Below are 57,671 nucleotides of genomic sequence, written 5' to 3' on the forward strand. Positions count from 1 at the left end.
CGCCGATCGGGGCGGCACCTTCGGCGCCATCAAGGGCTTGTGGCCCTACATGTGGCCGAGCGACCGTCCCGACCTCAAATTTCGCGTCGCCGTCGCCGTCCTGGCCCTCGTCGTCGGCAAGGTCATCACCGTCCTCGTCCCCTACACGTTCAAGTGGGCGACGGACGCGCTCACCGCGGGCGAGTTCGGTCCCGAGGCCGCCACCCGCATCGCCGACACGCCGGGCTGGAACCTACCCGCCTTCGTCGTCGGTCCGATCATGCTGGTCGTCGCCTATGGCGTCGGCCGGCTGCTGTCGATGGGGTTCACCCAGCTTCGCGACGCCCTGTTCGCCCGCGTCGGCCAGCATGCGGTGCGCCAGCTCGCCCGGCTGACCTTCACGCACCTGCACGCCCTCTCGCTGCGCTACCACCTGCAGCGGCGCACCGGCGGCCTGTCGCGCGTCATCGAGCGCGGCACCAAGGGCATCGAGACCCTCGTCCGCTTCACCATCCTCAACGCGATCCCGACCATCCTCGAGTTCGCGTTGATGGCGGCGGTCATCGCCTACCAGTTCTCGCTCAGCTATCTCGGCGTCATCATCGTCATGGTGATCGCCTATGTCTGGTTCACCGTGGTCGCCTCGCAGTGGCGCATCGGCATCCGGCGCGAGATGAACGACAGCGACACCGACGCCAATTCCAAGGCGATCGACAGTCTCATCAACTACGAGACGGTCAAATATTTCAACAACGAGGAGATGGAGACCGCGCGCTTCGACCGCTCGATGGCGGGTTACGAGATCGCCGCGACGCGGCAATGGACCTCGCTCGCCTGGCTCAACATGGGCCAAACGGTGATCTTCACCACCGGCATGGTCGTCCTCATGATCATGTCGGCCCGCGCGGTGATGGCGGGCGAGCAGACCCTCGGCGACTTCGTGATGGTCAACGCGCTCCTGATGCAGCTCTCCATCCCGCTCAACTTCATCGGCTTCGTCTACCGCGAGATCAAACTCGGCCTCGCCGACGTGGAAGACATGTTCAAGGTGCTGAACATCCCGCAGGAGGTGACCGACCGGCCGAACGCGGTGCCGATCGCCGTCAACGGCGGCACCGTGCGCTTCGAAGACGTGCGCTTCCACTACGACCCCGAGCGGCCGATCCTGCACGGCGTCTCCTTCGAGGTGCCGGCGGGGCAGACGCTCGCGATCGTCGGCCCGTCGGGCGCGGGCAAGTCCACCATCTCGCGGCTGCTCTACAGGTTCTACGACATCTCCGGCGGCGCCATCACCATCGACGGGCAGGACATCCGCGACGTCACCCAGGACTCGCTGCGGCGCCAGATCGGCATCGTCCCGCAAGACACGGTGCTGTTCAACGACACGATCGCCTACAACATCGCCTATGGCCGCCCCTCGGCGAGCCGTGCGGAGGTGGAGACGGCGGCCGAAATGGCGCAGATCGCGGGCTTCATCCGCGCGTTGCCCCAAGGTTTCGACAGTGAAGTGGGCGAGCGCGGGCTGAAGCTGTCCGGCGGCGAGAAGCAGCGTGTCGCCATCGCCCGCACGATCCTGAAGGCCCCGCCGGTCCTCATCCTCGACGAGGCGACCTCCGCGCTCGACACCCGTACCGAGGAGGACATACAGTCCGCGCTCGACAAGGTGTCGGCCGGGCGCACCACCTTGATGATCGCGCACCGCCTCTCCACCGTGGTGAATGCGGACCAGATCATCGTCCTGGAGGCGGGCCGCATCGTCGAGCGTGGCACCCATGCCGCCCTGTTGGACGAGAACGGCCTCTACGCCGAAATGTGGGCGCGCCAGAGCCAGCAGGCGGAGATCCCGCCCGAGGAGGACCTCGACCAGAAGCGCGAACCCTCCGTGCGTGAGCGCGAGGAGAAGTTCTGACGCACCCGCCCCGCCGGCGGCGCCTCAGGCGACTTCGGCGGGGACGATCGCCTCAACGTCCACGAGCAAGGCCATCTCGCCCGAGGATGCGAACGTGACCCAACTGATCCGGCCCAGCGTCTGCACCGTAAAGTCGTCCTCGGTGCCGGGGATGACCACCGTGTCGTAACCCGCACCGCCGTGGATCAACGGCCCGTCGGCGAAGACGGTGGGCTCGCCGAGCGCGATCTGCTCGGACATGATCAACGTGTCGTCGCCCGCCCCGGCGACGACGCGGTCAAGGTAGCTGATCTCGCGAATGACATCGTCGCCGCCGCGGCCGAAGGCGAAGTCCGCCGCGCCGAGCTTGAGCACAAAATCGTCCGATAGGTTTGTTCCGACGAAGAGCATAGCCGTCCCTCCAACAAAACCAAGGCACCAATCATTGCCACCTCAAGTGTCATCTGGCGATGCGGCGTGATGATGGCAACGCGGGCGACGTCACGTCTCGCCATCGCCCGAACGACATTTTGCCGTTGGGACGGGCTGCGCGCTCCGGTAGAAGTGGGGGGAGAATTGGGCGAAGGGGCGGCCGAGCAGAGCGCGCCCCGCGAGGGGGATCTGATGCGCATATCGCCATTCATCCGTTCGGTCGTCTTGGGCGCCGTAGTCTCGGCGGGGGCAGTGGGAGGAGCGTCCGCCGCCTGTGTGGAGGATGCCGCGCTCGACGCCTTCGTCGGCGACTTCCACGCCAAGACCCCCGCCAAGGCGCTCGGCGCGGACGGGGACGTTGCCAACGCGCGCTGCGTTCAGGACCTCTTGGTCGGCAAACTCACCGGCGAGCTCGGCCCCGTCGTCGGCTACAAGGCCGGGCTCACCAGCGCCCCCGCCCAAGAGCGCTTCGGGGTGGACGAGCCGGTGATGGGAACGCTGCTCGAGGCGATGCTGCTGGAAGACGGCGCGACAGTGCCCGCCGCTTTCGGCGCCCGGCCCCTGTTCGAGGCGGATCTTCTGCTGGTGGTCAAGGATGCGGCCATCAACGACGCGACGACGCCTGAGGAGGTGCTCGCCCACCTCAGCGCCGTGCGCCCCTTCATCGAGCTGCCGGACCTGATGCTGGCCGATGGCGAACCGATGAACGGCCCCACCATCACGGCGATGAACGTCGGCGCACGCATGGGTGTGGTGGGGGACGAGATCCCCGCGACGCCGGACCTGCTGGACGCTCTGAAGACGATGACGGTGACCGTGACCGCCGCCGATGGCACCGTGCTCGCCGAAGCGCCGGGCGCATCGGTGCTCGGCCAGCCGCTCAACAGTGCGCTGTGGCTGATGGAGAAGGGCGTGACCTTCGCGCCGGGCCAGGTGATCAGCGTCGGTTCGATCGGCCCGCTGCTGCCGCCCGCCAAGGCCGGCGGCATGGCGACGGTCACCTACAAGGGCCTCCCCGGCGACCCCTCCGTGACCGTCCACTTCGAGTAGGCGCCCAAGCGGCCCGGCCCCGATCGCGCCCAAGATGTCGCGGCTGCGGCTGCGGCGCACAAGGGCGGCGCGGCACGCAGCCGGGCAGTGCGCAAGGCCGGTGTGTCCATGGCGCCGGGCGAGGGCGGCGCATGCCCGGCCGGGGTCAGGGCGGAACGGCATGCCGCCCGACCGCGGCACGGTGCCCTTGCTCGCCGCGTGCCCTTGCGCGTCGCGGCACCCTTGCGCAGCGCATTCGCGCGGCGACCAAGTGTGGCCTGGGCGCGTGGCCCGGACGCTTGGCGCGCCAGGGCGGCGCGCCACGCGGACCTCTACTCGGCGGCCTCGCTGGAGGGGTCGGGACTGGACTGCCGCGCCTCGCGAGCGTTCACCGAGCGGGCCTTTACCGAGCGGGATGAAGACGGGCGCGCCAGCACAGGCGCGTAGACGTCCGGCTGCTCCCCGTCCGCATCGCCCGCGGCCTCTCCCTGAGCGGCAGCGGCCTCACCCGGAGCGGCCCTGGAGAGCGGCACCGGATCGGCCGCGGTGGGCGCCTCCTCGGCCGGCACACCCGATGACGCCACGCGCGCCCGTGCCACCACGGGGGCGTAGACGTCGGCCGGTTCGCGGGATCCGTCCGCGCCTGATCCGTCTGGCACGGATGCCGCTGCGGAGGTCGGCACGGTGCCGGCGGGAAGGCGAACCAGCGTCGCCGGAACAGCGGCCGGTGCAGGCGCCGCCCCAGTCGTGGCGCCAGCCGTGCCGCCAGATGCTCCCGCCATCACCAGCGCGCCACCGGCCCGCGGAGCCGCTTCGCGTCCGCACAGCCGCGCCCAGGTGCGGCCCACCGTCTCCGGCATCGCCAGCATCACCGGCACCACCACCAGGGTGAGAATGGTCGAAAAGGCCAGCCCGGCAATGATCGCCGTCGAAAGCTGCACCCACCAGATGGAGGTGATGCCGCCCACCGCGATCGTGCGGGTGAAGAAGTCGAGGTTCACCTGCGTCGCCATGGGGATCAGCCCGGCGATGGTGGTGATCGTCGTCAAGAGGATCGGCCGCACCCGCTGCGCCGCCGTCGCCAGGGTCGCCGACAACAGGTCCGGCTGCTCCAGCCGCTCGCGGTTGAAGGTGTCGATCAGAACGATCGCGTTGTTCACCACGATGCCCGCCAGCGCGATCACCCCCGTCCCGGTCATGATCACCGAGAACTTCTGCCCGGTGATCGCCATGCCGAGAAGCACGCCGAACACCGAGAGGATGATCGTCATCAGCGTCAACGCCGTCTGGTAGAACGAGTTGAACTGCGTCACCAGCACCAGGAACATCATCACCAGCGAGGCCGTCATCGCCTTCACCAGGAAGTCGAACGCCTCAGCCTGGTCCTCGTTGGCGCCGCGGAAGGTGAAGCTCACCCCCGCGGGCCAGTCCTGGCCCTGCACCCATTCGTCGATCTCGGCGATCTTGGCGTTGAGGTCGTAGCCGTCCTCTTCCAGAACGTCCGCCTTCACCACCATTGCAAACTGCCCGTCGATCCGGGTGATCGACGACACGCGCTGCTGCGGCGTCACATCGATGAAGTTGGCGATCGGCACCTGGCCGCGTGCGGTCTGCAGCCGCAGATCGCCGAACTGGTTCAGGTTGCGCTCCTCTTCCGGGTAGCGCACGCGGATGTCGATCTGATCTTCCGAATCGTCGGGCTGATACTGGGTGAGCAGCACGCCGTTGGTGACGAGCTGGATGAGCTGGCCCACCTGCAGCACGTTCGCCCCGAAGCGCCCAGCCTCCTCGCGGTCGACGTCGAGCTGCCACTCGATGCCGGGGAGGGGGCGGTCGTCCTCCACGTCGCGCAGGCCCTCCACCGTCTCCACGTGGGCGCGCGCCCGCTCCACCGCGGCCAGCACCTCGGCGTAGGACTCGGACGTGACTTGAAGCTGGATGTCCTTGCCGGTCGGCGGCCCGCCCTCGATCTTGCGCACCTCCACCTTGATGCCGGCGAACTGCGTGCGCTCGCGAATGTCGGCGAAGATGGCGGCGGCCGGACGGCGGCAGCAATAATTCACGAGCTCGATCTGAAGCTCGCCGATGACGTCGGCGGGCTTGTCCTGCACGCCGCCGATCTGCCCGCCGCCGGCCGAATCGCCGCCCGACGGGAAGGCATTGGTGACCACGTTGTCCACGCCGTCGATGGCGAGAACCTCCGCCTCCACCTCGCGCACCAGCGCCAGCGCCTCGCGCGCCGACATGTTGCCGCGCGCCGAGATCATGGCGACGGCGACGTCCGGCTCCTCCTCGACGAAGAATTCCACCCCGCCGTTGTGCGTGGAGAAGAACTGCATGACCCCCACTGCCACCACGACGACGATGACGACGGTCGCGATGACCCCCGCCGTCGTCCCGGCGAGCGGGCGCAGGAGACCCACGTAGAGCCGCCCCGCACCCTTCAGCGTGGAGAGGTCGAACGGACCGTGCGGGATGGGTTCGGCGGGTTCCGCGCGCGATCCGCCCCAGCGCTTGGCGAGCCTGGTGGCGATCACCGTACCGGCCAGGAAGGCGGCGAGAGCGGCCGTGATCTGCGCCGGGGCAGGGGCGGCGGCAAGCGCCAGCATCGCCGCCGCGGCGGCCGCGCCGCCCGCGGTCAGGCCGATGATGAGCTGGTTGGATAGCACCGTTCCCACCACCGGCAGGAAGACCAGCGCGGTGATCAGCGCCACCGTCAGCACGATGATGACCATCACCGGCAGGTAGGACATGAACTCGCCCGCGACGCCCGGCCACAACAGCATCGGCAGGAAGGCGAGCAGCGTCGTCGCGGTGGACGAGATCAGCGGCCACACCATGAGATGCGCCGCCTCGCGGAAGCCCTGCGCGCGCGATGCGCCCTCGGCGATCCGCCTGTCGGCATATTCCACCATGACGATGGCACCGTCGACGAGGAGGCCGACGCACAGGACGAGCCCGAACATCACCATCATATTGACTGTCATGCCGAGGCCCGACAGCACCGTGAAGCCGAGCAGGATCGAGGTCGGGATGGCGATGCCGACGAGGAGCGCCGAGCGGAAGCCGAGCGCCGCGACGATCACGATCATGACGAGCACGATGGCGGTGGAGATGGACGCCTCCAGCCCGCCCAGCACCTCGTAGATGAAGGAGGACTGGTCGAGCAGGTAATCGACGTGGATCGCGTCCGGCCAGTCCTTGGTGGCGGCCGTCACGGTGTCGACCACCATCTGGTTGTTGAGGATGATGTTCTCGCCCAGCCGCTTCACCACGTCGATGGTGATGGCCGGATGCCCGTTCACCCGCGTGAAGGTGGTCGGGTCCTTGAAGCTGCGACGGACCTCGGCGATGTCGCCCACCGTGACGACACCGTCATCCGACTGCTTGATGATGATCTTGAAGACGTCCTCGGCGTCCTCGATCAGCCCCGGCACCTTGACCGAGAAGCGGCCCTCGCCGGTGTCGAGGAAGCCTGCCGGCACCAGCGCGTTGTTGTTCTGCAGCGCCTGCAGAAGCTCCAGCGGCTGGACCTGGTAGGACTCCATCGCCGTGCGGTCGATGAGGACTTCGAGCTGCTCCTCGCGCGCGCCGGAGAGGTCGGCCGACAACACGCTCGGGATCGCCTCCACCGCGTCCTTCAGCCGCCGTGCATGGGTGTAGAGCGTGCGCTCCGGCACCTCGCCCGACAGCGCCACGATGATCGTCGGCACCAGGCTGAAGTTGGTCTCGGTGATTGTCGGCTCGTCGGCGTCGTCCGGCAGGTCCGCCTGGGCGCGGTCGACCTTGTCGCGCACGTCGGCCAGCGCCAGATCCTTGTCGAAGTCGGCGTTGAATTCCAGGATGATGCCGGCGTGCCCCTCGGCGGCGATCGCCTTGATCTCCTTCAACCCGTCGAGGCCGCGCAGCTCGGTCTCCATCGGCTTGACGAGCAGCCGGTTGGCGTCCTCCGGCGAAATGCCCTGCTGCGTGATCGACACGTAGAACAGCGGCACGTCGATGTCCGGGTTCGCCTCCTTCGGGATCGTCGCATAGACGAAGGCGCCGGCTCCCAGCAGGAAGACGAGCAGCGTCAGGATCGTGCGCGGGCGGTCGAGTAGGCCGTCCAGGATCGCTTTCATGTGGCGTCAGCCTCTGCAACGGCAGTCACTGTCTGCCCGTCGATGACGTAATCTTGCCCCACGGTGATGATGGTGACGGTGTCGGGCAGGCCGGTGACCCACAGCCCGTCGGCGTCCTGCACCGCGATCGTGACCGGCATGAAGGAGACGGTGCCGCTTTGATCCACCGTGCGTACGCCGATCTGGCCGTTGTCGGCGAGCGTCAGCACGCCGGGCGAGAGGCGGTGCGCCTTCACCGGCGCCAGCGGGATGTTCGCCTCGGCCGTCACGCCGGCGCGAAGGGTCATATCCGGGTTGGGAACGCTGAGTTCCACCGTGAAGGTGCGCGTGTCCGCATCCGCCGTGCGCGAAATGTAGACCACCTCGCCGGTCACGCTCTCGCCGGTGACGAGGGTGACCTGAGCCTCGACACCGCGTTCGATGGCGGAGATGTCGCGCTCGGACACCTGCCCGGTGACGATCACCGGGTCCGCGTCGACGATGGTGGCGCACACCCCGCCGACCGAGAGCATGGCGCCGACCTCACCGAGCGGTTCCTGCACCACGCCGGCGATGGGCGCGCGGATGACGGCACGGGAGAGTTCCTCCTCGGCCTCGGCGACGGCGGCGCTGGCGGCGTCGAGCGCGGCCTTGGTGGCGGCGACGCGGGTCTCGGATTCGAACCCGCGGCCCTGGAGCTTGGACGCCGCGTCATAGTCGAGCTGGGCGCGTTCGGCCTCGGCCTTGGCGCGGGCGAGCTGCGCCTCGCGCACGCCTTCGTCGAGCGCGCATAGAACGTCCCCTTCGGCGACGCGCGTGCCCCGGTCGACCGGTCGGCTGGCGATGCGCGCCGTGGTCTCGGCCGCCACGCTGACGAGAGCGTCGGCCCGCGTGCGGCCGCGCATCGTCAGGGAGCGGCTGCGCTCCTCTGCGGTGATCGTGCGGGTGCGGACGCTGAACGTCCCCGTCGCGGCCTCCTGGCGCGCGGCGGGCGGACGCGGGTTCGCCTCCTCCGCAGTGCCGGACACGACCAGCGTGCCGCTCGCCATCCACGCGGCGATCCCGGCGGCCATCACACCGGCCAGCAGATATCGTCCATTCATGTCGATCTACTCCGCGGCCTTGGGGAGGCTGGCGTCGGTGCCGCCTTCGGCCATTGCGATCAGGCTGTCGCCGTGGGTCTTCAGAAAATCGAGGTGGGCGCCGAGGCAGTTGCGCCCATAGGCCGCGGCCCAGCTGAGGGCGTCGCAATCGCGCTCGCCCGCGCATTCCGACTCCGCCACCGCCGCCTCGATCGCGGCGATCTCCTCCGCGAGGCCGGCTTTACGCTCCTCGATCGCCGCCTCGACCGTGCGTCGCGGCAGATGCGGCGCGAATGAGGAGACCAGCAGGAAACGCGACCGAAAGATGTCTGGCCCCGGCGGCTCGGACAGCTCCTCGATCAGCGCCGCCCGCCCCTCGGTGGTGATGGCATAGACCTTTCGTGACGGGCGGCCGGATTGGACCTCTTCGCGCACGGTGACGAGGCCGCTTTGGGCGAGCCGCGCCAGCGCCGGATAGATCGACCCGTAGCTGGCGTCGACGAACCAGCGGTGCCGTCCTTCGAGAGACTGCTTGCGGATCTCGTAGCCGGTGCGCTCATCATTGAAGAGGATGGCGAGGCACAGGACGGTGACGGGGCTGAGCGGTTCGCGGGGCAAAGCGATCCTCGGTTCGAGATATGACGGGCCGATATATGTTGTTGCGCAATATAGGTGTGCCCGAGCCGGGTGCAATCGAAAATCGCATTTGTTTAGCCGAAAGCTGAGGCGCGCTGAGTGCGCCTCCTGGGTTGAAAAAGAGGCGCATCGCGAATATTTTGCGCAAGGGGTCGGAATCACCGATATCGACCACCGAATCGCTGATCTTATAACCGAACCATCAATCCCAACAATGAGGTGCGACGCGCGGATGGCTCAACACCGCCCCCTGCCCAAGGCCCCCGTCACCCACACGATCGACGCGGTGATCGACGAAGACTTCACGTCCGGCGCGCCGTCCGCGACCATCCCCGCCGAGGAGCATCTGATGGTGCGTGACGGTGTGCGCTGTGCCGGTGCGCACATCATCGTCGACGTCTATGGCGGCCAGCGGCTCGACGAGCTGGACCATATCGAAACCACGCTGAAGCGCTGTGTCGAGGTCGCTGGGGCGACCCTGTTGCACGTCCATCTGCACCATTTCGACGAGAATGGCGGCGTCTCGGGCGTCGCGGTGCTGGCCGAGAGCCACATTTCGATCCACTCCTGGCCCGAGCACAATTATGCCGCGCTCGACATCTTCATGTGCGGCGAGACCGAGCCGATGGCCTGCATCGAGGTGCTGCGCGAGGCGTTCGCCCCGGCCAACATCGCCGTCAGCGAGTTTCTGCGCGGCCGCGGCCTTTGAGCGTGAAGCCGGGAGAGGGGGGACGCTCTGCCTCGAGCGATCCCCAGTGGATCACCGAGACCGTTGCCGACGCTGCCGGGTTTCGCACCGCCCTTTCCGCCGACAGGGTGGTGCGCGAAGTGGCGGGTGAGCAGCACCTCGCGGTGTTCGAAAACCGCAGCTTCGGCCGCGTTCTGACCTTGGACGGCGCCATCCAGGTCACCACCGGCGACGAGTTCGTCTATCACGAGATGATGGCCCACGTCCCCTTGATGGCGCACGGTGCGGCGGCGTACGTGCTCATCCTGGGCGGCGGCGACGGCGGCGTTGCGCGCGAGGTGCTGCGTCACCCTGTCGCCGGCGTGACGCTGGTGGAGATCGACCGCGCGGTGGTCGACCTCATGGTGGCCGAGATGCCGTCCGTGTCCGCCGGCGCCTTCGACGATCCGCGCCTGACGCTCGCGATCGCCGACGGGGCCGATTTCGTGGACGGGGCTGCTGAGGCGTCGTTCGACGTCATCATCGTCGACGCGCCGGACCCGGTGGGCGCGGGCGCCGCGCTCTTCACCGGTGCCTTTTATGCCGCATGCCGGCGCATCCTGCGGCCGGGCGGGGTGATGGTGTGCCAGTCCGGCATGCCCTTCCTGTCGGGCGACTGGCTGGCCGGCCATGCGCAGACGCTGCGCGCGTCCTTCGCCGACGTCGCCTTTTATCTCTCCGTGGTGCCGAGCTACACCGGCGGTCCGATGGCGCATGCCTTCGCCACATCCGATTCGGCCCTGAAGGACGCGCCGGCGCACCTGCTTGCCGCCCGTGCCTCCTCCCTCCGCCTCGCAGGACGCTACTGGACGCCCGCTATCCACCGCGCCGCCTTCGTGCTTCCGCCCTACATCGCCGCGCACATCACCCGCTGACCGGCGGTCGGTTCTGACATCCAAACGTCGTCGCACCGCGGCTTTGTCGTTGCCCTTGATCGCCGAGTCGGTCGTCGGCTGCATGGGCCAATGTTGAGTCGGGCCGGGTTCAGCGGCGTTTTCGGCGGTGCCGCCGGGCGGTCCGCGGTGAGGGGGCGGACCGGCGGGGCGAGGACCCGTGCCTTCGCCACCGTCCGCGCCATTCTGAGGGACCGTTTCGCCGGTGTGCTCTCCTTCTGCGCCGCTCTCGGTGCGGCGTGGCGTCGCCGGACGCCGGCAAGTCGCGGCGCCGCCTTCGTGCTGCCGCCGACCATCGCCGAGGGCGTCGCCTCTGCCCGCGCGGCGGCTCAGACATAACCCTCGCCCCGGAGCGAGGTGAAGGCGTTGGCGCCGATGATGATGTGATCGTGCACCGACAGCCCCAGAGGCTGCGCGGCCTCCATGATCTTGGCCGTCACCGCGATGTCGGCGCGCGAGGGAGACGGGTCGCCGGACGGGTGATTGTGGATCAGCACCACCGCGCTGGCCGAGAGTTCGAGGGCCCGCTTCAACACCTCGCGCGGGTAGACCGGCGTGTGGTCCACCGTTCCCGTTCCGGCACATTCGGACGCCAGCATCTGGTTCTTCTTGTCGAGGTAGAGGACGTGAAATTCCTCCCGCGCCACGCCGCGCAGCTTGGCGCGGTAGAATTCCACCACGGCATCGGTGGAGCCGAGCACGGCGCGGGCCTTCAGGGTGTCGTGGGTCAGCCGCTCGGCCGTTGCGCGGACGAGGCGGAAGTCGCCGACCACGCGCTCGCCCACGCCGCTCACCTCCAGCAGCCGAGCGGCCGGGGCGGAGACGACCGCCGCGAACGAGCCGAACTCGGCAATCAGCGCCTTGGCGATGGGTTTCGTGTCGCGCCGCGGGATGGAGCGGAAGAGGAGGAGCTCGAGAAGCTCGTAATCCGGCAGTGCCTCCCCGCGGTCGAACCGGTCACGCAGCCGGTCTCTGTGGCCGGCCGCGAGATCGGCGCTCTGCCGTCTCGCCTTGCTGCTGCTCTCGGGGGCCAGCGCCGTCCGTGACGCCGGCCCCGCGCGTGCGCCTGCGCCGGATGTGATGTCTCTGCCCGCGGCGGCGGTGGCGCCTGGGGGCAACGCCGTGCTGGAGGCGCTGCCCGCGTCTGAGCGCAATGCGGTGCCCGAGGCGGTGGTGACGCCTGCTCGCGAGACCGCACCGGAGGCCGCGCCGGCGGCTGTGCAGGTGCCTGCGCCCGAGGCCGCGGCGGCGGCACGGCCCATGCCGCTGCCGCGTATTGCGGCCCCGGCCGTTCGGGCCGCGGCGATCGCTGCGGTGGGCGTGTCCGAGTCGGATGAGCGGAAGAGATCGTCACAATGATGGTTCATCCCGTCCTCGTCACTGCGGCGGCGCGGCGTTTCGGCTGCCGTCCGCGCGGGTCCGCGTGGCGGCGGATCCGCCTCTTTGTCGTCGGTCGCCGCGACGCTTTGCGCACCGTCTTGTCCGCCCGATGCGGCCTCGCGGACATATCGTTCGTTCACGCCGGCGGCCTCTACAGGTGCGGACAGCGTGTGGCGGGGGCCGTCGTCTTGCCCTGTCCCGATGGCATGCTGCGGGAGGTCTTCGTGCTTCGACCGTGTCATCACCGCGGCGAAAAGCGGGGGAGGCTCGGCCGGGTCGTTGATCAGGCGCCGACCGGATCGCCGCCGCTGCGGCGCTTGCGGCGGGGCGGCCGGCAACACACGGCTCTCCGGGCAATCCGCTCGGCTGGATGCGGTGCCGTGCGGCGGGATTTCACCGCCCTCAAGTGTGGCTGGGGGGCCAGATGCCGGCCGACCCGTTTGCGTGCGCCGATCGGCCCCGGCGGCGGTCGTGACCAATGCTTCGTGTTTAGAACGTGGGAGCGGCACCTGGCCGAGACTAAGTCCCGCGCTCTGCACGCTTGCGGCGGCTTCGCTCAGTGCGGGCGCATGGCTCTGCGCGGGCCCGTCGCCCTGCGCAAGCGCTTCGGCCTGCGCGGTGGCTTTCTCCTGAGCGGCGGCTTCGCCCTGTGCGGCGGCTTCGCCCTGTAAGGTGGCCTCGCACTGCGCGGCGGGATCGCCGGTTGCGGCAACGTCGCTCTGCGTAGCCATCTCGCTCTGGCAGGCGGGCTGGCGCAGCGCGGTCGCCTTGCGCTGCGCGGCGACTGCGCCGTGCGCAGCGATTTCGCTCCGGCGGGCGGGCTGGACCTGCGGGACGGTCGGGCGAGCGTCCGCTATGGTGCCGGGAGTGGCCGGATGGTCGTCGGCACCGGTGGTTGAGACTGGACGAGAAGCGGTGTCTGCCGGCGCGCAGGCCGGAGCGGCTTGATCGGTCGCGGCGGATGCGTGCGATTGGCCGGGGGCGGGCGTTGGCCGCGGCCGGTCCGCGGATGGTGGGTCCCTGCCCAGCGCTGCGGAGGCGTCGGCAGCGGCCTGCACGATGTCGGCCCGCATCGCGGCTGCGCGACCGGCAGCGGCGGCGCGCAGCATGTTCAGCGCCGTGTCACCCGCCGTCCCGCCAGCAGCACTCATGCGCTCATCCCCCATGGCGAAGGGGAGTATGATCTCTTCACGTCAAATTGCAATCTGAGATTGCCGGTCAGGGCAAAACCCGCGGGAACGGCTAGATGTCGTCGCCCGCTACCATGTGGGGCGAGGCGGTGAACACCTCGCAGCCGTCCTCGGTGATCCCCACCGTGTGTTCGTACTGCGCCGAAAGGGAACGGTCGCGGGTGACCGCCGTCCACCCGTCCGACAGGACCTTCACGTGGGGACGGCCGAGATTCACCATCGGCTCGATGGTGAAGATCATGCCCGGCTGAAGACGGATCCCGTCGCCGGGGCGCCCATAGTGCAGGATATTCGGCATGTCGTGAAACAGCCGGCCGACGCCGTGGCCGCAAAATTCACGCACGACGGAGCAGCGCTCACCCTCCACATAGGTCTGAATCGCGTGGCCGATGTCGCCGGTGGTGTTCCCAGGCTTGGCGGCGTTGACGCCATATTCCAGCGCCTTCAGCGTTACCTTCAGCAGCCGGTCCGCCGCGCGGCGCACCTGGCCAACGCGGTACATGCGCGAGGAATCACCGTGCCACCCGCCCAGGATATAGGTCACGTCCACGTTGAGGACGTCGCCTTCCTTCAACGGCTTGTCCACCGGGATGCCATGGCACACCACGTGGTTCACCGACGTGCACACCGCCTTGCGGAAGCCGCGATAATAAAGCGTCGCCGGGATCACGCCGTGGCGCTCGGCGAAGGCCATCACGTACTCGTCGATCGCTTCCGTCGTCACGCCGGGAACGATGAAGTCGTGCAGCTCGTCGAGGCATTGGGCCGTCATCGCGCAGGCGGCACGCATGCCGGCGAAGGCATCGGCCCCGTGAATGCGCACCTGACCCGTGTTGCGGGATGGCGCCACGTCCGCGTCAATGAAGTCCACCATGTGCCTCGCCTCCTTCCAATGCCGTTATGTCGGGTTTTTGGCGCTGAAAGGCAAGCGATTAGGCGGCGGCGCGGGCAGCCTCGGCCAACGGCAGCACAGTCTCCCCGTCCAGGATCGGAATGACCCCGTCCGCGTGGATGCCGTCCGGATCGACACGGCAGCGCAACGCGGCGAAGCGCACGCCCGCCGCCAGCGCCTTGTCGAAGGCGACGCCGTAGGCCGCGTCGATGTGCCGGGCCAGGCGAAACACCTCGCAGTCGCCGCGCTGGATGAGGAAGACCATCAGCGCGTCGTCACCGGCCGCGACCACATCCGCCAAGGCGCCGAGGTGCTTGGCGCCGCGCGCGGTCACGCAGTCGGGGAACGAGGCCTCGCCGGGACGCTCGACCATGTGGACGTTCTTGATCTCGACGAAGGTGCGCCGGCCGTCGTCCTGCGTCACCAGAAGGTCGATCCGCTCAGCCTTGCCGTACTTCACCTCGGGCCGGATGGTCCCGGTGGCGGGGAAGGGCGCCCGGCCCGCGCGCGCCAGGGCGAGCGCCACGCGGTTGGGGTTCTGCGTGTTGGCGCCGACCCAACCGCCCTCGGCTTCGACCGCCTCCAGCGTGTGGCTGTAGCGCCGCTTGGGGTTGTCCGAAACGGAGAGGAGCACGCGCGCGCCCGGATTGGTGAGGCCCGTCATCGCCCCGGTGTTGGGGCAGTGGGCGGTGATCTCAGTGCCATCGGCAAGGCGCACGTCGAGCAGGAAGCGCTTGCGCCGCTCGACCCAGATGGCTTCGACGAGGGGACCGAAAGGATGTGCCAACATGGCCGCAGTGTGCCGTGCGGCCTGCGCCCTGCCTAGGCCGCGCGCCCGACCGTCCCCGCTTTCAACGCACGCTCCGCCGGGCGTGTCAGGAACGGCGCACCGCTGGCATGAGACGCGCGGCGGTGGACCAGCGGCGCCCAGGCTGCGGTGGGGCGCTTCACTGGCCCGGGGTGGGCGTCGCCCGGCGCCGCGCTGCCCACTTCAGGGCGCGCCCGGAACCGCCTGAAGGTAGCGCGCGATGGCCTGGCGATCTTCAGGCGCCACCTTCGCCCAATTGTCGATCACCGCGGACATGGACCCGCCGACGGAGTCGTAGTCGGGCGTGAATCCCGTTTCCAGGAGATAGGCGATGTCGGCGGCGCTCCACCCGTCCAACCCCGCGGCGGTGATGTCGGGCGTTGTGCCCTCACCGTCCGGGTTGGGTGCCCCCTTCAGCCAGCGGGCCGGGTCCATCGCCATCAAGGCCGTGCGCGGCGTGTGGCATTCGCCGCAATGGCCGAGGGCGACGGCGAGATAGTGGCCGCGGCGGACCTCGTCATCCGCCCCGTCCGGCACAGGGGGCGCGTCCGTCATGGCGAAGCGCTTCCACAGGCCGATCGGACGGCGCCAGCCGAACGGGAAGGGGAGACCAGCCGCGCCGGGCTCCGCATCCGAGGGAGGCAGCGTGTCCATGAAGGCCTTCAGGTCGGCGACGTCGCCGGGCGCCATGTGACGATAGCTCGTCCACGGAAAGGCGGGCACATAGTGGCTCCCGTTCGGCGCGATGCCGCGGGTGACGGCGTTGGCGAAGTCGGCGTCCGACCATCCGCCGATCCCTTGGCGCGACGGCGAGATGTTGGGCACGGTGATCGGCCCCAGCGGCGTCTTGAGGACCATGCCGCCGGCGAGAACGAGTTTGGCGTCCCCCGTGGCGGAGGGCTCGGCGTGGCACGACGCGCAGCCCCCCGCCCAGAAGACGGCTTCGCCGCGCGCCGCGTCGCCGCCCGTGGGGACGGCGGCCGCCGCCAGCGGGTCCGGCGCCGACAGGAACCAGAAGGCCGCCGCGCCGGTCCCCAGCACCAGCACGGCGGCAAGGACCAGGCGCATCAGTTCTTCGGCGCGCGGTAGGTCTCGTGGCAGCCGCGGCAGGACTGTCCGAGCGGCCCCATCGCCGCACGCAGCGCGTCCAGCCCGTTCCCCGCGGTCTCCTTGGCGTTGGACGCGGCCGTGATCATCGCCTCGCCCTTCTCCTCGAACCCGGCGCGGTCGGACCAGATTTCCGGCTTGGCGCGGGTGTCGTGGCCGGTCTCGGAGCCCTCGGGGAAGAGGGTGAGGAACACCGGAGCCTCGGTGATCATCGTGTCGAGCGCGGCGATCGCAGCGTCGGCATCGTAGGCGGTCTCGCCCTTGGCCATGCCGCCCAGAACGCCCATCGCGTCGCCCACGTCTTCCATGATGGCGTGACGCTGCTCCTGCGGAGAGTCCTGCGCCAAGGCGCCGAGCGAAAGGGACAGGGTGAGGGAGGCCGCCATCAAGGTGGCGGCGGTTGTACGCGCTGCGGTCATGGGAAAGCTCCGGTCGGCGTTCGATTGCACGGCCCGGTGCGCGACGAACCGCCCGCGCCGAACCGCGTGCGAGGCTAAAGTGGAGCTCTTCAAAATCAACGCGGGCGCAATCGCGATTGCGTGATCGGCACGGCCTGCCGTCCGCGGCCGCGTGGGCGGGGAGGGGCTTCAGACCGGGGCGTAGAGCCAGTCGATCTCTTTTTCACCGATCTTGCGCAGGAGCTGGTAGCCGAACGACACCAGCAGCTCGTGGCTGCCGTAGCTCGACCCGTAGCGCGAATTGGTCGCCTCTTTCACCTCCATCATGATGATGGGGCGGTCGCGCATGATCGTCTCTTTCGCGCCCAGAAGCGCACGTTCCTCGTATCCTTCGACGTCGAGCTTCAGGAAGGCGACGTCCGTGGCGCCGAGGCTGTCGATCGGGCGGGCGGGGATGTCGCCGCCGGGTTCGACGTGGCGCGTCACGGTACGGCGGTCACGCCGGCCCTCCATGCGCACGCTCTCGGCGTGGTCGGAGACGGCGACCTCGTGCAGCGTCACGCGCTCCGCGACGCCCCAGTCGGCGACGTTGCGCCGCAGGCAGTCGGCGGCGTCCGCGGCAGGCTCGATGGCGATGACATGGTCGAAATGGTCGGCCAGCAGACGCACAAAGACGCCGATGTTGGCACCGGCGTCGATCGCGGTCGTGCGGCGGGTGACGGATGTCAGGGCATCCGCCAGGTGGTGAATCTGCTCACCGCGGCCGCCGTGCTTGTAGGCGGCCATGGATTTGCGCCGGTTCGATCCCCAGCGCAAATCCTGATCGGGCAGCCAGTAGTCGCCGACTTTCTTCATCGTGCCGGTCCCGCTGGCCGCTCAGTGTCGCAATTAGGCGGACTGGGTCTCGGTCTCGGCCGGAGCGTCGCCCACGTCTTCCGCGGAGGGCTCCATCAGCTCGGACGCGGGCGTGTCGACCGCCTCGGAACCGGTGTCGGCGACGGGGGATTCCTGCGCCAGCTCCGGCTCCATCGGCACGTCTTCGGCTTCGCCGAGGTCGTAGCCCGAATCGCCCTGCGAGCGGAGCAGACCGTCGAGCGCGGCGCGGGAGATCAGATCGCAGTAGAGCGTGATCGCACGCGCGGCGTCGTCGTTGCCCGGAATCGGGTAGGTGATGCCCTCGGGATCGCAGTTGGTGTCGAGGATTGCGACGATGGGGATGCCCAGGCGGCGGGCTTCCTGGATGGCGATCGACTCGCGGTTCGTGTCGATCACGAACACGATGTCCGGCACGCCGCCCATCGACTTGATGCCGCCGAGATTGCGCTCGAGCTTCTCGCGCTCGCGGTCGAGGTTGAGGCGCTCTTTCTTGGTGAAGCCCTGGGCCTCGGTGTCCATCATCTCCTCGAGATTGTTGAGGCGACGGATGGAGTTCGAGATGGTCTTCCAGTTCGTCATCATGCCGCCGAGCCAGCGGGCGTTGACGTAGTACTGGGCGCACTCGGTCGCAGACTGGGCGACGGCTTCCTGAGCCTGACGCTTGGTGCCGACCATCATCAGACGGCCGCCCTTGGCGACCGTGTCCGACACCGCCTTCAGCGCCTGGTGCAGCAGCGGCACGGTCTGGGCGAGGTCGATGATGTGGATGTTGTTGCGCGAACCGAAGATATAGTCCTGCATCTTCGGGTTCCAGCGGTGGGTCTGGTGACCGAAGTGGACGCCAGCTTCGAGGAGCTGACGCATCGTGAAGTCGGGAAGGGCCATGGATTCTCTCTATCCGGTTGAACCGCCGCGAGCATCCGTCCCGTTGCCGGGACACCGGAGATAAGCTCGCGTGTGGGATGGCGCGCGATATACGTGAGGCGGCCGCGAAGTGCAACCGCCAATCGTCATCCCTTCCCGCTTCGGCCCTCAGTGCCCCGCGGGTGAGCGGTGGATGAAGAGATCGTAGGCCGCCAGAAGAGCAGTCGCGCCGAGCACCAGACCGAGGTCGAGCCGCGGCACGAAGTCGATCAGGATGAAGAGGAAGGCGCCGAAGAGAATGAGCGCCAGAAAGCGCGGCGCGAACAGGGCCAAAAGCAGGGCCGCGACGGCGATCCCGGCGATGCCGGCCATCCCGTAGGCTCCGATGGCCGCCAGCGCATCGGCTGTCATGGACTCACGCATGGGCGTTTCTCCCTTCCTGTCCGTGTCCGAGTAGTGTGGCCTGGAGCCAGGCCGCTGTCGTGAAGAGGCGCCGGTCCTCCCCCTTGGGGCCGACCAGCAAGGCGCCGATGGCCCGTCCTTGCGCGTCCGCCAGCAGCGGCAGTGTGATCTGCGGCAGGCCGAGGAACGCGAAGGCGAGCCCTGCCTCACGCGGGCTGGCGGACCCGGCGTTCGCGCTGATCGGCGCAATGATGGCGTCGCACCGGGCGAAGATGGAGGAAAGGCCCGCATTGAGCACCGTCCGCCAGTCGAGAGCGGTGAGATAGTCACGCGCCAGAACCGCGTCGCCCTCGGCGACGAGGTCGCTGACATGGCCCGGAAGAGCATCGCCGAATTTGGCGGCGGTGCCGTTGAGGGCGCGGGCGGTCTCGGCGGCCAGAATGCGTTGTGCCTGGGGCACAGCCTCGCCGAAGACGCCCGGCAGAGGCGCGGCGAACGTGCGCGGGGCGAGCACATCCTGCAACTCGGCGAAGGCGTCCTTCACCGCGGCGTCCGCTTCGTCCCACCAGGCCGGCGGGACGAAGGCGAGGGTCGGTGCGACGAGCGGTGCGGCCATCGCGCCGTCTTTGAGGCCGGGCGGCGGGGAGGGCATCGTAAAATCGGCGCCCGCATCGGCCGCGAAAAGGGTGTCGGCGACGGCGGCGGCGCCGATCAGGTCGCCCGCGAGGACGACCGGCGCGGCGAGGCTGGGCGCGGCGACAAAGGTGCCGCGCATCGGCACCGACCCGGCGGACGGGCGGTAGCCGACCACATGACCTAGCGCCGCCTCGCCGAGGACCTCGCCCAAGGTGTCGACCGCGACCGCGGCAGCCGCAGCGCGGGCGGCCAGCGGACGGGCGGCGCCGGCCGTGGTGGCAGCCGGGCCGGGGAGGCCGAAGGGGGCCGTCTCCGCCTTGCCGGTGAGCACCGCTCCAGCGGTCCGCAGACGGGCGAAGAGGGCGGCGTCCTCGTCCGGAACGCGCGCGCTGTCGCCCGCGAAGCCCTGCGTTGTGGGGATGCGGGCGGTGTCGACGAGGTCGCTGACTGCCACCGGAAGGCCGTGCAGAGCACCCAGCGGACGGCCGCGCCCGCGCCAGGCGTCCATCGCCATGCCCTGGCGGCGCAGATACTCCGCGTCGAACCAGGTGAGGCCGGTGCCTTGGGCGGCACCCGGAGCCTTCGCCGCGGACGCCGCCGCCTCGCCCCGCGCGGCAGCCGCCGCGGCGAGGTCGGCCGCGCGCATGGCCCCGGCGCCGATCCGTTCGATCAGGATCGCAGCCGGAAGGTCCATCAGGCGCGGATCACCGCCCATAGAAGAGCTCCGGCAGATGGAACACCGTACCCGGGAAGATGTAGACGATCGCCATTGCGATGAACACCATCAGCAGGAACGGCATGATGCCCGCGAAGATGTGCGTCAGCTTCACTTCCGCCGGCGCGATGCCCTTCAGATAGTAGGCCGACATCGCCATCGGCGGCGTCAGGAACGACGTCTGGAGGTTCAGCGCCACGAGGATGCCGAAGAACAAGGGGTCGATGCCGAAGATCTCCAGCAGCGGCAGGAAGATCGGCACGAAGATGATGATGATCTCCGACCACTCCAGCGGCCAGCCCAGCAGGAAGATGATGAGCTGCGCCAGCAGCAGGAACTGCAGCGGCGTGATGTCGAGCCCGGACACGAACTCCGAAATGATCTGCTCGCCGCCCAGGTAGGAGAAGACCGAGGAGAAGACGTAGGAGCCGACGAAGAGCCAGCACACCATCGCCGTGGTGCGCACGGTGAGATAGACCGATTCCCGCAGCCGCTGGAACGTCAGCGCCCGGTAGGCGATGGCGAGGACGATGCCGCCGAGCGCGCCAATTGCCGCCGCTTCGGTGGGGGTGGCGAGGCCGAACAGGATCGAGCCCAGCACCGCGAGAATCAGGAAGGCCAGCGGAACGAAGGACACGATGATCATGCGGATCATCGTCGCCATCGGAATGTCCGGCACCTCTTCCTTGGTGGGGCGCGGCGCCGCCGACGGCTGGATGATCGACCGGCCGACGACGTAGAGGAGATAGAGCCCGACGAGGATCAGTCCCGGAAGCAGCGCGCCCGCATAAAGCCGCACGATGGAGACACCCGACGCCGCCGCATAGACGATCAGCATGATCGACGGCGGAATGAGGATGCCGAGCGTGCCGCCGGCGCAGATGATGCCGGACGCGAAGGACGGATTGTAGCGCGCCTTCAGCATCGCCGGCAGGGCGAGGAGGCCCATCAACGTCACCACCGCGCCGACGATGCCGGTGGCGGTCGCGAAGAGGGCGCAGGTGATCAGCGCGGCCACGCCCATCGACCCCGGAATGCGCTTGGAGGCGATGTTGAGCGTCGAAAAGAGCCGGTCGACGATGTTCGCCCGCTCGACGATGTAGCCCATGAACAGGAACAGCGGCACCGCTGTCAGGACCTCGTTCGACATCACTGTGTATGTCTGATTGATGAAGAGGTCGAAGATGCGGTTGTTCAAGAACCCGTCGAACCAGAGGGACCACGAATCCCAACTCGTCGCCGTCTCATCCAGTCGCAAATATTGGCGCCATTGGCGCGAGGGGTCGAAATAGGCGTAATAGCCGAAGCCGATGCCCATCGCCATCAAGGTGAAGGCGATCGGAAAGCCGAGGAACACCAGCATGATGAACAGCCCCAGCATCGCAAGGGCAATTTGGGGATCGGTCATGGATGGTTGCCCGCTTCGGCCTTCGCAGCCGCGTTCATCAATTGGTCTTCGGTTTCTTGCACGTCTTCGTCCGCCCGCATCCATTCACCGGTTTGGATGCATTTGATCGCGCGGAAGATCTCGGCGATGCCCTGGATGAACAGGAGCAAACCCGCCGCGACGATCACCGTCTTGAACTGGAAGATCGGGATGCCGGCCGGCGAATTGACGCTGACTTCGCTGTAGGTCCAGGAGCGCGAGGCATATTTCCAGCCCGACAGCACCAGCGCGGTGACACCGGGGAAGAAGAAGAACAGGTAGAGGATCAGATCGACCGTCGCCTGGGTGCGCGGCTTCCACAGCCGGTACAGAAAGTCGCCGCGGACATGGCCGCCGCGCGACAGAGTGTACGCTCCGCCCATCATGAAGAGCGTGCCATACATGATGAAGGAGACGTCGAAGGCCCAAGGCGTCGGGGCATTGAGAACATAGCGGACGAAGACTTCGTAGCTCGTTCCCAAGGTCATCAAGAGGATCAGCCAGGCAAAGGTCTTGCCGAAGGCCGCCGACAACTGGTCGGCGAAGCGGATATAGCGGGTCATAACAGCGGCGCGACTCCAGGAAAGCACGGCCCGCGGTGGGCCACTCGAACACCGGACGGACCGGGCCCGCACACACCCGCCCGCGCGGCGCGCCCATGCTGGCGGACCGGCCCGTGTGAAACGGGCCCACTCCGGCAGCACGCGGCGCGCCCCGCGGGGCAAGGCAGCGGCGCCCGCCCACACTCATGCGGCGACCGCGCCATCAACGGGGCCGCCGCAGCGTGGGTCAGCAGAAGACAGGCGTCAGGAGGGCAGCTTGCCCGGGAAGAAGTGCTCGTAGGCAAGGCGATAATCGGGAGAGTTCAGGATCTCGTAGTAGGTCACCCGCTCCACCCACTCGCGCTGGCTGTCGAGCACCTTCTTGATGAAGGGGTCGGTCTCGAGCTGGGTGATCATCTCCGACCAGGCGTCGAGCTGCGTGGCGAGAATGTCGTTCGGCGTCTGCTGCACGTTGACGCCGCCGTCCACCAGCTTCTGCAGGTCGGCCGAGTAGTTGTCGAGCGCGAAGGCGGTGTTCGCCGTCGACGCCGCCTCGACGCCATATTCCATGATCGCGCGCAGATCGTCGTCGAGATCGTCGAGGAAGTCGCGGTTGAAGAGGAACTCGAACGCCTCGGACGCCTGGTGGTAGGAGCCCAGATAGTAGTTCTGCGCCACGTCCTGCGCGCCGAAGCGCATGTCGGAGGAGGGGTTGTTGAACTCGAAGGCGTCGATCACGCCGCGCTCCATGGCGGGCACGATTTCGCCGCCCGGAAGCTGCGCCACGGACATGCCCATCGACTGCATCAGATCGGCGGCGAGCCCGACGGTGCGGTACTTGAGGCCAGCGACGTCAGCGGCGCCGGAGATCGGGTTGGTGAACCAGCCGAAGGGCTGAGCCGGCATCGGGAAGCCGAGAAGGCCCACCACGTTGAGGCCCATCATGTCCTGGGTCAGCTCACGATAAAGCTCGCGGCCGCCGCCCTGATAGAACCACGACAGCATGGTGGTCGGGTTGCCGCCGAACACCGGGCCGGTGCCGAACAGCGAAGCCGCCTTGTTCTTGCCGTACCAGTAGGCCGACACCGAGTGCGCCACGTCGAGAACGCCGTCGTTCACCGCGTCGAGCACCTGGAACGCCGAGACGACCGCGCCCGCCGGCAGAAGGTCGACCTGAATGCGCCCGCCCGACATCTTCTCGACGCGCTCGGTGTACTGGCGCGCCATGTCCATCCAGATATCGGAGGCGGGCCAGGAGGTCTGCATCTTCACCACGAGCGGGGCCTGGGCCAGAACGGCCGGAGCGGCAAGCGTCGTGGCGGCGGCAGCGCCACCGGCGACCGCGCCGGTGCGCAGGAATGACCGGCGGCTGAGCGGGCTACGCGTCTGATCTGTCATAATCTCTCCTCCCATCTGCCACTTGTGGGCAGTGGGAGTGATCAATCACGAAATCACCAGCCCAGTAAACCGTCTGAAAAGTGCGTCAAAATTGTGTTTTCGGATAACTAGCGTAAAATCAACAACATAGCCGTTTTTGTTAATTTGCGGCTATTCACAAAGTCGCATGTGAGCGGGGACCGCCCGAGGACGGCCCCCGCTCCGCATGGGCCGAACGTCTTATTCGGCAGCCTCCGCCTTGCCGAAACCGCCGCCGCCCGGCGTCTCGAGGCATAGCCGCTTGCCGGCCGGAATCTCCTGCGTGCCCTTGCCCCTCAGCTTGGTGCCGTCGGACAGACTGACCGAACCATTGGCGCCGTTGCCGCCGCCGGCGCGCCCGCGCGGCGGATGGTCGATCCGGTCGAACGCCGCCAGGACCTCCATCGACTGGCCGAACCGGTTCTCGATCTCGATCACCTGGCCGTCGCCGCCGCGATATTTGCCGGACCCGCCCGACCCCTCGCGGAGCTCCTTCTTCCAGATCACCACGGGCGCGGCCTGCTCCATGATCTCCACCGGCGAGCCCTTCACGCCCGACGGGAAGGCCGTCGCCGACAGCCCGTCCGCGGCGGGACGCGCCCCGGTGCCGCCGTTGGTGGTGATCGTCACCGCGAAGCCGTGGCGGCCGAGCGTGTTGCCCTCGGCCTGGCCGCGCAGGGTGATGTTCCACAGGCAGGACGTGCCCTCCGCCGGCACCACGTCCGGGATGAGCGGCTCCAGGCAGCCGAACATCACGTCCGGCAGCATCTGGCCGATGATGTGGCGGGACGACACCGGCAGCCCGCGCGGCGCGTTGAGGATGCAGCCCTCCGGCGCCTCGATGTGCCACACCGACAGCGAGCCCGAATTGTTCGGGATGCCCTTGGCGAGCGCCGCCATCAGCCCGAACGCAGTATAGGCGCGGGTGTAGGCCATCGGCACGTTGATGCCCTTCTTGGCCGTGCCGCTGGTGCCGTCGAAGTCGACGTGGACGCCGTCCTCGGCCACCGTCAGCGCGGCCACGAGGTCGACCGGCTTGTCCAGCCCGTCGATCGTCATGGAATAGCGCGTGGTGCCCTTGGGCAGCGCCGCCACCCGCTCCATCGCCGCCTTGTAGGACGCGCTGATGATGTGCTCGGCCAGCGGCTCCAGGGTGGTGAGGGCATATTCGCCCATCATCTCCGACAGCCGCTTGGCGCCGATCTCGTTGCAGGAGATCAACGAATAGACGTCGCCCTCGGTCTCCACCGGAAGGCGCGTGTTGGCGCGGATCATCGCCATCACGTTGGCGTCCATCGTGCCCCGGTCGCAGATCTTCAGGAAGGGGATGTTCAGCCCCTCGGCGAAGACGTCGTGACCGTCCGGTCCGAAGCCGATGCCGCCGATGTCGATGAGGTGGGAGGTGCAGGAGAACAGCCCCACCATCTTGCCGTCGTGGAAGGCCGGCGTCGTCACCACGAAGTCGTTGAGGTGGCCGGTGCCGCGCCAGGGGTCGTTGGTGATGTAGTGGTCACCTTCCTTCATCGTCTCCACGGGGAAGATGTCGATGAAGTGTTTGACCGATTCGGCCATGGAATTGACGTGGCCGGGCGTGCCCGTCACCGCCTGGGCGAGCATGCGCCCCTCCATGTCGAACACGCCGGCGGACAGGTCGCCCGCCTCGCGCACGATGGTCGAGAAGGCGGTGCGCAGAAGCGCCTGGGCCTGCTCTTCGACGACGGCGATGAGGCGGTCCCACATCACCTGATTGCGGATGGCATCGGCTGCGCTCACGCGGCAATCTCCTGCGCTTTGGTGGTGCGGGTGAGGATGAGGTGGCCGTCGACGTTGAGCGCCGCGGTGTAGCCGGAGGGAACGATCGTCGTCGTCGCCGCCTCGGTGACGAGGGCGGGGCCGGCGACCGACGTGCCGTCCGTCAACGCCGCGCGCGGGAAGGCGGAAACCTCGGCGGTCGCCTCGTCCTCGGGCACGAAGAGGGTGCGCGGCTTGGCGGTGGTGTCGCCCGTCGCGGTCTCGGTCATCCGCTCGGCGCGGGCGGGGGCGGAGAGGGCGAGCGACCAGCTCATCGCCTCGATCGCAGCGCCAGCGATGGTGCGGCCGAAGAGCGCCGAATAGGCCGCCTCGAACGCCTCGCGCAGGCTCGTCGCGTCGAAGTCCTCGGGCACCACGACCGGCACCTCGTGCCCTTGGCCCATGTAGCGCAGGTACGCGGTGCGGGTCGCCGTCACCTCGCTCTCGGCGACGGCGGCGGTCACCACCGGGCGCACCAGCGCGTCCATTTCGGCGAACATCGAAGCGACCGCCTCGTGGTCCATCGTGTCGATCGGCACGAAGGCGGAGCGCACGACCTCGAAGGACACCGGCGCATAGAGGAAGCCGACCGCCGAGCCGACGCCGGCGTGGGCGGGGATGATCACCTTGTCGATGCCGAGCTTCTGCGCCAGGCGCCCGGCGTGCAACGGCGCCGCGCCACCGAAGGCGATGAGCGTGCGGGACGCCACGTCCGCGCCGTTCTCCACCGCGTGCACGCGCGCCGCGTTGGCCATGTTCTCGTCGACGATCTCGCAGATGCCGTAGGCCGCCATCGCCGCATCGAGGCCGATCGGATCGCCCACGACGCGCTTGACCGCCGCCGCGGCGCCCGCGGCGTCCAAAGTGATGCGCCCGCCGGCGAAATCGTCCGGGTCGAGCTTGCCGAGCGTCAGGTCGGCGTCGGTCACGGTCGGCTCGGTGCCGCCGCGCGCATAGGCCACCGGGCCGGGGTCGGAGCCGGCCGAATGGGGGCCGACGGCGATGCGCTTCATCGCGTCAACCTTGGCGATGGAGCCGCCGCCCGCACCGATCTCGATCATCTCGATCACCGGGATGCGGATCGGCAGGCCCGAGCCCTTGGTGAAGCGCGACTGGCGGTCCACCTCGAACACCCGCGCGGTGTTGGGAACGCCGTCGTCGATGAGGCAGATCTTGGCGGTGGTGCCGCCCATGTCGAACGAGAGCACCTTGTCTTCGCCGCACGCGCGCGCCACCTCGGCGGCCAGGATCGCGCCGCCCGCCGGGCCCGATTCCACCAGCCGCACCGGGAACTGGCGAGCCGTCTCGATGGTGGTGAGGCCGCCGCCGGACGTCATCAGAAGCACCGGGGCGTGGAAACCTTCGGCGGTGAGGCGGTCCTCGTAACGCTTCAGGTAGCCGGCCATCAGCGGCTGAACGTAGGCGTTGACCGACGTCGTCATGGTGCGCTCGAACTCGCGCGCCTCGGGCGACACGGACGACGACAGGCTGACGGAGACGCCCGGCAGGGCCTCGGCCAGGATCTCGCCGATGCGCCGCTCGTGCGCCGGTGCGGCATAGGCGTGGATCAGCGCCACGGCCACCGCCTCGACACCCGCTGCCTTGATCTGCGGCACCAATGCGCGCACCGCTGCCTCATCGAGCGGCTTCAGCACGCTGCCGTCGACCGCCACGCGCTCCGGCACGGTGAAGCGCAGCGGCTTGTCGATCAGCGCCGGCGCCTTGACGATGGCGATGTCGTACTGGTCGTAGCGGTCCTCGTAGCCGATGGCGAGGACGTCGCGAAAACCCTCTGTGGCGATCAGCGCCGTCTTCGCCCCCTTGCGCTCGATCAGCGCGTTGGTGGCGAGCGTGGTGCCGTGCAGGATGAGGTCGACGTCCCCCGGCTTCAGACCGCCCGCGTCCAGCACGGCCATCATGCCGGTCAACGCGCCGTCTTCCGGGGCCTTGGGCGTGGTCAGCACCTTGGTGGTGTTCACCTTGCCGTCCCCGGTATCGAGAACGACGTCCGTGAACGTGCCCCCGATGTCGATTGCAAGCCGTACTTGAGACATCTCAACTCCTGAAGCGTCCGGGACGGATCCGTCCATGAGGAAGACGGTGCGCCGGACGCGGCCAAACAAGATCCGAGCGGCTCGCGTCCGCCCGCCCAAGCGGCCATCACGATGCCGCATGTCATGTCCGGGACGCAAATGGCATGCCATTCACGATGGCGCGTCCCATCGTCCCCAACTTCGTTTAACGGTCGCGCCGCTCCGTGGCGAGCTCTGCTCGCCGTACGCCGTCCGATGGCGAGTGCTGCTCGCCGCGCGCCGTCCTGTCTCCTCCGCGCCCGGCGTGGCCGGACTAGAAGCGGTCGATCCGGTAAGGGGAGGGGTCGGTGAAGGTGTCCTCGCCGGTCATCATCTGCGCCAGCAGAAGCCCTGTCGTCGGCCCCATGGTGAAGCCCAGATGCTGGTGTCCGAAGTTGACGAAGAGCCCCGTTTGGCCAGGCACAGGGCCGACCGCCGGCAAGAGGTCCGGCAGGCACGGCCGCGCCCCGCGCCACGGCTCGGGGTCGATCCGCTCGCCGAGCGGGAAGAAGGTGCGCGCCTGCGCTTCCGCCTTCGTCAGCTGGTCGTAGTTGGACGGATCATCCCGGCTGGCGAACTCGGCCCCGGTGGTGATGCGGATGCCGCGCGCCATCGGGCACAGCGCATAACCATTGTCGCCATCAAACAGGAGATGGTTGAGCGAGGCGTTGCCGGACGCCTTATAGTGCATGTGGTAGCCGCGCTTGACGAAGAGCGGCGGGCGCACGCCGAGCGGGTTCAGCACCTCGCCCGACCATGGCCCCAGCGCCACCACCACCTCGGGCGCGCTCACCGCCCCGGCCTCGGTCGTCACCGTCCAGCCCTCGGGCGTCTTTGTCAGCGACCGCGCATCGCCCCTGCGGAAGGCGCCGCCCGACGTCTCGAACAGCTTGGCATAGGCGGCGCCGACCGCGCCCGGATCGTCCACCCGCCCCGGCGTTCCGAAGTGGATGGCGCCGGCCATCTGCCGGGTGAGGTTCGGCTCCTCGGCGGCGAGGCGGCGCCCGTCCCACACATCGTATTCCACACCGAATTCGGCTTTCACCGCCTCGTCCACGGCAGCCGCCGCCTCGAGGTCCACACCGTTGCGGAAGAGGCGGACATAGCCGCCCTCCTTCATGTGGTGCATCGCCCCGGCGCGCTGCATGAAGCCCTCATGATCGGCCCGAACGCGCTCCAGGATCGGCACATTGGCCATCGCCGTCTTGCGCGCGCTGACGGTGGTTCCCGCCTTGGCGTAGGATAGCAGCGCCTTCGCGATCCGCGGCAGCGCCGCCCAGCGCACGCGCGCGTCGGTCCGAAGGCCGAACGCGGCGCCGATGAGGATGCTGGGATCGCGCGGGAACACGTAAGGCATCACCGCCTCGGACTGGATCAGCCCGGCATTGCCGAAAGAGGTCTCCTCCGCCGGGCCGCGCCGGTCCACCAAGGTGACCGACTTGCCCCTGTCCAAAAGCTGGATGGCACTGGAGATGCCGACCATTCCGGCACCCAAGACGATGACGTCGCACTTCATGTTAGCCCACTCCCGCAGTCCGTTGCCGCGCATGGCTGCCGCGGCTCGGGGATCGCACCCCACACTTAACCTAGGATGCAATCCAGGGACCGGAACAGCGGGATGGCGCTATGCGCAAGACCGGCATCGACCCCGCAGGCTGCGCGCCACCGGCCGCGGGTTGCCGTCAACCGCCGTTCGGCCTATGGCGACACGGCCCATCCCCCAAAGTCTCGGCCCGTGACAGAACTCGTCCTCACCCTCTCCTGCATCGACCGCAAAGGCATCGTCGGTGCCGTCGGATCGTCGATCGCCGCTCAGGACTGCAACATCCTGGAGAGCGCACAATATTTCGACCGCGCCTCGGGCCGGTTCTTCATGCGCGTTCACTTCGCCGCGCCGGACGGGATGACGCCCGAACGCTTCCGCGAAGGCTTCCGCCCGACCCTCCTCGCCTACGACATGGACGCCGAAATCACCGACACCGCGGTGAAGCCGCGCGTCCTCCTGATGGTGTCCAAGGCCGGCCACTGCCTCAACGATCTCCTCTATCGCTGGCGCACGGGGCGCCTTCCCATGACCCTCGTCGGCGTCGTCTCCAATCACGAGACGTGGCGCACGCGGGTCGAAGGGGAGGGCATCGCCTACCACCACATGCCGATCACGCCGGACATGAAGGTCGAGCAGGAGGCGGCGCTGCTGAAGCTCGTCGAGGCCGAGAATGTCGAGCTGATCGTTCTCGCCCGCTACATGCAGGTGCTGTCCGACGCTCTATCGCAACGGCTGGAAGGGCGGGTGATCAACATCCACCACTCCTTCCTGCCGAGTTTCAAGGGCGCGCAACCCTACCACCAGGCCCACGCGCGCGGCGTCAAGCTGATCGGCGCCACCGGCCACTACGTCACCGCCGACCTCGACGAGGGGCCGATCATCGAGCAGGACGTGGAGCGCATCGACCATACGATGACGCCCGACGACATGGCCGCCGCGGGGCGCGACATCGAAAGCCGCGTCCTGGCGCGCGCCGTGCGCTACCACCTGGAACGCCGCATCCTATTGAATGGAGACCGTACCGTTGTCTTCCGCTGATTCCGCCGCGCCGTCCGGGCGCCCCGCCCTCATCGACGGCAAGGCGATCGCCGCCACCATCACCGACGACATCGCCCGCCGCACCGCGTCGCTAGGGGTGAAGCCGGGCCTCGCCGTCGTCCTCGTCGGCGACGATGGGGCGAGCGCGGTCTACGTGTCGATGAAGTCCAAGAAGGCGGAGGCGCTCGGCTTCCACTCGGTGCAGCACACGCTTCTCGCCGCCACCACAGAGGCCGAACTCCTCGCCGTGGTGGCGGACCTCAACGCCGATCCGGCGATCCACGGCATCCTCGTGCAGCTTCCGCTCCCGGCGCATCTCGACGCCGCGGTGGTGATCGCCGCCATCGACCCGGACAAGGACGTCGACGGGCTCAGCGTCACCAATGCGGGGCGCCTCGCGGTGGGCGATCCGTCCGCGATCGTGCCTTGCACGCCGCTGGGGGCGATGACGCTCATCGGCACCGTCCACGGCGCCGACCTTTCGGGCCTGGAGGCGGTGGTGATCGGCCGCTCGCGCCTCGTCGGCCTGCCCATGGCGCTGTTGCTGCAGCAGGCCAACGCCACCGTCACCATCGCCCACAGCCGCACCCGCGACCTTCCCGCCGTCGCCCGCCGCGCCGACATCCTCGTCGCCGCCGTCGGCCGCGCGGAGATGGTGAAGGGCGATTGGATCAAGCCCGGCGCCACGGTGATCGACGTCGGCACCAGCCGCGTTCCCGACGCCTCGAAGGCGTCCGGCCAGCGCCTCGTCGGCGACATCGCCTTCGCGGAGGCGGGCGCGGCCGGGGCCATCACGCCCGTTCCCGGCGGTGTCGGCCCGATGACCATCGCCATGCTGATGCGCAACACGCTGGACGCCGCCGCCCGCCGCGCGGGGTGAGCGGCGATACGCACGGCGTCGCAAGTCGTTCCCAAGAAAAATTAGGTTGGATCTGATTTAATCCTGCGGGAACTGGATGACGGACGCGGCGTTCTCTTCGCCAGCGACGGGTGCTCACGGACATCACCGCAAGTGGTGAGCCACCGTAGACCGTCGAACAGCAAGGAGAACGACCATGAAGACTTCGATGAAAGCCGCTCTGTCCGGCATTCTTCTGATGGGCGGGACCGCGGCGGCGACGGCACAGACCGTGGTCGTGGCCCCCGAGCAGGAAACCGTCATCCGCGAGTACGTGCGGTCCGAGCCGCTCGCCTCGATCAGCCTCCCCGGCATCGAGCTGAACCTCGGCCAGACCGTGCCGCAAGAGGTGGAGCTGCATACCATTCAGCGTGAGCAGGTCCCCTACAGCTACACCGTGGTGAACGATCGCACCGTGATCGTCGACCCGCAGACCCGCCAAGTCATCCGCGTGATCGACTAAAACGCGGACGCGGCATCAAGAGGCCCGGCCGGACACAAGCGTCCGCGCCGGGCCTTTTTGCGTCGGCCTTCGGCGCACTTCAGCGGCATCAGGACGCCGTCCGGCTCAGTGCTTCAGCGATTGCGCGTAGGGCATCGGCGCGATTTCGCCGATGCGGGTCGCGATCGGGACCGCGCAGGAGGTGAGACCGGCGTTCTGCAGCGCCAACGTCACCTCGGTGACGTGGAGCGCCAGTTCGGGCGACATGCGGGACGGGCGGCCCGTGGCGGCCGCCTCCAGCATGTCCATCGGGCCGAGCGCGAAGTTCATGCTGGCCGCGCCCTTGCGCCCGACCATGCGGTGCGTCTCGCCGTGGAAGGTCAGGCGCTTGCCGACCGGCATCTCGAGAAGTTTGCGGCGGATGGTCAGGCGCTTGTGGAAGCGCACCGGGGCGCCGTTCGCCCATGTCTTCGCCTGGCGGATCACGCCGCGGTCCCCAACCAGCGTGATCGCGTGGTCGTGCGGGGCGATGATCGAGCAGGTGAGGCGGGCGATCACACCACTGTCGAACACCAGCGTGCCGGTGGAGTAGTCGGGCGCATCCGTCGCCGGGGCGGCGAGGCGGGCGGAGGCGGCGATCACCGTCGTCACAGAGCCGAACGCCGTCATCAACCAGCCGAGGTGATAGCCCGCATGCTCCAGCGTGCAGCCGGTGGCGAACTCGTCGGCGGCAGGCCAGGGCGCGCCGCTTTCGCCGAGCCATTTCTCGGTCGGCGCCTGGCGGACGAAGCCGTCGTCCATCTCCGCATAGACGAGACGGATGGGGCCGGCGACGCCCTGCCGCACCGCCGCCGCCAGCACTTGCGCGCTCTCGCCGAGCTGGTTGCAGGGCGCTGCACCGAGGAGCAGCCCGCGCGACTTGGCGAGCGCGGCGAGGGCGTGGGCATCGTCCATCGTCATAGCCAGCGGTTTTTCGCTGTAGACGTGGTGTCCGGCGTCCAACGCGGCGCGGCTCACCTCGACGTGCGACGTGGGGTTAGTGAGGTTGAGGACGAGACCGCCGCGCGGCAGCGCCGCATAGAGCGCCTCCGCCGTGTCGAAGGAAGGCACCATCCAGTGCGCCGCGAAGGCGGCGAGGCGCTCGGGCCGCCGGTCGAACACGCCGACGATCGTGATCTCCGGATAGACCGCCAGGGAGCGCATGTAGAGGTCCGCCACGAAGCCGCAGCCGATGATGGCGACGGCGTAAGGTGCGCTGGAGGCGGACGGGGCGCCCGCGGAGGACGGGGCGGCGGAGGGGGCGGCGTCGTACACGGCGGGCGGTTCTCGCGGGCAGCAACAGGAAGACCTTTGTGCCCGCTGGTGCGTCGATTGGCTAGGCGTCCGGCGGCGTGGTGCCGGTCTGGTTCGGCGCAGTCTGACCCTGTGCAGGCTGCTTCGGCATACGGCCGGCCGGTGCGATGTCGGTGGATGCCCTGTTCATGGGGGTTCTGTTCGTGGGGGTTCTTTCCATTGCAGCGCTTCCGGTTGGCGAAGCGCCCCCACCGCCGTCGCTCGCCGGTGCGCCGGCGAGGCCCTTTTCCTCCCAGCGGTAGAGCGGCATGCGGCGGGACCAGAAGGTGAGCTTCCCCCAGCGCCCTGCCGTCGCGATACGCGCCGCCTCCCGCCGCGTCCTGTCGCCGGAGAGAACGGCGAGGGCGTGCGGGACGAGGCCGACCGCGAGCTGTGCGGCCGCGACGAGGGGCAGCGTCAGCCGCGTCAGGCGCGGGCGGCGGCTGGTCAGCACGGTGACGATGGCGAAGGATTGCCCTCCCGCGACAGCGCGCCGGGTGAGGTAGCCGAGGTCGCAGCGGCTGGCGGGGATCGCGTCGTAGACCATCGCCTCCGCCACCCACCCGAAGCGGCATCCGGCGCGGTGCTTGGCGGCCATGAGGAGGAGGTCCTCCCCGCCGTTGGCGCCGAGATAGAAGTCGAACGGGGCGGGATCGGTCAGCATCGTGGCGCGGCGGAAGACGCTGTTGGAGGTGGCGAGCACGAACCCTTGGGCGAGGCGGGCGGCGCGGCCGGGCGCGACCTCCGCCCCGTCCGCAAGCGGCGAGGCACGGGTGAACTGGGCGTGCGCCGCCGGGCCCGCCGCCGCCGGCTCGGCAAACTCGGGCGTGAAGGGGCCGAAATAGACGTCGTAATCGTGCCGGCGGATGGCGGAGGCCATGGCGGCGAGCCAGTTCGGCGCCACGTGCTGGTCGTCGTCGAGGAAGGCCACGAAGTCGGCCGTCGCCTCCGCCACGGCGCGGTTGCGCGCGACCGAGATGTTGGGCGGATGCGCCTCGAGATAGACGATCTGGAACGGGTGGCCTTGCGCTGCCGCGTGCACCGTGGCTTGGGCCGTGCCGGCGTCCGAATTGTCGGCGACGATGATGCGCACCGCGGTGCCGGGCACTTCGTCCATCGCCGCCAGCGAGGCGAGGAGTTTGGCCAGCAACGCCTCGCGGTGGAAGGTGCAGACGACGATGTCGATGCCGAGCGGATCCGCGGTGGCCGCCGGGCCGGCGGTGTCGGTCACGCCCGCGCCTCGCCGACGGCTTCGGCGATGGCGGCCGCGGTGTCGCGGTTCGGCCGCCAGCCGAGGGCAATGCGGGCTGCGGCCGAATCGTAGCGGGCGGCGCGGGCGAAGGTGGCGAGCTCGCCGCGGGTGGGCGCCAGCGCGGCGGCTTCCAGGCCCGAGCCGCCGAGCTTGCGCCAGACCTTGGCCGGAACGGAGGCGGCGACGCGAGCCTTCACGGTGGCCGGAGCGAGGTCCGGCAGCGTGCGCCCGTCGGCGGCGGCGAGCGCCGTGAAATAGGCGTTCCAGGTGAGGCTGTCGTCAGCGACGAGGTTGTAGGCGCTGAAGCCCGCGGGGGCGTTGGCGAGGGCGGCGACCGTGGCGTCCGCGACCTCGCTGACGTGGACGAGCGGGCACGGTCCCTCGCCGAGCGCGCCGAAGCGGCCCCAGGCGCCTAGCCTGATGCGGCGCAGGAGCTTGACGGTCCAGAAGGTGCTGTCCGGCCCGTAGACGGCGCCGGGCCGCAGCGCGACCGCGCGGCGGACCGGCAAGCCGGCGGCGGACGCGGCGTGCGATCCGCCGGTCGGGGCGGCTGGGGCAGCGGGCGATATGGCACCCCCGGCCGCCGCGGCGCTTGGCGATCCGGCGGCCCATGCGGCGAGAGCGGCCTCGCCCTCCTGCTTGTCACGGCCATAGGCGCCGGGGTCGCCCGCGGGCGGGGTGGTCTCGGTCACGGTGCCGGTGGCCGCGCCGTAATAGGCGATGGAGCTGAAGGCGATCAAGGTGGTGATGCCCAAAGCGTCCGCCGCTGCGGCAAGCTGCGGGATGCCGCCGGCCGTACCGCTGCCGGCCCCGTAGGCCGCGTGGACGATGGCCGTCGGCGCAGGGGCCGATGCGCCGCCTTTGGGAACGATCTGCGGAACGCCGCCGGTGAAGGCGAGGGCGGCCGGTGTCACGCTCGGATGGGCGACGAGGTCGTCGGGCAGCGGGGTTCGGTGGATGGCGGCGAGGACGTGGTGGCCCGCATCCGCCAGAGCGGCGACGACGGCGCGGCCGATGAAGCCCGCCGCGCCGGTCACGAGGACGCACTCAGTCACGCACGCCACTCCGGTCGCGGCCGCAGACGATACCCGGCGCGGGGGGCGTACAAGAAGGCCGAGCCTTGCGGGTCATCCATCCTCGCTGGCGAAATAGTTCTCGTCGATCGCCCGGATCTTCACCGTGCGCCGGGTGGAGTGGATGGGGTTGTTGAGCACCTCCTGGCGTCCGCTCGGGAGGCGTTCGGCGATCTTCTCCCGCGTCAGGGCGAACTCTTCGGCGGCGCGGGCGGCCATGTCCGGCACGCGTGAAATTCCCCGCGCTGCGTACTGCAGCACGGGGAGCATCAGCGCCTGATCGTCCGGGATGGTCACCGCCGTCAGTTGACGCCGAAGCTGGCGATGGCGGCCATGTTGACGATGTCGGTGTCGCGGGCGCCCATGGGCACGATCTGCACCGGCTTGTCGAGGCCGACGAGGATGGGGCCGAGCACGGTGGAGCCGCCCAGCTCCTGCAGCATCTTCGTGGCGATGGAGGCCGAGTTGAGATTCGGCATCAACAGCACGTTGGCCGGGCCCGAGAGGCGGCAGAAGGGGTAGGCCTTCATCAGCTCCGGGTTGAGGGCGACGTCGGCCGCCATCTCGCCGTCCACCTCGAAATCGACGCGGCGCTTGCCGAGGATCCTCACCGCCTCTTCCACGCGCTCGGCATGTTCGCCCGGCGGGTGGCCGAAGTTGGCGGAGGCGAGCATCGCGATGCGCGGCTCGTAGCCGAGGCGGCGGGCGACGCGCGCAGTCTCCTCGGCGATGTCGGCGAGGTCTTTGGCCGAGGGTTCCTCGTTGACCGCGGTGTCGGCGACGATCACCGAGCGCCCGCGCGCCAGCACCAGCGACACGCCGATGATCTTGTGGCCGGGCTTGGCGTCGATCGCGAGGCGCATCGCGTCGAGCGCGACGGTGTAGTTGCGCGTCACGCCGGTGACCATCGCGTCCGCATCGCCGAGCGCGACCATGCAGGCGCCGAAGAAGTTGCGGTCCTGGTTGATCATACGCTGGCAGTCGCGCAGGAGGTGCCCCTTGCGCTGCAGCTTGGCGTAGAGGAAGCGCACATATTCGTCGTTGCGCTTGGAGAGGCGGGCGTTGGCGATCTTCAGGCCCGGCTTCAGCTCGATGCCGGCCTGGAAGGCGTTCTCGCGCACCGTCTCTTCACGGCCGACGAGGATGGCGGTGCCGAGCTCCTGGTTCACGAAGGAAGCGGCGGCACGGATGACGGCCTCTTCCTCACCCTCGGCAAAGACGACGCGGCGCGGGTTCTGCCGCACCTTGGCGTAGATGCGCGACAGGGAACCGGCCACGGGGTCACGCCGTGCGGACAGCTCTTCGGCGTAGCGGTCCATGTCGACGATCGGGCGTCGGGCGACGCCGGTGCGCACGGCGGCACGGGCGACCGCGGGCGGGATCGTCGACAGAAGGCGCGGGTCGAACGGGACGGGAATGATGTATTCGCGGCCGAATTTGGGGCGGTTGCCCTGGTAGGCGGCGGCGACCTCGTCGGGCACGTCCTCCCGCGCGAGGGCGGCGAGCGCCTCCGCGGCGGCGATCTTCATCTCTTCGTTGATGGCGGTCGCGCGCACGTCGAGCGCGCCGCGGAAGATGTAGGGGAAGCCCAGAACGTTGTTGACCTGGTTCGGATAGTCCGACCGGCCGGTGGCGACGATGGCGTCGTCACGGATCTCGGCGACCTCTTCGGGCGTGACCTCGGGATCGGGGTTGGCCATGGCGAAGATGATCGGGTTCGGGGCCATGGCGCGCACCATGTCGGCCGTCACCGCGCCCTTGACGGAGACGCCGAGGAAGGCGTCCGCGTCGGTCATGGCTTCCAGCAGGGTGCGCTTGTCCGTCCGCGCCGCGTGGGCGGACTTCCATTGGTTCATGCCTTCTTCGCGCCCGGCATAGATGACGCCCTTGGTGTCGCACAGGAGCACGTTGTCGTGCTTCACGCCCATGGACTTCAAAAGCTCGATGCACGCGATACCGGCGGCACCCGCGCCGTTGCAGACCACCTTCAGGTCCTCGATCGCGCGGCCCGTCAGGTGGGCGGCGTTGATGAGGCCGGCGGCGGCGATGATGGCGGTGCCGTGCTGGTCGTCGTGGAAGACGGGGATGTCCATCAGCTCTTTGAGCTGGGACTCGATGATGAAGCAGTCCGGCGCCTTGATGTCTTCGAGGTTGATGCCGCCGAAGGACGGGCCGAGATACTTCACCGAATTGATGAACTCTTCGACGTCCTTGGTGTCGACTTCGATGTCGATGCCGTCGACGTCGGCGAAGCGTTTGAAGAGGACGGCTTTGCCTTCCATCACCGGCTTGGAGGCCAGCGCGCCGAGGTCGCCGAGGCCGAGGATGGCGGTGCCGTTGGAGATCACCGCGACGACGTTGCCGCGGGTGGTATAGTCGAACGCGCGGTCCGGATCTTCGGCGATGGCGCGCACCGGGACGGCGACGCCCGGCGAGTAGGCGAGCGAGAGGTCCCGCTGGGTCGCCATAGGTTTGGTCGGCGTGACTTCCAGCTTGCCGGGACGTCCGCGGCTATGGAAGGTCAGGGCCTCTTGGTCGGTGATGGTCGGCCGGCCCCGCCGGTTCCGTTCTGCAGCGTCCACGTTCTCATTCCCCCGAAGCGACTTTTATTTGAATCACTACGCTGTAGAGCCGGGCGCCGTCCATCGTGCGCCGCACAATAGTTTTCAATCGGGTGGCGGCGGACTGGTGGCTGTGGGCGGCTGCCTGATCAGCGCCGGCCCGCGCCTGAATGTGGGCGGCGCCCGCGTGCCGCAAATCCATCGGCGGCGAGGGTGAAGAGTGCGGCGGTGATCGCACCGGCTGGGGCGAGGACGAGAAGGATCTCACCCGAGAGAAAGAAGGCGGACCAGCCGGCGGTGGCGGCAAGGCCGGTGAGGGCGGCGGCCGTCACCCGCACCGAGCGCCGTGCGCCGCCGGCGAAGAGGGCGGCGAGGACGCATGCGGTGGCGACGGCCGGCGGAGTCCCGAGGGCATAGACGGCAAGAAGCGCGCCGTCCTTGAAGAGGGCGAAGGCGCCGAAGAGGCCGAACAGGATCGTCAGCGGGCCCACGGCGAGAAATCCGACGAGCGTGGCGAGCACGACGAAGACGACGTAGCCTGCCAGGGGCCCGGCGAGCGCGAAGGTGGCGAGAAGCGCGGCGACGTGCCACGGGCCCGGCCGCACCGGGCCGGTTCTGGCCCGATCGCTTGCTGATCCGCGCGGCGCGGCAGCTTCGTGCGCAGAGGAAGGATCACGCCCCTGGGAAGCGCTGGGCGAAGGAGCGGCACCAGGCGCACGGGAGGCGCCGGGCGCGGGAGGATCGCCGCTCGCTCCCGCCGGGCCTGACGCGGGGCCGGGTGAAATAGACGAGGCGTGAAATGGGACACTGACGGGCATGGCAACGCACCCAGTTGAACGATGTCGTCTATGAGCCGCGAGGAACCTGCCGGCAAGCTCACCGTTGCCGCCCCGCACGGCGGTGCGAACGACGCTGCAGCGGCCGCGTGCCCTCCCGCGGCGCGGCAGAGAACCGGCGCGGCGGCGCACGAGGGCGGCCCGGCCATCCCCACACCCATCCCCGCATCGGTACACAGGGCGCGCGGCACTGTGGACGCCGCCGCGCCGCGCCTTGCCCCGGCGCGGCCCTGTGCGGCACCGTGTCGTCCCGACCCCCGGAGACCGACGTGGAACGCACAGCCAGCTTTGCCGAGGACGATGTGGCCGAAGCGGTGTGTTCCGACGCCGAGATCGCCAGCGCCACGCCGATGATGGCGCAATATCTCACCATCAAGGCGCAGAACCCGGACGGCATCCTGTTCTACAGGATGGGCGACTTCTACGAGATGTTTTTCGAGGACGCGGAGCTCGCCGCCAAGGCGCTCTCCATCCACTGCACCACGCGCGGCACCCATGCGGGCAAGCCGATCCCGATGGCGGGCGTTCCGGTACACGCGGCGGAGGACTATCTGGCGCGGCTGATCGCCCAGAACATCCGCGTCGTCATCGCCGAGCAGACCGAGGACCCGGCCGAGGCGAAGAAGCGCGGCTCCAAGTCGGTGGTGAACCGCGCGGTGGTGCGGATCGTGACGCCGGGCACCATCACCGAGGAGCGCCTGCTGCGGCCGGACCGCGCCTCTCTGCTGGTGGCCGTCGCGCCGGGCAAGACCGAGGTCGGCATCGCCGCGGCGGACGTTGCGGCGGGGCGCTTCACGCTGATCGCCGCGACGCCTGAGACGATGGCGGCCGAGATCGCGCGGCTGGACCCGGTGGAGCTGATCGCGCCCGAGGGGGTGGAGCTGCCGCTGCTCCCGGTGCGGCTCACGGTCTCGCGCCGCGTCCCGTCGGAGTTCCGCGCGAACGGTGCGGCGGCGCGGCTCGCCAACCAGTTCGGCGTGGCGGATCTGGCGGCGTTCGGCACGTTTACCGACCACGAGGCGGCGGCGGGGCTGGCGCTCGTCAACTACCTCGCCGAAACGCAGCTCGAAAGCGCGCCGCCGCTGGACCCGCCCCGCAAGGACGCGCCGGACCGGGTGATGGCGATCGACGCCGCCACCAGGGCGAGCCTGGAGCTGACCCGCCCGTCGCGCCCCGAGGGGCCGACATTGCTGTCGGCGATCGACTGCACGGTGTCGGGCGTCGGCGCGCAGCTTCTGGCGGACCGCCTGTCGAGCCCGTCGCTGATGCGCGGCGAGATCGCCGACCGGCACGACGCAGTGGCCGCCTTCGAGGCCGATCCCGTAGCGCGCGAGGCGGTGCGGCGGGCGCTGAAGGGCGTGCCGGACATGATGCGCGCGGCAGGCCGTCTGGCGGCCGGGCGCGGTCAGCCGCGCGACGCGCTGGCGATCGGCCGGGCGCTGGCGGCGGCGGGCGAGGCGGCGGCGGCGTTGCCCGCGGCGCGTCCGGCGATCATCGCCGCGGCGGCCGCAGTGCTGGACGAGGCGCCGGGCGAACTCGGCGCGCGGCTGGCGGCGACGCTGGACGAGCGCGCGGCGGGCGGCAACCAGCCGGACGGTTACGTGGCCCATGGCGTCGACGGGGCGCTGGACGAGGCGCGCACCCTGCGCGACGAGAGCCGCCGCTTCGTGGCCGGACTGCAGGCAGATTACCAAAAAGAGACCGGCGTCCGCGCGCTGAAGATCAAGCACAACGCGGTGCTGGGGTGGTTCATCGAGGTGCCGGCGGGCCACGCCGACACGCTGCACGGGCGGGACACCTTCACCCACCGCCAGAGTCTCGCCAACGCCGTGCGCTTCACCACCGACACGCTGCGCGACCTGGAATCGCGCATCCTGGCGGCGTCGGAGGATGCGCGGACGCGGGAGCAGGCGATCTTCGCAGAGCTGGTCGCGGCGATCGCGGCGGCGCGGCCGTGGCTTTCCTCCATCGCGGCGCAGGTGGCGGAGATGGACGTCGCCGCGGCGCTGGCCGAACGGGCGGCGGTGTCGCGCTGGGTGCGACCGGTGATGGAGGACGGGCTCGGCTTCCATGTGGAGGCGGGGCGGCACCCGGTGGTGGAGGCCGCGCTCGGCGACCGCTCGCGCTTCGTGCCGAACGACTGCGACCTGTCGCCGCCGGATGCCGAGGGGCTGGCGCGTGCGGTGATCCTCACCGGGCCGAACATGGGCGGTAAATCCACCTATCTGCGCCAGAACGCGCTGATCGCGGTGCTCGCCCAAGCGGGCAGCTTCGTTCCGGCGAAGGCGGCGCGCATCGGCATCGTCGACCGGCTGTTCAGCCGTATCGGCGCGTCGGACGACCTCGCCGCCGGACGCTCCACCTTCATGGTGGAGATGGTGGAGCTCGCTGCCATCCTGAACCAGGCGGGGCCGCGCGCCCTCGTCATCCTCGACGAGATCGGCCGCGGCACGGCGACCTTCGACGGCCTGTCGATCGCCTGGGCCGCATTGGAGCGGCTGAACGAGGTCGGCTGCCGCACGCTGTTCGCGACGCACTATCACGAGATCACCACCCTGTCGGAGCGGCGCCAGAGGATCGGCAACGCGACGATGCGGGTGAAGGAGTTCCGCGGCGACATCGTGTTCCTGCATCAGGTCGAGGCGGGGGCGGCGGACCGCTCCTACGGCGTCCAGGTGGCGCGGCTCGCCGGGCTACCGGCGCAGGTGGTGCGCCGCGCGCGGGACGTCCTGGCGCGGTTGGAAGAGTCCGACCGCGGCGCGGCGCGGGCGGCGCTGGCGGCGGATCTGCCGCTCTTCGCCTCCTTCGGCGAGGCGGAGCCGGCGGCCGCGGCGCCGGCGGCACGCTCGGAAGCGATGGAAGTGCTGGACGCGCTCAACCCGGACGCTTTATCTCCGCGTGAAGCACTCGACGCGCTCTATGCTCTGAAGGCCGCGCGCCGGGCCGATATGGGAGAAGAATGATGGCCAAAGGCTACTGGATCGCGCGTGTCGACGTGACCGATCTCGACGGATACCAAGAATATGTTGCGCTGAACGCTGCGCCGCTCGCCGAGTTCGGCGGGCGCTTCCTGGTGCGCGGCGGGCCGCACGAGGCGGTCGTGGGCGAATCGCGCCAGCGTAACGTGGTCGTCGAATTCCCGTCCTATCAGGCCGCCGTCGATTGCTTCTATTCCGAAGGCTATCAGAAGGCGCTCGCCGTGCGCCAGAAGACCTCGGTCAGCGAGCAGGTGATCATCGAAGGCTATGACGGGTCGCAGCCGGGTCAATGATGCGCATCGGAGTAGCGGGCGCGGCCGGGCGGATGGGCCGGGCGTTGGTGCGGGCGGTGCTCGAGACCGAGGGCGCCGAACTCGGCGCCGCGACCGAGCGGGCTGGTGCGTCCGAAACCGGTGAGGACGCGGGCGTCCTCGCCGGGGTCGGCGCCGTCGGCGTGGCGCTGACCGCCGACCTTGCCGTGCTCGCCGGCTGCGATGCGGTGCTGGACTTCACCGCTCCGGCCGCCTCGGTGGCGCTGGCCGAGGCGCTCGCTGCGTCCGGCACGGCGCACGTCATCGGCACCACGGGATTCTCGGAGGCCGAGGACGAGGCGATCGCCAAGGCGGCGCGGTCCATGGCGGTGGTGAAGTCGGGCAACATGTCGCTCGGCGTCAATCTCCTCTCGGTGTTGGTGGAGGAGGCGGCCGCGGCGTTGCCCCAGGCCGACATCGAGGTGCTGGAGATGCACCACCGGCGCAAGGTGGACGCGCCGTCCGGCACCGCGCTTCTTCTCGGCAACGCCGCAGCGGCCGGGCGCAAAGTGGCGCTGAAGGACAAGGCGGTGATGGTCCGCGAAGGGCACACCGGCCCGCGCGAGGCCGGAACGATCGGCTTCGCCACGCTGCGCGGCGGATCGGTGATCGGCGAGCACGACGTGATTCTGGCGCTCGATTCGGAACGTGTGGTGCTGCGCCATGTGGCCGAGGACCGCGGCGTGTTCGCCAAGGGTGCGGTGACGGCGGCGCTGTGGGCCGCGGGCAAGGCGCCCGGGCTTTATTCTATGCGCGACGTTTTGGGGCTGACGCGCCGCTAGGCGGGTTCGGCGGCCGAAGCAAAACAAGGGCGGTCCCATCGGGCCGCCCTTTTTCGTGATGACCCGGTCGTGGGTACGACGGCCGCGTCATCGACGGACCCCGCCCGCACACAGCGGGGCGGACTGGCGAATGTGGCAAGCTGCCGCGCCTGCAGGACCGGCTCCCGCCGACGCTCGCCGCCAAAATCCGCGGGCACACGCCCACTTCAGCCAACGCAGTTAGACAGGATCCGGCACCGGACACGGGCCGCATCGTGTGGATACTGAAGAGAGATTTTACTTTGCAACAATTTGAAATTGATGGGCTGTTCATGCTTGAAGCATCTTCTTTCCGCCATAAAGGCTAAAAGTTCCGCAAAAATTGTTCGGGTTCTGCTCATCCCTACACCTCTAAATTGAGTCGAATTTTGTTCCGTCGTTAACGGTTTATCCACAATGTTCTTCGTCGTCCGCCGCTGATCGGCAATGGAATGCCAGATTCGCCGGTTGATGGTCGGTGGTCCCGGAAGGGGGCTCACGGCGGTCGGACACGCTTCAATAAAATTCGATGGAATCGCGAATCATTTGCCGCCGGAGGGCTTCTCAGCCGCGTCTTCCGAGGGCAGACGCGGTGGAATTCGAAATATCAATGAAAATCAGTAGCTTGGAGATATGCCCAAAAGTTTCTCTCGCGGGCACTAAGTTGTGAATTGCACAGCTCATGTTGTTAACGTTGAAGGTTTAGCAAGGATTGGGATAAGTTTTCCACAGTCTGTGTATAGCGGGGGACAGGTCGTTCCATGTTCGTTCGTTCTTTCACGATGCGGTAAGGTCAACGGTGTCAAGTTCGCGCAACGCGAGAGTTGGCAAGGAGGCTCCATGCTCATCAATGGTTTCACGTCCGAGACGGCAGGTCGTTCACCAGACGCGGTGTCCTTGTTCTGGTGGCAAGGCTGGAGCAGCGCCTGGTACGTCACATCTGTATTTGATATCAAAGGCTTCCATTGCGACGCGCCGGGAACCTTCGTGCTCGTGCGGCGCGAACCGAATGGAAGCTGCACCCCGCTTCTGGTCGGCGCGTGCGAGAATGTGAGCGATGATCTGTTTGCCCATCACGGTCCGGCACTGATGCGCGCCATCAAATCCGGCGCCACTGAAGTGCATGTGCATCTTCTCGCCAATTCGCCGAAGGATCGTGCCGCGGTGATGGAAGATATCGCACAGGGCTGGCAGATGCCGGTTCACCCGGCGCCCGTCGCGTGAGGGGCGGAACCGGCTTCTGATCCCTGTGAAGATTCTCGTTGCTTGCGACAAGTTTCGCGGAAGCCTGACGGCCCGCGAAGCCAATACCACCATTCTCGAGGCGTTGGCCTCCAGCCGCCTCGAGGCTGTGGGCGCGGACGTTGCCATCGCCGATGGGGGCGAGGGCACGCTGGACGCCCTTTTGAGCGACAGCCTCACCCTCACGACGTCGACGATCACCGGCCCGTTCGGCGGCACGGTCGAAGCGCCCTGGGGCCTCGACCGTGCCGCCGCACGCGCCGTCATCGAGATGGCGCTTGCGGCGGGGCACCACATGGTGACCGCGGGGTATGACCCGGACCGGGCCACCAGCGCCGGGATCGGCGACCTCATCCGCGCCGCGTTGGACGAGGGGGTGACGGAAATCGTCGTCTCCGTCGGCGGCTCGGTCTCGGTCGACGGCGGGGCGGGCGCGCTCGAAGCGCTGGGCGCCCGTTATTTCGCTGCCGACGAGGAGCCTGTGGTCAGCCCCGCCGGCCGGGCGCTCCACACCGTCGAATCGGTCGACCTCTCGCGCCTCGACCCGCGTCTTGCGGGCGTGACGATCATCCTCGCCGCCGACGTCGACAATCCGCTCACCGGGCCGCGAGGCGCCGCGCGCGTGTTCGGCCCGCAGAAGGGCGTGAAGGCGGACGATATCGACGCCTTCGACGCCGCGCTCAACCATTTTGCCGACCGCATCGCCACCGCGACGGGGGCGCCTTCTCTCGCGACGACCCCGTTCGCGGGTGCGGCGGGCGGCATGATGGTGGGCCTTTCGGCGGCGGCCGAGACACGGGCGGTCGACGGCTTCTCGCTGATCTACGCTCACCATCGCCTGGACGAGCGCATTGCCGAAGCCGACCTCGTGGTCACCGGCGAGGGTTCGCTGGACGCGCAGTCGCTGTCGGGCAAGGGGCCGGTGGCGGTGGCGCGGGCAGCGCAAGCGGCGGGCAAGCCCGCCATCGCGCTCGCCGGGCGCGTCGCGGCGACGCCGGACGAGCTGGCGGCAAACGGGGTGACGGCGGCCTTTGCCATCGGCCGCGCCCCGGCGACCTTGGACGACGCGCTGAAGGCGGCGAAAACCTCGCTCTTCGACACCGCTCGCGCCGCATTCGACGCTGTGGCCGCCGGTCGTCGTCTCGGCTGAGCGCCACTGCGCATGGGGCGGCGCCCGGTTCGGGGCGCCGCGTCCCGCCGCATCTTAGCCGCGGCGGAAGACGACGCCGCCGACATATCCCGTGACGAGCGCCAGAACCACCGCGCCGAGACCGTAGAAGAGCGGCTGCTCGCGGCTCCACTGGAAGACGCGCTGCTCGAACCCCGTCTTGTGGACGTCGAATCGCAGCTCCTCTGTGGCAAGGTTCACCTCGCCCGCATAGAGGAAGGCGAAGACGCGGTAGCGCCCGTCGGACAGAAGCGGTGGCAGCGGGATCTCGGTCCGGAAGAAGGTGCGGCTGAGCTTCTCCACTCCGTCAAGCTCTTCGACATAAAGGCCCTGACTCATGCGCGCGGCGGCGAGTGCGGCCCGGTGCTCGGCGCGCCGGTCGCCGTCGTCCTCCACGCTGATCAGCGACAGGCTTCTGGCCGGTCCGCCCGCGTCCTCGATCAGGCCCCGGGCGCCGGGGGTGGAGAAGAGGCCGTAATAGGACGGCATCCGGTCGAACTCCTCTCCCTTCCCGTTCATCCAGATGCCGAATCTGCGTTCACGCCTTTGGACCAGCACGTTCTGCTCGGGCCCGCGCACGGCGATGATGATCTCGTAGCTGCCGGAGCGGGCGACGGTGTTGGCGTCGCGCTCGACCACGCCGAACAGGGAGAGGGTGGCACCGGAGAAGTTGGAGCCGATGGCGATCACGTTGCTGGAGAGGGCGACGGTGAGCGTCTCGGCCTTCAGCGGCGGGGCGGCCAGGAGGATGAGGAGGGGGGCGAGCCAGCGCACCATGTCAGCGGGCCAATGTGGTGATGGCGAAGAGATCGTCCGGGGTGAGGACGAGGTTGAGGGCGAAGCGCACGCCGACGATGAGGACGAGGAGGCCGAGGAGGGCGCGCAGATGTTCGCCGCGCATGGCCTGGCCGAGCGAGGCGCCGATCTGCGCGCCGATCACCCCGCCGATCATCAGGATGAAGGCCAGCATGATGTCGACGGCCTGGGAGGCGAGGGCGTGGCTGACGGTGGCGATCGCCATGACGCCGACGATCTGCACCAGCGAGGTGCCGACGACGACCGAGGTCGGCACCTTGAGGAGGTAGATGAGGGCGGGAACCATGATGAACCCGCCGCCGATGCCGAGGAGGGTGCCGAGGAAGGAGATGGACGCGCCGAGCCCGAAGACGGGCAGGATGGAGATGTAGAGCTTGGAGCGGCGGAAGCGGACCTTCAGCGGAAGGCGGTGGATCCAGCCGCGGCCGGGGGAGCGGCGCACGGGGGCGAGCGGTTCGCCCCGGCGGCGGGCAGCCCTGGCGCGCAGCATGGCGCGCACGCTCTCGTTCAGCATCAGCCCGCCGATGGTGCCGAGGAAGATCGTGTAACAGATGGCGATGACGAGGGTGAGCTGGCCGAGGCTGCCGAGGGCGGCGAAGAGTTCGGCCCCGGCATAGGCGCCGAGCGACCCTGCCGCGATGAGGCAGAAGGCGAGTTTGAAGTCGACCTGTTTGCGCCGCCAATAGGAGAGTGCGCCTGAGGTGGAGCTGGCGACGATCTGCGGTGTGACGGAGGCGACGGCGACCGCGGGCGGAATGCCGGAGAAGATGAGGAGCGGCGTCATGAGGAAGCCGCCGCCGACGCCGAAGAGGCCGGAGATGAGGCCGACCGCCGCGCCCATGGCGAGGACGAGCAGCACGCTGACGGGCATTTCCGCGATGGGAAGGTAGAGGGTCACGGGCGCTGCCCTTGTCGCTGGTGCGGGCCTTCAGGGGTCACGCGGGTTCACCTGGCCGTGGGGTCGAGTGGCGGGCCGGGCCGGTGCGCGGCGGCTGAGACGGGTGGCGGCGCGGGCGTGGCGGATGAGACTGCAAGGATCGAATGGCACCCTCAGGGCAGGGCGAGGGCGACGAAGGCGCCGCGAAACAGGGACACGACGGCGCGCAAGGCGGTCCGCACCACGCCTTTGACGAGGCGCACGGCAAGGAGCCCCGCGGCCCATGCGGCGAGGCTGTAGAGGAAGGCGATGAGCATGGCGACCCCGCGCACCGCGGCACGGAAGGCGCGCAAGCTGGTCTTGCCGGTCAGCTCAGCGACGGCGCGGCTTCGGGCGCCGAAGCGGCCGGTGAAGGTGGCGAGCTCGGTCGCGTCGCCGGTGTGGCGCACGGTGCGCATCAGCTTCACGGCTTCGGCGGGGCCGGCGTTGGTGGCCATGGTGCCGACGGCCGAGAGCGTGGTGGTCAGCTCCGCGCGTGCGGCCGCGGGGGTGAGATCGGCGGAGGCGTCGCCTGCGGTGGTGCGGCCGGTCGTGCGGGCGGCGGGGCTGCTGCCGGTGGCCGCCGTCTCGCCCCTGCGGGCGGCGGCGATCTGATCGGCGGTGCGCACGGGGGTCATCCCGCCCGTCGCACGGGTCGCGGCGAGGGCGGCGCCTGCGGGAGCGTCGGCCGAGCGGGCGGCGGTGCGGCCGAGGCGCACCAGGCTCGACGCGAAGTCCACCGTGATGTTGCCGGTGCGCTTGGCGACCTTGAGCACGGAGACGGCGGCCTTGACGGTCAGCGAGGCGCCGCCGGTGGCGAGCGTCACCCCCTCGGCGGCGAGCCCGACGGCGGCGAGGCCGAGGAGAAATTGCGAATAGTCCTCGCCGATGGCCGCTTTGCCGCCTTCGCGGACGATGTCGCGCACGTCGCCCACCACGGTGAGGTCGGAGACGACGGCGCCGGCGAGGCCGGCCGCGCTGTCGGCATGGCCGGTGATGTAGGCGCCGGCGAAGTCTCCCGCGTTGCGCAGCGCGGAGGCGAGGGGGGTCTGCGCGGCGGCCAGCGCGTCGACGTTGGCGGCGGAGAGGGGTTTGCCGAGTTCTTCGGCGAGGCCGGCGAACTGGACGGCGAGGGAAATGTCCCCATCGTCCAGCGCGGCGGCGACCTTCTGGTCCAACGTGTCGCCGGGGGTGGCGGCCTGCAGCTCGCGCCGGATCTCACGCTCCTGAAAGCCCGTGTAGAGGCGGGGAACGGCCAGCGCCAGGAAGGCGACTGTGCCGATCGAAAGGATCGTGGCGGCGGGGAGAATGCGCATCGCTTGACTGTCGTTGAGATCCTCGAGCGTGCGTAGCGGGTCCGCTGCGCACATCCATAATATCACACTCTTGCCGATCGGCGAGGGGGCAGGTGCCCTCGTCCCACGCCGGGCTTTCGCTTGGCCCGCCGGACGGCCGGTGCCGCGGCGTGCGGCCGCCCCGCCCGTACCGCGACGGGGCCGGGCGGGGGCATGCTGAAGGCTCCCCACGCAGAACTCGTCCGGGAGCACGCGGCACCTTCGCGCCTCGGATATGAAAGCTCGCTGAACAACTGTTTGACGCCCCAGGAAACGCATGGCACTGCCCGCGCACGAAGGCGCGGCGTCGGCCATGACGTCTTTCACCTCACAATATGGAGCGCTTATGGGCGATCTTTTGGCTTCGGTCCGGTCGGCGGCGCAGCGCACGCCCATCTCCGGCATCATTTCGACGGCCAATCACGGGCGGCAGGTGCCGGGCACCATCCCGCTGTGGGCGGGCGAGGGCGACCTGCCGACGCCGCGTTTCATCGCCGAGGCCGCGGCCAAGGCGCTCTATGACGGCGAGACCTTCTACACCCACTCGCGCGGCATACCTGAGTTGCGCGAGGCGATCGCCGGCTACTACGAAGAGCAGTTCGGACGGCCGTTCGATCCGGACACCTTCTTCGTCACCGGGTCCGGCATGCAGGCGATTCAGCTCTGCGTGGCGATGACCGTGGGGGCGGGCGAGGACATCCTCATCCCGACGCCGTCGTGGCCGAACGCGGCCGGCGCGTCGACGGTGATCGGCGCCAACCCTGTCATTGTGCCGATGGCAGAAGACGCCGGCCGCTGGGTGCTGACGGTGGAGATGCTGGAGAAGGCGATGACGCCGCAGACGCGGGCGATCTTCGTCAACTCCCCGGCCAATCCGACCGGGTGGACGGCGACGCGCGAGGAGATGGAGGCGATTCTGGCCTTCGCGCGGGCGAACGAGCTCTGGATCATCGCCGACGAGATCTATTCGCGCTTCATCTGGACCGGTGCGTCGCGGGCGCCGTCCTTCCTCGACATCGCCGAGCCGGACGACCGCATCTTGTGGGTCGGCACCTTCTCGAAGAACTGGGCGATGACGGGGTGGCGCATGGGCTGGATCCACGCCCCTCTGGCGCTGAAGCAGACGCTGGAGAACCTCATTCAATATTCGACGTCGGGCACGGCGGTGTTCATGCAGCGCGCGGGCATCGCGGCGATCACCGAGGGAGACTGGTTCGTGCGCTCGATGATCGAGCGGGCGCGCGAGGGGCGGGACATCGTGGCCGAGGCGCTGGCGGGGCGGAACCGGGTGACCTTCGCGCCGCCGGACGGGGCCTTCTACGCCTTCTTCAAGGTAGACGGGCTGGAATCATCGCGGCAAGCGGCGATCGACCTGATCGACAAGGCGCAGGTGGGGACGGCGCCGGGCACCGCCTTCGGGGAGAATGGCGAAGGTTATGTCCGGGTGTGCTTTTTGCGCAGCAGCGACAGTCTGCGCGAGGCCATGAGCAGAATCGTCAATTATCTTGAGACTTTAGGGTAAGTCGCGGGGCGGCCTGCGGGGCGAATCTCTGCGGGTTGTCCACCAGACCTTGAACCGGGCTTGCATAGGGCGACGAATTTCGTCTGCCAGTTATCCCCGTGCGGCATGATTTGTGCGACAGTGGTGTCGCTCCTCCCTCAACTGGGGTTCGGCCTTCGGGTCGGACCCCTTTTTCCTTTGGCAATCCGGCGCCGGTTGGTGGCGGGTCGGCGGAGTGGATTGCGTTTGGTGCGGCGGCGGGTCATAGAGCGCGGGCCAGCCGGTCGGACGGCCGCTCCGGCAGGGTCGAAAGGCCGCCGGGGAGGAAAGTCCGGGCTCCACGGAAACACGGCGCCGGATAACGTCCGGCGGGGGTGACCCCAGGGAAAGTGCCACAGAAATCAGACCGCCCGCGTTCGCGCGGGTAAGGGTGAAACGGTGGGGTAAGAGCCCACCGCGGCGGCGGCAACGTCGCCGGCACGGCAAACCCCGCCGGGAGCAAGACCGCATAGGGATGGTGGCGCGTTTCCGGCCATAACCGTCCGGGTGGGTCGCATGAGGCGTCCGGCGACGGGCGTCCCAGATGAATGGTCGTCACGCGGGGGGTCCGCCCTCGCCATACAGAACCCGGCTTATAGACCGGCTGGCATTTCCTCTTTCCCGGTTCGCATCGCGCTCCAGCGTAGCACTCTCCCGCGTCTGTCAGCGGACGGGAGGCATTGCGGTGCGCGCGCCGGCCTGAACGACGAGCATTCCGGCGCCGCGAGTTGCGATCCGATTGTCTCACCGCGCGGCGCGCTGGTCTGGCCGGGAACGGGCCATGCTCCGGCGGGCAGGGGGCGCCATGGTCCGATCGTGGGATGGCATGGGTGTGGCCCATGGGATCGCGTGGGCGAGGGGCGGCGCAGCGTGGGGAGCCGCGCGATGGCCCGCCGCGCGGCGTCGTCCGAGGCGCTCTTCCGCGGCGTTGCGCCTGATCCGTCGCCCGTGGTGTGCCGGTCTTGCGATGGGCTGGCGTGGGGCTGCGGCCGCAGGTGCGCACTGCCGCGCAATTTCCGGGCCTGTTAACCGATCTGAGCAGGCCGAAGTCCCGTCCCAGGGGCTCGGCGATGATCCCCATATGTTCCAATTTTCCCAGAAAAACCGCGGAGTTTGTGCCCTTGTTGCCGATGGGGCACAGGGGGTCCGTGTCCGTCAAATCCAACCGGTTTGGTAAATCGATTCGTTGACGCCCATGTGAGCCCATGGTATCCCAAATCATCCCGTTACGGAGCGTGCGGGGGGATTCCACGGGCGGTCACTCGCCGCCCAGCGCGGGAGCTGGGGTGGCGCGGTTCGTCTCGAACTACACGAACAAGCTCGACGCCAAAGGGCGGGTCTCCATCCCCGCGCCCTTTCGCTCGATCTTGGTCCGTGATGGTTACGAGGGGCTTTATTGCTTCCGTTCGATGAGTGCTCCAACTGTCGATGCGGGAGGTTTTCAGTTGTTGAACGTCCTCGAATCCCGCCTTGCTGATTTCGATCCGATGACGGACGAGCACGAAGCCCTGGCGATGACCTTTTACGGCGCATCCGAACAGCTGCGCATCGACAGTGAAGGCCGCGTCGTCTTCACCGATACCATCCGCGCCCATGCCGGCATCGACAAAGAGGTCACGTTTGTTGGCATGAATTATAAATTCCAGATCTGGAATCCCGATGCTTATGAGACGCACCGCCAGGAAGCCCAGGCGCGTGCGCTCGAGGTCATGCGCCGCGGCGGGCAGCGCAACGGGCGCGGCGAAGGCGGCGCCGGACGCGGCCTGTCGCTGACCGAGATGATGGGCGCGCGCCGCCGCGAGACCGGCGGGGACGGCGAGCTGTGAGCGCGCCCGACCACACCGACGGGACAGGTGCCCCCGAAGCCACCACGGCACAGGCCGAAGGCACGGTACAGGCGGAAGGCCGCCACGTCCCGGTGATGCTGGCCGAGGTGATGGCCGAGCTGGCGCCGCAGCCGGGCGAGACCATCGTCGACGGCACCTTCGGCGGCGGCGGCTATACCCGCGCCATCCTGGAGACGGGCGCCCATGTCATCGGCATCGACCGCGACCCGTCCGCCGTGGCGCGCGGCCGGGCGATGACGGACCCCGCCTTCACCATGGTGGAAGGGACCTTCGGGGCGATGGACGCCCACGTCGCCGCGCTCGGTCACGACAAGGTGGACGGCGTGGTGCTGGACATCGGCGTCTCCTCCTTCCAGCTCGACCAGGCCGAGCGCGGCTTCTCCTTCCGCTTCGACGGCCCGCTCGACATGCGCATGGGCGGGGATGGGCCGACGGCGGCCGACATCTGCAACCACGCCGAGGTCAGCGACCTCGCCCACCTCCTGCGCACCTTCGGCGAGGAGCGCCACGCCGGGCGTGTCGCGCGAGCCATCGTCGCCGCGCGGCCGCTGGCGACCACGGCCGAGCTGACGGCGATTTGCGAGCGGGCGCTGAAGGCGGGGCCGGGTATCCACCCGGCGACGCGCACCTTTCAGGCGCTGCGCATCGCCGTCAACGATGAGCTCGGCGAACTCGGCCGCGCGCTGATCGCCGCCGAGGCGATCCTGCGGCAGGGCGGCCGCCTTGTGGTGGTGGCCTTCCACTCGCTGGAGGACCGCATCGTGAAGCGCTTCCTGGCCGAGCGGTCGGGAACGGCCGGCGGATCGCGCCACATGCCGGTGGCGGATGTCGCGCCGGCCACCTTCGTCGCCTCGGCCAAGCGGGCGCTCGCAGCGTCCGACGCCGAGGCCAAGATCAATCCGCGCGCGCGCTCGGCCAAGTTGCGCGCCGCCACACGCACCGACGCGCCGGCCCGGTCCGCCGATCTGACGGACCTCGTCCCGCATGTCCGGCTGAGGGGGGTCTATTCATGAAGCGTCCGGTTCGCTTTGCGGCGCTGGTGCTGGCCGTCTCGGTCGCCACCGTCAGCGCGGGTTCGGTCTTCATGATGAAGAAGGACGCCGAGCGCGACGCCTTCGCAATCCGTGAACTCAATCGAAAGATTGCCGCGGAACGGCAGAGAATCAGCGAACTTAGAGCCGAGTGGGGCGCACTCGACAATCCGCGACGTCTGCAGGCCCTGGTGGACCGGCATGCGGGAGTCCTGCGTCTCGCCCCGATCGAGGGCCGGCAGATCGCACAGGTGCGTGAAGTGGTGGCGGCCATGAGGCAGAAGCGCAAGGAGGGCGAGAAATGAGGCGCAACACGGTACGCAACGAAGGCGCGCGCGGACGCATCGGCCTTCTGCTGGTCGCCTGTGTTGCGATCTTCGGCGTCATCTCCGGGCGCCTCGTCCTCCTCGCCTCGGCGCCCGCGGTCGCCGGCGCCTTCTATGCCGGGTCGCCGCAGGACGACGTGCAGGCCGCCCGTCCCGACATCATCGACCGCAACGGCGAGGTGCTGGCGACCGACCTTGCCACCGCCTCCCTCTATGCCGAGCCGCGCAACATCGTCGACGTGGACGAGGCGGTGGAGCTTCTGACCCGCGAGCTTCCCGAGCTCGACCCGGTGAAGCTGCGCCGCGACCTGTCGACCGACCGCGGTTTCATCTGGCTGCAGCGCGAGGTGTCGGGCCTGAAGCGCGAGGCGATCCACAATCTCGGCATCCCCGGCATCGGCTTCCTGACCGAGACGAAGCGTTTCTATCCGGGCGGCTCGACGGTGGGGCACATCGTCGGCCACGTGAACATCGACAATGCGGGCATCGCGGGCCTCGAGAAGACCATCGATGGGGGCGGATTGTCGGCGCTGCAGTCGGCGGGGCTGGCGCGCAAGGGGCGCGACCTGTCGCCGGTGGAGGTGACGATCGACCTTCGCGTCCAGCATGCGGTGCGGGACGAGCTGTCGCGCGCCATCGAGCGTTACCGGGCGCTGGCGGCGATCGGCATCATCCTCGACGCGAAGACGCTGGAAGTCGTGGCGATGACCTCGCTGCCGGACTACGACCCGAACGAGCCCGCCCAGGCGCTGGAAGACATCCGTATGAACCGCGCGATGGCGGGCGTCTACGAAATGGGCTCGGTCTTCAAGACCTTTACCCTGGCGATGGGGCTCGACACTGGCGCGATCACCCCGGCCTCGCAGCTCGACGCGCGCGGCAAGCTGCAGATCGGCCGCCACGCGATCGGCGACTTCCACGGCAAGAACCGCGTTTTGACGGCGGCCGAGGTGTTCCAATATTCGTCCAACATCGGCTCGGCGCGCATTGCGTTGAAGGTCGGCGCGCAGCGGGTGGAAGAGTATTACCGCGCCTTCGGCTTCCTCGACCGGCTGGACACCGAGCTTCCCGAGGCGGCCAAGCCGCTGACGCCGTCGCGCTGGCCGCAGATCACGCTGGCGACGACCTCGTTCGGCCACGGCATCTCGGTGACGCCGATGCATGTTGCGGCGGCCGCGGCCGCTGTGGTGAACGGCGGGATCTACGCGAACCCGACCTTCTACCCGCGCTCCGAGGCGGAGATGATGCGCATCGGGCGCCGGGTGCTCTCGCCGCAGACGTCCAAGCAGATGCGTGACCTCTTCTACCTCAACGGCAACGAGGGATCGGGCCGCAGCGCGCTGGTGCCGGGCTACAATGTCGGCGGCAAGACGGGCACGGCCGAGAAGGTCGTCGGCGGCCGCTATGCGGAGAACAAGCGCTTCAACTCCTACCTCGCCGCCTTCCCGATGGACGATCCGCAATACATCGTCCTCGTGGTGATCGACGAGCCGAAGCCGGAGGAGGGCAAGCACTACGCCACCGCCGGGTGGAACGCGGCGCCGACGGTCGCCAACATCATCAGCCGCGTGGGGCCGATGCTCCATGTGGAGCCGCGCTTCCCCAACGATGATGCCATCGAACGGGCGATCACGGTCGCTTACCAGGAGTAGGGCGCATGCGGCTCGGCGAGCTGGTGCGCGACCTGCCGGTGATGTGGCAGGACGTGGCGGTCACGGGCGTGACGGCGGATTCGCGCGCCGTGCGCCCCGGCATGATCTTCTTTGCGCTGAAGGGGGCGAAGGTCGACGGACTCGCGTTCGTGGGTGACGCCGTGAAGGCGGGCGCTGCGGCGATCGTCACCGCGCCGGGCGCGCCGGCGGGCGAACGCTGGCCGGGCGTGCCGGTCATCGCCGTGGACGATCCGCGCCGCTTGCTGGCGCTGACGGCCGCGCGCCTCGCCGGACCGCAACCTGGCACCATCGTCGCCGTGACCGGGACCGCGGGGAAGACCTCGGTCGCCGAGTTCACACGCCAGATCTTCGCCGCGGCGGGGCACGAGGCCGTCTCCATCGGCACGCTGGGTGTGCGTGGCGCGGTGGAGGTGCCGGGCGGGCTGACGACACCGGACCCTGTGGCGCTGGCGGACGAACTCGCGGATCTCGCCCGCGCCGGTGTGACTCACGTGGCGATGGAAGCCTCGTCCCACGGCATCGACCAGCGGCGGCTGGACGGTGTGGTGCTGCAGGCGGCTGCCTTCACCAACATCGGCCGCGACCACCTCGATTATCACGAGACGCCGGAAGCCTATCTCGCCGCCAAGCTGCGCCTGTTCGAGACGCTCCAGCCGGTCGGCGCGCGCGTGGTCGTCGACCCGGACGCGCCGGGGGCGGACCGCGTCCTCGCCATCGCCCCGGACGCCTTCACCGTGGGCGACAACGGGACGGGGCTGCGGATCGTCCACGCCGAGCCGCTGTCGACCGGATGGCGCACGGCCATCGACGGGCGGGAGGGGCGCTATCATGTCGACCTGCCGCTGATCGGCGACTTCCAGCTCGACAATGCGCTGGTGGCGGCGGGGCTCGCCATCGTCGGCGGGATCGAGGAGCGGGTCGCGGTCGAGGCGCTGGGGACGCTGAAGGGCGCGCCGGGGCGGCTGGAGCTGGTCGGCCTCACCCGGAACATGGCGCGCGTCTTCGTGGACTATGCGCACAAGCCCGATGCGATTACCGCCGCGTTGGACGCGTTACGGCGTACGACGTTGGGGCGGCTCGTCATCGTCATCGGCGCAGGCGGCGACCGGGATGCGGGCAAGCGCCCGTTGATGGGGCGCGCGGCGGCCGAGGCGGCGGACGTGGTGATCGTCACCGACGACAACCCGCGGTCCGAGGATCCGGCGCTGATCCGGAAAGCGGTGCTGGAAGGCGCGCCGGGCGCGATCGAGATCGCCGACCGCGGCGAGGCGATCCGCGCGGCTGTGGCCATGCTGAAGGGCGACGATACGCTGATCGTGGCCGGAAAGGGCCACGAGGAGGGGCAATATGTGGGCGACCGCGTCATCCCGTTCAGCGATCATTCAGCCGTGAAGGCGGCGCTCGCTGCGTCATGAAACAGATCTGGACCCTCGGCGACCTCGCCGACGCCGCGCAAGGCCGCCTCACCGGCGCCGAGCGCGCTTCACCCGTGACCGGAATCTCCATCGACACGCGCACGCTTTTGCCGAACGACGCGTTCTTCGCCGTCGTCGGCGTGTCGATGGACGGTCATCGTTTCGTGCCGAACGCGCTGGCGGCGGGGGCGGCGGCCGCCGTCGTCTCGCACGGCGAGGCGGAGCGGGCGATCGTCGTCGATGACGTTCTGGCGGCGCTGGAGCGCGTCGGCGTCGCGGCGCGGGCGCGGCTGGAGCCGGCGACCCCGGTGATCGCCATCACCGGCTCGGTCGGCAAGACCGGCACCAAGGAGATGCTGCGGCTCGCCTTCAGCGCCGAGGGCGAGGTTCACGCCTCCGCCGCGTCCTACAACAACCATTGGGGCGTGCCCTTGTCGCTGGCGCGTATGCCGGCGGACGTGGACGCGGCGATCTTCGAGATCGGCATGAACCACGCGGGCGAGATCACGCCGCTGACGAAGATGGTGCGGCCGACGATCGCCATCATCACCACCGTGGCGGCGGTGCATCTGGAATTCTTCGATTCCGTGGCCGGGATCGCCGACGCCAAGGCGGAGATCTTCGCCGGGTTGGAGGAGGGCGGTGTTGCCATCATCCCCGCCGACAACGACCACACCGCGCGCCTTGCCGCTGCGGCCGAGGCGATGGGGGCGGAGGTCGTCACCTTCGGTGTCGGCGGCGACGTGTCGCTGACCTCGCTGGACGCTGACGGCGCCGCGGTGGCGGACGTGTTCGGCGAAACCATCGTCTTCGAGCTGGCGGACCCGGCGCCGCATGTGGCCAACAACGCGCTCGCCGTTCTGGCGGCACTGTCGGTCGCCGGCTGGAATGTCGACGCGGGGGCCGAGGCGCTGCGCGAATGGTCGGCGCCGAAGGGGCGCGGGCGGCGCGTGCGTCTGAGGCCCGCGGGCGGCGAAGCGGTGATGCTCGACGATTGCTTCAACGCCAACCCGTCCTCCACCGGGGCGGCGATTGCGACGCTCGGCCGGGTCCCTGCGGCGCGGCGAATCGCGATCCTCGGTGACATGCGCGAATTGGGTCCGAGTGCAAGCGACCTTCACCGTGGACTGACGCCACTTCTGGTCGATGCCGATGTGCGAATCGTCCACACAGTCGGAGAGATGACGAAACATTTACGAGACGCGCTCCCGTTCGAGATGCGCGGCCTCCATGCCGCCACGGCGGCGGAGCTGGTGACCCAGCTTCCGGAGGTCGAACCGGGTGATGCGATCCTCGTGAAGGGCTCGAAGGCCGTCGGCCTGGGCGCTGTCGTCGAGGCGATCGAGGAGCGTTACGGGCTGAACAATGTTTGAGCTTATATCCAATTTCTCGGACCAGATCCCGCCGCTGAACGTCTTCCGTTACATCACGTTCCGCACCGGCGGGGCGCTGGTGACGAGCCTTCTCGTCACCTTCATCTTCGGCCCGCGGATGATCCGCGCGCTGCGACTTCGCCAGGGAAAAGGCCAGCCGATTCGCGAGGACGGCCCGGCCAGCCACCTGTTGACGAAGCGCGGCACGCCGACGATGGGCGGGCTGATGATCCTCATGGGCCTCGTCATCTCGACGGTCCTGTGGGCCGACCTGTCGAACAAATATGTCTGGGTGATTCTCTACGTCACGCTCGGCTTCGGGGCGATCGGCTTCTACGACGACTACCTCAAGGTCTCCAAAGCCTCGCACAAGGGCTTCTCCGGCCGGGTGCGTCTCGCCATCGAATTCCTGATCGCCGGATCCGCCGCGACGATCATGATGTACCTCGAGACTCCGGCGCTGGAATCGGCGCTAACGTTCCCGTTCTTCAAGGGCCTCATCCTCAACCTCGGCGTGTTCTTTCCCGTGTTCGCGGCCTTCGTCATCGTCGGCTCCGGCAACGCGGTGAACCTGACGGACGGGCTCGACGGTCTCGCCATCGTGCCGGTGATGATCGCGGCGGGATCGTTCGGCGTCATCGC

At 69.0% G+C, this 57,671-nt stretch carries 48 protein-coding genes and 1 other RNA gene (2 of these 49 cut by a window edge); 21 read left to right on the forward strand and 28 right to left on the reverse strand.

From position 1 onward, the window contains the following. On the forward strand, positions 1 to 1,888 hold the 3' portion of the coding sequence (locus tag BIX52_RS09490) for an ABCB family ABC transporter ATP-binding protein/permease (protein WP_075220843.1). The gene continues 65 nt to the left of window position 1, outside the view; 1,888 of the gene's 1,953 nt are visible here — the last part of the coding sequence; its start codon lies beyond the left edge, outside the window; it ends in the stop codon at positions 1,886 to 1,888. A 24-nt stretch (positions 1,889 to 1,912) separates the two neighbouring features. Here BIX52_RS09490 and BIX52_RS09495 read toward each other — a convergent pair whose 3' ends face one another. Then, positions 1,913 to 2,278 (reverse strand): hypothetical protein, encoded by a 366-nt coding sequence (locus BIX52_RS09495; RefSeq protein ID WP_075220844.1) that lies wholly within the window; start codon positions 2,276 to 2,278, stop codon positions 1,913 to 1,915. A 213-nt stretch (positions 2,279 to 2,491) separates the two neighbouring features. On the opposite strand from BIX52_RS09495, the gene BIX52_RS09500 reads away from it, so the two are divergent. Continuing rightward, positions 2,492 to 3,349, forward strand: a complete 858-nt coding sequence (locus BIX52_RS09500) for a 2-keto-4-pentenoate hydratase (RefSeq protein ID WP_075221174.1) — start codon at positions 2,492 to 2,494, stop codon at positions 3,347 to 3,349. 311 nt (positions 3,350 to 3,660) lie between these two features. Here the strand turns inward: BIX52_RS09500 and BIX52_RS09505 are convergent, their stop codons facing one another. From BIX52_RS09505 to BIX52_RS09515, 3 genes are read right to left on the reverse strand one after another with little or no spacing between them, the layout of a single operon-like run. Then, positions 3,661 to 7,449 carry an efflux RND transporter permease subunit gene (locus BIX52_RS09505; protein ID WP_075220845.1) on the reverse strand — a complete coding sequence of 1,263 codons (3,789 nt, stop codon included), beginning with the start codon at positions 7,447 to 7,449 and terminating at the stop codon, positions 3,661 to 3,663. Next, complete coding sequence (locus BIX52_RS09510; protein ID WP_075220846.1) at positions 7,446 to 8,531, reverse strand: efflux RND transporter periplasmic adaptor subunit; 1,086 nt, start codon at positions 8,529 to 8,531, stop codon at positions 7,446 to 7,448. Before BIX52_RS09510 ends, BIX52_RS09505 begins: the two co-directional genes overlap by 4 nt. A gap of 6 nt (positions 8,532 to 8,537) precedes the next feature. Beyond that, positions 8,538 to 9,128 carry a PadR family transcriptional regulator gene (locus BIX52_RS09515; protein ID WP_075220847.1) on the reverse strand — a complete coding sequence of 197 codons (591 nt, stop codon included), beginning with the start codon at positions 9,126 to 9,128 and terminating at the stop codon, positions 8,538 to 8,540. Positions 9,129 to 9,378: 250 nt separating this feature from the next. Here BIX52_RS09515 and speD point away from each other — a divergent pair, with 250 nt between their 5' ends. Next, positions 9,379 to 9,855, forward strand: a complete 477-nt coding sequence (speD, locus tag BIX52_RS09520) for an adenosylmethionine decarboxylase (RefSeq protein WP_211098170.1) — start codon at positions 9,379 to 9,381, stop codon at positions 9,853 to 9,855. A 2-nt stretch (positions 9,856 to 9,857) separates the two neighbouring features. Continuing rightward, the gene (speE, locus tag BIX52_RS09525; RefSeq protein ID WP_075220848.1) at positions 9,858 to 10,748 is read left to right on the forward strand and encodes a polyamine aminopropyltransferase; all 891 of its coding nucleotides are present in this window, start codon (positions 9,858 to 9,860) and stop codon (positions 10,746 to 10,748) included. Between the two features lie 347 nt (positions 10,749 to 11,095). On the opposite strand, the gene radC is transcribed toward speE, so the two are convergent. The 15 genes from radC to BIX52_RS09605 all read right to left on the reverse strand — a co-directional run bounded on the left by radC (position 11,096) and on the right by BIX52_RS09605 (position 28,797). Continuing rightward, the gene (gene radC / locus BIX52_RS24065) at positions 11,096 to 11,920 is read right to left on the reverse strand and encodes a RadC family protein (RefSeq protein WP_425426675.1); all 825 of its coding nucleotides are present in this window, start codon (positions 11,918 to 11,920) and stop codon (positions 11,096 to 11,098) included. A gap of 1,468 nt (positions 11,921 to 13,388) precedes the next feature. Further along, positions 13,389 to 14,210 (reverse strand): type I methionyl aminopeptidase, encoded by an 822-nt coding sequence (gene map / locus BIX52_RS09540; protein ID WP_075220850.1) that lies wholly within the window; start codon positions 14,208 to 14,210, stop codon positions 13,389 to 13,391. Positions 14,211 to 14,268: 58 nt separating this feature from the next. Beyond that, positions 14,269 to 15,018 (reverse strand): DNA/RNA nuclease SfsA, encoded by a 750-nt coding sequence (sfsA, locus tag BIX52_RS09545; RefSeq protein WP_075220851.1) that lies wholly within the window; start codon positions 15,016 to 15,018, stop codon positions 14,269 to 14,271. Between the two features lie 201 nt (positions 15,019 to 15,219). Further along, the gene (locus BIX52_RS09550) at positions 15,220 to 16,104 is read right to left on the reverse strand and encodes a c-type cytochrome (protein WP_075220852.1); all 885 of its coding nucleotides are present in this window, start codon (positions 16,102 to 16,104) and stop codon (positions 15,220 to 15,222) included. Continuing rightward, positions 16,104 to 16,562: a c-type cytochrome gene (locus BIX52_RS09555; RefSeq protein WP_075220853.1), complete on the reverse strand. Its 459-nt coding sequence runs from the start codon at positions 16,560 to 16,562 to the stop codon at positions 16,104 to 16,106. Before BIX52_RS09555 ends, BIX52_RS09550 begins: the two co-directional genes overlap by 1 nt. Positions 16,563 to 16,730: 168 nt before the next feature. Next, positions 16,731 to 17,396 carry an FkbM family methyltransferase gene (locus BIX52_RS09560; RefSeq protein WP_075220854.1) on the reverse strand — a complete coding sequence of 222 codons (666 nt, stop codon included), beginning with the start codon at positions 17,394 to 17,396 and terminating at the stop codon, positions 16,731 to 16,733. 33 nt (positions 17,397 to 17,429) lie between these two features. Then, positions 17,430 to 18,302, reverse strand: a complete 873-nt coding sequence (rpsB, locus tag BIX52_RS09565; protein WP_075220855.1) for a 30S ribosomal protein S2 — start codon at positions 18,300 to 18,302, stop codon at positions 17,430 to 17,432. Positions 18,303 to 18,449: 147 nt separating this feature from the next. Next, on the reverse strand, positions 18,450 to 18,704 hold the full coding sequence (locus BIX52_RS09570) for a hypothetical protein (protein WP_075220856.1): 255 nt from the start codon (positions 18,702 to 18,704) through the stop codon (positions 18,450 to 18,452). Next, complete coding sequence (locus BIX52_RS09575) at positions 18,697 to 20,034, reverse strand: amidase family protein (RefSeq protein ID WP_075220857.1); 1,338 nt, start codon at positions 20,032 to 20,034, stop codon at positions 18,697 to 18,699. Before BIX52_RS09575 ends, BIX52_RS09570 begins: the two co-directional genes overlap by 8 nt. Next, entirely contained in the window at positions 20,024 to 21,442 is a 1,419-nt protein-coding gene (locus tag BIX52_RS09580) for a TRAP transporter large permease (protein WP_075220858.1), read from the reverse strand. Before BIX52_RS09580 ends, BIX52_RS09575 begins: the two co-directional genes overlap by 11 nt. Then, positions 21,439 to 22,023: a TRAP transporter small permease subunit gene (locus BIX52_RS09585; RefSeq protein ID WP_075220859.1), complete on the reverse strand. Its 585-nt coding sequence runs from the start codon at positions 22,021 to 22,023 to the stop codon at positions 21,439 to 21,441. Before BIX52_RS09585 ends, BIX52_RS09580 begins: the two co-directional genes overlap by 4 nt. 243 nt (positions 22,024 to 22,266) lie before the next feature. Further along, a complete protein-coding gene (locus BIX52_RS09590) occupies positions 22,267 to 23,400 on the reverse strand; it encodes a TRAP transporter substrate-binding protein (RefSeq protein ID WP_075220860.1) in 1,134 nt (377 codons plus the stop codon). Between the two features lie 219 nt (positions 23,401 to 23,619). After that, positions 23,620 to 25,191 carry a hydantoinase B/oxoprolinase family protein gene (locus tag BIX52_RS09595; RefSeq protein ID WP_075220861.1) on the reverse strand — a complete coding sequence of 524 codons (1,572 nt, stop codon included), beginning with the start codon at positions 25,189 to 25,191 and terminating at the stop codon, positions 23,620 to 23,622. Next, complete coding sequence (locus tag BIX52_RS09600) at positions 25,188 to 27,263, reverse strand: hydantoinase/oxoprolinase family protein (RefSeq protein ID WP_075220862.1); 2,076 nt, start codon at positions 27,261 to 27,263, stop codon at positions 25,188 to 25,190. The genes BIX52_RS09595 and BIX52_RS09600 overlap by 4 nt, the downstream gene beginning before the upstream one ends. A gap of 292 nt (positions 27,264 to 27,555) precedes the next feature. Further along, complete coding sequence (locus BIX52_RS09605; RefSeq protein ID WP_075220863.1) at positions 27,556 to 28,797, reverse strand: NAD(P)/FAD-dependent oxidoreductase; 1,242 nt, start codon at positions 28,795 to 28,797, stop codon at positions 27,556 to 27,558. Positions 28,798 to 29,016: 219 nt separating this feature from the next. Between BIX52_RS09605 and purU the strand changes: the two genes are divergently transcribed. The 3 genes from purU (at position 29,017) to BIX52_RS09620 (ending at position 31,226) form a co-directional block, all read left to right on the forward strand. Then, positions 29,017 to 29,865: a formyltetrahydrofolate deformylase gene (gene purU / locus BIX52_RS09610; RefSeq protein WP_075220864.1), complete on the forward strand. Its 849-nt coding sequence runs from the start codon at positions 29,017 to 29,019 to the stop codon at positions 29,863 to 29,865. After that, positions 29,852 to 30,745, forward strand: coding sequence for a bifunctional 5,10-methylenetetrahydrofolate dehydrogenase/5,10-methenyltetrahydrofolate cyclohydrolase (locus BIX52_RS09615; protein ID WP_281249194.1), 894 nt, complete (start codon positions 29,852 to 29,854; stop codon positions 30,743 to 30,745). Before purU ends, BIX52_RS09615 begins: the two co-directional genes overlap by 14 nt. A 175-nt stretch (positions 30,746 to 30,920) precedes the next feature. Beyond that, positions 30,921 to 31,226: a DUF1236 domain-containing protein gene (locus BIX52_RS09620; protein ID WP_075220866.1), complete on the forward strand. Its 306-nt coding sequence runs from the start codon at positions 30,921 to 30,923 to the stop codon at positions 31,224 to 31,226. 105 nt (positions 31,227 to 31,331) lie between these two features. Here BIX52_RS09620 and BIX52_RS09625 read toward each other — a convergent pair whose 3' ends face one another. From BIX52_RS09625 to BIX52_RS09650, 6 genes are all read right to left on the reverse strand, one after another. Continuing rightward, positions 31,332 to 32,519 carry a Gfo/Idh/MocA family protein gene (locus BIX52_RS09625; protein WP_211098171.1) on the reverse strand — a complete coding sequence of 396 codons (1,188 nt, stop codon included), beginning with the start codon at positions 32,517 to 32,519 and terminating at the stop codon, positions 31,332 to 31,334. A 61-nt stretch (positions 32,520 to 32,580) separates the two neighbouring features. Beyond that, on the reverse strand, positions 32,581 to 33,768 hold the full coding sequence (locus BIX52_RS09630) for a glycosyltransferase family 2 protein (protein WP_075220867.1): 1,188 nt from the start codon (positions 33,766 to 33,768) through the stop codon (positions 32,581 to 32,583). Next, entirely contained in the window at positions 33,765 to 34,844 is a 1,080-nt protein-coding gene (locus BIX52_RS09635; RefSeq protein WP_108676520.1) for an NAD-dependent epimerase/dehydratase family protein, read from the reverse strand. Before BIX52_RS09635 ends, BIX52_RS09630 begins: the two co-directional genes overlap by 4 nt. A 72-nt stretch (positions 34,845 to 34,916) precedes the next feature. Further along, complete coding sequence (locus BIX52_RS09640) at positions 34,917 to 35,159, reverse strand: winged helix-turn-helix domain-containing protein (RefSeq protein WP_075220869.1); 243 nt, start codon at positions 35,157 to 35,159, stop codon at positions 34,917 to 34,919. Between the two features lie 5 nt (positions 35,160 to 35,164). Then, positions 35,165 to 37,444 carry an NADP-dependent malic enzyme gene (locus BIX52_RS09645; protein ID WP_075220870.1) on the reverse strand — a complete coding sequence of 760 codons (2,280 nt, stop codon included), beginning with the start codon at positions 37,442 to 37,444 and terminating at the stop codon, positions 35,165 to 35,167. 128 nt (positions 37,445 to 37,572) lie between these two features. Next, complete coding sequence (locus BIX52_RS09650) at positions 37,573 to 38,028, reverse strand: hypothetical protein (protein WP_075220871.1); 456 nt, start codon at positions 38,026 to 38,028, stop codon at positions 37,573 to 37,575. 581 nt (positions 38,029 to 38,609) lie between these two features. Between BIX52_RS09650 and mutS the strand changes: the two genes are divergently transcribed. The 5 genes from mutS to BIX52_RS09675 all read left to right on the forward strand — a co-directional run bounded on the left by mutS (position 38,610) and on the right by BIX52_RS09675 (position 44,740). Beyond that, on the forward strand, positions 38,610 to 41,222 hold the full coding sequence (gene mutS / locus BIX52_RS09655) for a DNA mismatch repair protein MutS (protein ID WP_083660176.1): 2,613 nt from the start codon (positions 38,610 to 38,612) through the stop codon (positions 41,220 to 41,222). Beyond that, positions 41,222 to 41,530: a DUF1330 domain-containing protein gene (locus tag BIX52_RS09660; protein ID WP_075220873.1), complete on the forward strand. Its 309-nt coding sequence runs from the start codon at positions 41,222 to 41,224 to the stop codon at positions 41,528 to 41,530. Before mutS ends, BIX52_RS09660 begins: the two co-directional genes overlap by 1 nt. Further along, positions 41,530 to 42,330 carry a 4-hydroxy-tetrahydrodipicolinate reductase gene (dapB, locus tag BIX52_RS09665; protein ID WP_075221178.1) on the forward strand — a complete coding sequence of 267 codons (801 nt, stop codon included), beginning with the start codon at positions 41,530 to 41,532 and terminating at the stop codon, positions 42,328 to 42,330. Before BIX52_RS09660 ends, dapB begins: the two co-directional genes overlap by 1 nt. 858 nt (positions 42,331 to 43,188) lie before the next feature. Continuing rightward, positions 43,189 to 43,572 (forward strand): hypothetical protein, encoded by a 384-nt coding sequence (locus BIX52_RS09670; protein ID WP_075220874.1) that lies wholly within the window; start codon positions 43,189 to 43,191, stop codon positions 43,570 to 43,572. A gap of 25 nt (positions 43,573 to 43,597) precedes the next feature. Next, a complete protein-coding gene (locus BIX52_RS09675) occupies positions 43,598 to 44,740 on the forward strand; it encodes a glycerate kinase (protein ID WP_075220875.1) in 1,143 nt (380 codons plus the stop codon). A 54-nt stretch (positions 44,741 to 44,794) separates the two neighbouring features. Here BIX52_RS09675 and BIX52_RS09680 read toward each other — a convergent pair whose 3' ends face one another. From BIX52_RS09680 to BIX52_RS09690, 3 genes are all read right to left on the reverse strand, one after another. After that, positions 44,795 to 45,535 carry a TIGR02186 family protein gene (locus tag BIX52_RS09680; RefSeq protein ID WP_075220876.1) on the reverse strand — a complete coding sequence of 247 codons (741 nt, stop codon included), beginning with the start codon at positions 45,533 to 45,535 and terminating at the stop codon, positions 44,795 to 44,797. Position 45,536: 1 nt separating this feature from the next. Then, a complete protein-coding gene (locus BIX52_RS09685; protein WP_075220877.1) occupies positions 45,537 to 46,472 on the reverse strand; it encodes a sulfite exporter TauE/SafE family protein in 936 nt (311 codons plus the stop codon). Between the two features lie 152 nt (positions 46,473 to 46,624). After that, positions 46,625 to 47,806, reverse strand: a complete 1,182-nt coding sequence (locus BIX52_RS09690) for a hypothetical protein (RefSeq protein WP_075220878.1) — start codon at positions 47,804 to 47,806, stop codon at positions 46,625 to 46,627. A 364-nt stretch (positions 47,807 to 48,170) separates the two neighbouring features. Here BIX52_RS09690 and BIX52_RS09695 point away from each other — a divergent pair, with 364 nt between their 5' ends. The 9 genes from BIX52_RS09695 to mraY form a co-directional block, all read left to right on the forward strand. Then, positions 48,171 to 49,346, forward strand: coding sequence for a pyridoxal phosphate-dependent aminotransferase (locus BIX52_RS09695; RefSeq protein WP_205647790.1), 1,176 nt, complete (start codon positions 48,171 to 48,173; stop codon positions 49,344 to 49,346). Between the two features lie 255 nt (positions 49,347 to 49,601). Continuing rightward, positions 49,602 to 49,976, forward strand: an RNA gene (gene rnpB / locus BIX52_RS09700) — RNase P RNA component class A. Between the two features lie 674 nt (positions 49,977 to 50,650). Beyond that, positions 50,651 to 51,190: a division/cell wall cluster transcriptional repressor MraZ gene (gene mraZ / locus BIX52_RS09705; RefSeq protein WP_075220879.1), complete on the forward strand. Its 540-nt coding sequence runs from the start codon at positions 50,651 to 50,653 to the stop codon at positions 51,188 to 51,190. Further along, positions 51,187 to 52,224: a 16S rRNA (cytosine(1402)-N(4))-methyltransferase RsmH gene (rsmH, locus tag BIX52_RS09710; RefSeq protein WP_281249195.1), complete on the forward strand. Its 1,038-nt coding sequence runs from the start codon at positions 51,187 to 51,189 to the stop codon at positions 52,222 to 52,224. Before mraZ ends, rsmH begins: the two co-directional genes overlap by 4 nt. Then, positions 52,221 to 52,547, forward strand: a complete 327-nt coding sequence (gene ftsL, locus BIX52_RS09715) for a cell division protein FtsL (protein WP_075220880.1) — start codon at positions 52,221 to 52,223, stop codon at positions 52,545 to 52,547. The genes rsmH and ftsL overlap by 4 nt, the downstream gene beginning before the upstream one ends. Continuing rightward, on the forward strand, positions 52,544 to 54,220 hold the full coding sequence (locus BIX52_RS09720) for a peptidoglycan D,D-transpeptidase FtsI family protein (protein ID WP_075220881.1): 1,677 nt from the start codon (positions 52,544 to 52,546) through the stop codon (positions 54,218 to 54,220). The genes ftsL and BIX52_RS09720 overlap by 4 nt, the downstream gene beginning before the upstream one ends. Positions 54,221 to 54,225: 5 nt before the next feature. After that, positions 54,226 to 55,656 (forward strand): UDP-N-acetylmuramoyl-L-alanyl-D-glutamate--2,6-diaminopimelate ligase, encoded by a 1,431-nt coding sequence (locus tag BIX52_RS09725; protein WP_075220882.1) that lies wholly within the window; start codon positions 54,226 to 54,228, stop codon positions 55,654 to 55,656. Continuing rightward, entirely contained in the window at positions 55,653 to 57,029 is a 1,377-nt protein-coding gene (locus BIX52_RS09730; RefSeq protein ID WP_075220883.1) for a UDP-N-acetylmuramoyl-tripeptide--D-alanyl-D-alanine ligase, read from the forward strand. Before BIX52_RS09725 ends, BIX52_RS09730 begins: the two co-directional genes overlap by 4 nt. Next, positions 57,022 to 57,671, forward strand: partial view of a phospho-N-acetylmuramoyl-pentapeptide-transferase gene (mraY, locus tag BIX52_RS09735; RefSeq protein ID WP_075220884.1) — the 5' portion only. It continues 436 nt past the right edge of the window; the window shows 650 of its 1,086 coding nt (coding positions 1-650); the start codon lies at positions 57,022 to 57,024; its stop codon lies beyond the right edge, outside the window. The genes BIX52_RS09730 and mraY overlap by 8 nt, the downstream gene beginning before the upstream one ends.

This window comes from Acuticoccus yangtzensis (assembly GCF_001927245.1).
Classification (GTDB): domain Bacteria; phylum Pseudomonadota; class Alphaproteobacteria; order Rhizobiales; family Amorphaceae; genus Acuticoccus; species Acuticoccus yangtzensis.

Coding starts and splice junctions, on each gene's coding strand:
- BIX52_RS09690 (WP_075220878.1), bottom strand. CDS start 47,806: ATGCGCATTCTCCCCGCCGCCACGATCCTTTCGATCGGCACAGTCGCC.
- BIX52_RS09730 (WP_075220883.1), top strand. CDS start 55,653: ATGAAACAGATCTGGACCCTCGGCGACCTCGCCGACGCCGCGCAAGGC.
- BIX52_RS09600 (WP_075220862.1), bottom strand. CDS start 27,263: ATGTCTCAAGTACGGCTTGCAATCGACATCGGGGGCACGTTCACGGAC.
- mutS (WP_083660176.1), top strand. CDS start 38,610: ATGATGGCGCAATATCTCACCATCAAGGCGCAGAACCCGGACGGCATC.
- BIX52_RS09695 (WP_205647790.1), top strand. CDS start 48,171: ATGGGCGATCTTTTGGCTTCGGTCCGGTCGGCGGCGCAGCGCACGCCC.
- BIX52_RS09555 (WP_075220853.1), bottom strand. CDS start 16,562: ATGACCGCAGCGCGTACAACCGCCGCCACCTTGATGGCGGCCTCCCTC.
- BIX52_RS09575 (WP_075220857.1), bottom strand. CDS start 20,034: ATGGGCGGTGATCCGCGCCTGATGGACCTTCCGGCTGCGATCCTGATC.
- BIX52_RS09670 (WP_075220874.1), top strand. CDS start 43,189: ATGCTCATCAATGGTTTCACGTCCGAGACGGCAGGTCGTTCACCAGAC.
- BIX52_RS09510 (WP_075220846.1), bottom strand. CDS start 8,531: ATGAATGGACGATATCTGCTGGCCGGTGTGATGGCCGCCGGGATCGCC.
- BIX52_RS09605 (WP_075220863.1), bottom strand. CDS start 28,797: ATGAAGTGCGACGTCATCGTCTTGGGTGCCGGAATGGTCGGCATCTCC.
- BIX52_RS09495 (WP_075220844.1), bottom strand. CDS start 2,278: ATGCTCTTCGTCGGAACAAACCTATCGGACGATTTTGTGCTCAAGCTC.
- BIX52_RS09590 (WP_075220860.1), bottom strand. CDS start 23,400: ATGACAGATCAGACGCGTAGCCCGCTCAGCCGCCGGTCATTCCTGCGC.
- BIX52_RS09660 (WP_075220873.1), top strand. CDS start 41,222: ATGGCCAAAGGCTACTGGATCGCGCGTGTCGACGTGACCGATCTCGAC.
- dapB (WP_075221178.1), top strand. CDS start 41,530: ATGCGCATCGGAGTAGCGGGCGCGGCCGGGCGGATGGGCCGGGCGTTG.
- BIX52_RS09570 (WP_075220856.1), bottom strand. CDS start 18,704: ATGCGTGAGTCCATGACAGCCGATGCGCTGGCGGCCATCGGAGCCTAC.
- rpsB (WP_075220855.1), bottom strand. CDS start 18,302: ATGGCCCTTCCCGACTTCACGATGCGTCAGCTCCTCGAAGCTGGCGTC.
- BIX52_RS09550 (WP_075220852.1), bottom strand. CDS start 16,104: ATGCGCCTGGTCCTTGCCGCCGTGCTGGTGCTGGGGACCGGCGCGGCG.
- BIX52_RS09500 (WP_075221174.1), top strand. CDS start 2,492: ATGCGCATATCGCCATTCATCCGTTCGGTCGTCTTGGGCGCCGTAGTC.
- map (WP_075220850.1), bottom strand. CDS start 14,210: ATGGTGGACTTCATTGACGCGGACGTGGCGCCATCCCGCAACACGGGT.
- BIX52_RS09620 (WP_075220866.1), top strand. CDS start 30,921: ATGAAGACTTCGATGAAAGCCGCTCTGTCCGGCATTCTTCTGATGGGC.
- BIX52_RS09680 (WP_075220876.1), bottom strand. CDS start 45,535: ATGGTGCGCTGGCTCGCCCCCCTCCTCATCCTCCTGGCCGCCCCGCCG.
- BIX52_RS09580 (WP_075220858.1), bottom strand. CDS start 21,442: ATGACCGATCCCCAAATTGCCCTTGCGATGCTGGGGCTGTTCATCATG.
- BIX52_RS09725 (WP_075220882.1), top strand. CDS start 54,226: ATGCGGCTCGGCGAGCTGGTGCGCGACCTGCCGGTGATGTGGCAGGAC.
- BIX52_RS09505 (WP_075220845.1), bottom strand. CDS start 7,449: ATGAAAGCGATCCTGGACGGCCTACTCGACCGCCCGCGCACGATCCTG.
- speD (WP_211098170.1), top strand. CDS start 9,379: ATGGCTCAACACCGCCCCCTGCCCAAGGCCCCCGTCACCCACACGATC.
- BIX52_RS09560 (WP_075220854.1), bottom strand. CDS start 17,396: ATGAAGAAAGTCGGCGACTACTGGCTGCCCGATCAGGATTTGCGCTGG.
- BIX52_RS09585 (WP_075220859.1), bottom strand. CDS start 22,023: ATGACCCGCTATATCCGCTTCGCCGACCAGTTGTCGGCGGCCTTCGGC.
- sfsA (WP_075220851.1), bottom strand. CDS start 15,018: ATGTTGGCACATCCTTTCGGTCCCCTCGTCGAAGCCATCTGGGTCGAG.
- BIX52_RS09720 (WP_075220881.1), top strand. CDS start 52,544: ATGAGGCGCAACACGGTACGCAACGAAGGCGCGCGCGGACGCATCGGC.
- ftsL (WP_075220880.1), top strand. CDS start 52,221: ATGAAGCGTCCGGTTCGCTTTGCGGCGCTGGTGCTGGCCGTCTCGGTC.